Below are 56889 nucleotides of genomic sequence, written 5' to 3' on the forward strand. Positions count from 1 at the left end.
ACATATGGAAACTTGAAAATCATGTTCCCTATGATCGCGACGTTATCAGAATTTAGAGAAGCAAAAGCCATTTTACTTGAAGAAAAAGAAGCATTGGTTGCCGCTGGTACAGACGTATCCGATTCCATTGAAATCGGTATAATGGTAGAAATTCCATCAACGGCTGTCATCGCAGACCAATTTGCAAAAGAGGTTGATTTCTTCAGTATTGGAACGAATGACTTGATTCAATACACAATGGCTGCAGATCGAATGAACGAACGAGTGTCTTATCTTTACCAGCCTTACAATCCAGCGATTTTACGTCTGATTACGCTTGTTATTGAAGCAGCGCATAAAGAAGGTAAATGGGTTGGCATGTGCGGTGAGATGGCAGGAGATGAAATCGCCATTCCTCTTCTACTTGGATTAGGATTAGATGAATTCTCAATGAGTGCAACATCTATTCTTCCAGCAAGAACTCAGCTAAGCAAGCTTTCTAAGGAAGAAGCTGCATCATTTAAAGAGCATATTTTATCACTTAGCACGACAGAAGAAGTGGTTGATTTCGTGAAGAAAACGTTTCAACATAACTAAGTGAATTCAAACCAGACAGTCACCCTGTCTGGTTTTTTTGTCGAATTTTATCATATTGGGTCATATCCGTCAGAGAGAAGGGCATTCTATAAGAAAAATGGAGGTGACCAGATTGCCTTTCTCAGACTATCAACCGGGTGATCAAGTTTATGTGATTTATCGAAATCCACATGCAGCAAACGTAGCGCAAATCAAAGAAGCAGAAATTGTTTCACATCCATACAACGAAGAGGAGCTTGCCCTATTTTTACTTGAAACGTACCATCCTTTAGCTCCAGATGATGCGGTCTTTTCGACATATGAAGAAGCAGAAGCTCTTTATCAAGATTTGTTTGAATAAGGGAGATTTTAGAAAGGATAAAAGCCATCCTGCACGGTTAAAGTAACGGTATGAAAACCTATAGGGTAAGGATGTGCTAAATATGATCAAACCTTTTGTGCCCCAGCTTGTGTACATTGAACCACGGGCGTTAGAGTACCCGTTAGGACGAGAACTGAAGGAAAAGTTCGAGGGTATGGGGATTGAAATAAGGGAAACGACTTCACATAACCAAGTAAGAAATATTCCGGGTAAGAATGACTTGCAAAAGTATCGTAATGCGAAATCAACGCTTGTCATTGGTGTGAGGAAAACGTTGAAGTTCGATACGTCTAAACCATCTGCAGAGTATGCGATCCCATTTGCGACAGGCTGTATGGGGCATTGCCATTATTGCTATCTGCAAACGACGATGGGAAGTAAGCCATACATTCGAACATATGTGAATGTTGAAGAAATATTAGATCAGGCGGAGCAGTACATGAACGAACGTGCGCCAGAAATCACGAGATTTGAAGCTTCTTGTACGTCAGATATTGTAGGAATTGACCATCTGACACATACACTAAAGACAGCAATTGAATACTTCGGCCAGACTGATCTTGGCAAGCTTCGTTTTGTGACCAAATTTCATCATGTCGATCATTTACTTGATGTAAAGCATAATGGCCGGACAAGATTTCGCTTTAGTATCAATGCGGATTATGTCATTAAATATTTCGAACCCGGTACATCACCGTTAGATCAGCGGATTGAAGCGGCTGTCAAGGTTGCGAAAGCAGGTTATCCCCTTGGCTTTATTATTGCCCCAATCTACATTCACGAAGGCTGGCAGGAAGGGTATAAAGTTCTTTTTGAAAAGCTCGATGCAGCTCTACCTGAAGATGTGAGGCACGATATCACCTTTGAAATGATCCAGCATCGTTTTACAAAACCAGCGAAGCGTGTGATCCAAAAAAACTATCCGAAATCAAAATTAGAATTAGATGAAGAAAAAAGACGTTACAAGTGGGGTAGATATGGAATTGGAAAATATATCTATCAAAAAGATGAGGAACAAGAACTAAGACAGACGTTAGAATCATATATCGATCAGTACTTTCCGAATGCAAAAATTGAATATTTTACTTGAAGCAAGCCTTTATGGCTTGTTTTTTCTATTTAAATTTTCTCACAACTATTGAATGCGGTATCAATGATGCCGATATATATAACAAGGTATGAAAGTAGGATATAGGGGTGTGAGGAGATGTTTAAGAAACTTCAAGTGAGAATAGCTGTTTTCATCTCAGTTATTTTAATTTTAACCGTTGTGGCAGTTCAAGTGGGTTCCAACTTGGTATTAACACCACTGATTGAACGAGATGCAAAAACGACTGCCACAGCAACGGCAGAAAGCCTGAAAGACATTATTACAGAAAAGCTTGATAATTATGGCAATACAATTAACAAATTGGCAACAGGTAAAATAACTGAAGAATTTGCGCAAAAACAAACAAAACAAACACTGGATTTTGAAAAAAGTGCAATAAAAAACCTGCAGGAACAGGATAAACTCATTTCGTTTGCATATATTGGAACAACTGATGGCAAAATGCTCGGTTTCCCAGAGTTCGATCTTGGCCAAGGGTATGATCCATCTAAACAAGGCTGGTTTAAACAAGCAGCCGAAAAGCCTGATCAGGTTGTTTGGACAGATCCATATATTGATGAAGCAACGAAAAAAGTGATTGTTTCAGCCACGAAGGCGATTGTCAAAAATGGAAAGGTCATTGGAGTCGCTGGACTTGATTTGAAGCTCTCCTCCATTCAATCTTATATAAATGAACAAGAAATCCCTTATAAAGGGACCGCTTTCTTAGTTGATAACACAGGCACCATTTTGGCGCATCCAACACAGCAAGGAAAAAACATATCAAAGGTCTCCTCTGTGAAAAAAGCGCTTGACAACTCAGGTATTGATGACAGCAAAGAACTGACGGTCATATCTAAAATCAAAGAAGCCGATTGGACGGTTGGCGTGAGCTTTGAGAAAAAGAAACTGCTATGGATCACAGAACAAATGAATCAGACAAGTATCATAATATCCGTCATTGCCATTATTCTTGCGATGATCCTCAGCTTATTATTGGCAAGAAGCATTACAACGCCAATCAAGCGTCTAACAGGGCATGTGCGTAAGGTGTCAGAAGGCGATTTAACAAGTACGCTTGAAGTGAAGTCCAAAGATGAAATTGGCCTCCTCACGAAAAGCTTTAATCAAATGATAGAGGACATTAGGGAGTTAATTGAAAAAGTGAAAGGGGCTTCAGATCAAGTTGTGACATCAACGGATGAAGTGACCCAAATTTCAAATGAAACCTTGCTGTCGAGCGAGCAGATTGCAACGGCCATTCAAGAGGTGGCAACAGGGGCGACTAAGCAGGCTTCAGATGCAGAAACGATTAATGAGAAATCAGAGCATTTGTATGAGAAAGTGCGTCATATGGGTGAGCTTGCCTCACAAATGCAAACCAACTCAAAATCATCAGAAGACGCAAGCTATAAAGGGCTAGATGCACTTGGGGTGCTCGTCCAAAAATCAACAAAAGCGAGCGAAGAATCGAAAAAGGTAGAGCAAATGCTGCTAGACCTGGAGCATAAAACAAAAAATATTGAAAATGTAGTGACAGCCATTTCTCAAATCTCGGATCAAACGAATTTACTTGCACTGAATGCAAGCATTGAAGCAGCGAGAGCTGGAGAAAGCGGACGAGGCTTTGCTGTTGTTGCAGAAGAAGTCAGAAAGCTTGCTGAACAATCTGCGGAATCAACAAAACACATTAGTGAAACCGTTAAACTCATTCAAGATGAATCGAAGAAGGCGGCTGAAGCGATGACAGTAGCAAGTAAGATGAATGAGGAACAAGGTGACGCCATTAATGCAACAGGCGAGGCACTCAGCAGCATCACAATGGAAATGCAGGCACTTGTCGGATCAATCGACAGCATTCATACACAGATCAATGAAATGACAGAAGAACAGCAGAAGATGAGTGACTCCATTCAAAGCATTGCTGCAATTTCTGAAGAATCTGCGGCTTCAGCTGAGGAAGTACATGCGTCTACAGATGAACAAGTTCAAGCGTTAGAAAGAACGAAAACTTCGACTGAAATGCTGAACGAATCAAGCCAGGCGTTACGTCAGGCGGTTGACAGATTTAAGGTGTAATCAAGCAGAAAGGAACCTTGCGGCGTGAGCAAGGTTCTTTTTGTATGATAAAATAAAGCAGAGGAGGTGTTGACATGAATGTCAATTTATCTGGAAAAAAAGCATTGGTCGCTGCAAGCAGTCAAGGTATTGGAAAAGCCATTGCCTTTGCTCTAGCAAAAGAGGGAGCAGATGTCATGCTTTCAGGAAGGCATGAGCACACGCTGAAAGAAACGGTGAAAGAATTATCTCCGCTTGTAAAAGGAAAGCTGACGTATCAAGTATGTGATGTGTCTGACGCGCAGCAAATCAAGGCGCTAGTTCAAGCGGCAGCTGGTGATGAGAAGTATCTAGACATTCTTGTGAACAATACAGGCGGGCCTAAAACAGGGACGCTTGAAACCTTAACAGATGAAGACTGGATGGAATCATTTCAGCTTCATTTACTCAGCTATATTCGATTATTAAAAGAGGCCTTGCCTTATTTGAAAAAACGCAGTGCACGCGTGTTAAACATTGCGTCTATGTCAGTAAAAGAACCGATCCCAGGCTTGATGCTGTCAAATACTTTTAGACCGGCTATTGTGGGCTGGACAAAAACAGCCGCTCAAGAGCTTGCCAAGGATGGGATTTTGATTAATACGTTAGCCCCAGGAAAAATTGAAACAGACCGAGTTAAACAGCTGGACAAGCACCGCGCGCAGTCAGAGCACCAAACGGTTGAAGAAATCAAAGCACAGGCTGAACATGCGATTCCGCTTGGCCGTTATGGACAGCCAGAGGAATTTGCAGCATATGCAGCTTTTCTTTTATCTGAAGCAAATACATACATGACAGGTCAAACACTCATCATTGATGGTGGTTTGACAAAGTCTCTTTAAGGAGGAACAAGTGATGACAATCAAAACAGTTGGTTTTATTGGAATTGGTGTAATGGGACGCAGTATGGCAGAACATTTAATGGATGCTGGATATGAAGTTTTCGTTTATACAAGAACAAAAGCAAAAGCAGATGCACTCATTCAAAAAGGTGCATCATGGAAGCCGGCAGTGAAGGAAATTGCAGAACATGCAGATGCTGTCATCACAATGGTAGGATATCCATCAGATGTAGAAGAAATCTATTTAGGGGAAGAGGGGCTTGTGGCATATGCTACGCCTGGTACTTATCTAATTGATATGACTACATCGAAGCCTCAGCTGGCAAAAGACATTGAAGTGAAAGCGAAAGAAAAAGGGCTGTTTGCCTTAGATGCACCAGTTTCTGGCGGAGACGTAGGCGCAAAAAATGGAACGCTTGCGATCATGATTGGCGGAGAAAAATCAGCCTATGAAGCGTGTCTGCCCTTATTTGAGAAAATGGGTGAAAACATTCAATATCAAGGACCTGCAGGAAGCGGCCAGCATACCAAAATGTGTAACCAAATTGCGATTGCAGCAGGTATGGTAGGTGTCGCAGAGGCTATGGCCTATGCCGAAAAATCAGGACTTGATCCAGAGCACGTGCTCAAAAGTATAACAACAGGCGCGGCAGGAAGCTGGTCCTTGTCAAACCTTGCACCAAGAATGCTGAAAGGTGATTTCGAGCCAGGGTTCTACGTGAAGCATTTTATTAAAGATATGGGCATAGCACTTGAAGAAGCAGAGCTGATGGGAGAAGAAATGCCAGGACTCTCACTTGCAAAGTCACTATATGAAAAGCTGAGTGAGCAGGGAGAAGAAAACAGCGGCACACAGAGTATATATAAATTATGGGTGAAATAAAAAAGCCTGTCCCATATAGGGGACAGGTTTTTTGATCTTATTTTCCGATGAATTGCTGCGTCCAGTAGTTGCCAGATTTCACATAACCAACACCGATATGTGTATAGTTTTTGTTTAAGATATTGGCTCTGTGACCTTCACTGTTCATCCAAGCAGTCACCACTTCTTGAGGAGATCTTTGACCTTGGGCAATGTTTTCACCTGCTGATTTGTAAGTGATCCCGAATTGCTTCATTTGATCAAATGGAGATCCGTAAGTTGGGCTTGTATGAGAGAAGTAGTTTTTATCTTTCATATCTTGAGATTTTGCACGAGCAGATTTGCTTAGCTTTGAATCAACAGAAAGTGCTTTTAATCCTTGCTTTGCACGCTCTTTGTTTGTAAGCTCAACGACTTCTTTTTCAAATGCATTCAAGCTGCTGTCTGCTTTTGCTGCTGTTGTGTCTTTTTGGTCAGCTTTTGTATTGTTATTGTTGTTTGTGTTTTGTTTTGCTGGCGTACTTGGTTTAGAAGCAGTAGGTTTTTTCACTGATTCTTGTTTTTGTTCATTTTTTGCTTTGTTTACTTCTTTCACCACTTTTGTGCCAGTAACAGGTTGACCGCTTTTGATTAGCTTGTTTAAAAGAGCTTCGATCTCTTTTTGATTCGACTTGCTTAGCTTGTTTACATCTGAAGAGATATGTAATTTTGCAGCTAATGTATGAAGATCAATGGTTTGATGCTGTACTTGTATCACTTGTTTCAGGTTAAGCTCCTTCGCATCAGCTGAATGTCCCCCAGTGAACGTGATGAGTGCAGCAGCCGTTAGCGCTGAAAAAAAGAATGATTTCTTCTTCATATTGTAACTCCTCCTAAAATCTTTGTTTTGTTTTCTCACAGAAAATCATAACATGGACTTTTTGTTATAAACGTACCAGCATCCTCCATTGACAAGGCCTTTTTGTCATTTTTGTTAAAGTCATAAAAAAATCCGCCTCATATCAAAGGATAGGGAATTCTTCCATTTAATGAAAACGACATAAACATACCAATATTTTAAAGTGTTAGTATATTTTTTTTCATAATAGGGATTGACAGCTTTTTTTCACTTGTTTCGCTGTAACAACTATTACAAAAGTGTTACAATAATGAGTGGTAATTGTAAAAGATTGAAAGGATGAGAGGAGCTACATAAGTGGGAGAGAAACAGCATCAAGGTGGTGCCGAGCAGAAAAAATTCAAGCGCCGGAACGCCTGGAGGATTAATCTCTTTTTCTTCGCTGTCTTTAGTTTATTTGCTGTACTTGTGATCAAGCTTGGTGTGCTGCAGATCGTCAATGGTGAGGATTATAAAAAGCAAGCAAACCGAACAGAGGTCAAAACAGCATCATACCCGTCCCCAAGAGGAAAAATGTATGACGCGAGAGGAAGAGTCGTCGTTGATAACGAAAGTGTACCTGCCATCGTTTATACATCAGAAAGCGGTGTGAAAGCGAAGGATAAGATTAAAGTAGCAAGAAAACTTGCGACTTATATAAAAATGGATACTGATTTTTTGAGAGAGCGTGACATTCGAGATTTTTGGCTGGCAAGCCATCCGAAAGAAGCGGATAAGCTCATTTCAAAAGCAGAGCAAAAGAAACTTAAAGCAAAAGATGTCTATCCGCTTCAAGTAGAGCGTGTGCCTAAGGAAGAGGTCAAGGCGATCGAAAAAAATGCAGAGGAAAAAGCAGTTGCAGCGATCTATCGTAGATTTACAGGCGGATATGCCTTTGAGCCTCAAATCGTGAAAGCAATGGACCCAAATGAAGAGAAAAAAGGGGACGAAAAAGTTGCTTTACTCGATGAAACAAAAGAGTCAAAGCAGACATCATCTGTGAGTTTGACCTATGAAGAGATTTCACTTGTGTCAGAACATCTTGATGAACTGCCTGGCGTGAATGTCATCAATGATTGGACAAGAAAATATCCGTATGAGAAGACCCTTTATAATGTACTTGGCGGTGTGACTACACCAGAGCAGGGGATTATAAAAGAGCGTGAAGAATACTATATGGCAAGAGGCTACTCACGTAATGACCGAGTAGGGAAGAGCTATTTAGAGTATCAATACGAGGATTTTCTGAACCCGGAGAAAGCGACCGTTCAATATACTCAGGTTGGCGGGAAGCTGCTCGATGAAATCAAGCGGACAGAGGGACGAAGAGGACTTGACCTTGCACTGACATTTGATATGGAGCTGCAAAAGGAAGTCGACAAGATCGTCGAATCAGAGCTTAGATCCGCTAGTGCGAGAAACTATATGATGGACCGTGCATTTGTCGTGATGATGGACCCGAACACTGGGGATGTTCTTGCGATGTCTGGAAAGAAAATGGACGGCAGAGACGTCACTGATTATGCCATCGGAACATTTACGACCCAGTACGAAATGGGCTCTGTAGTCAAAGGAGCCACAGTACTTGGCGGTTATCAGGACGGAATGTCGCACAACCAATCTTATATGGATACACCGCTCTATTTTGCAGGAAGTGGAAAGCCCAAGAAGTCTTACAACAATCTGGGGTGGGTCAACGATCTGCGAGCACTCCAAAAAAGTTCGAACGTCTATATGTTTCATGTGGCGATGAGAATGGCAGGTATTACCTATCAACAGAATGGTCCGTTACCAGCAAGACCTGAGCACTTGCAAAAAATGAGAAACTACTATGCGCAATTCGGTCTTGGCGTGAAAACAGGGATCGATTTGCCGCAGGAATCAAGCGGGATGCAGACACATCCGAAGACGGTCGGCGGACTTTTGCTCGATGAAGCAATCGGCCAGTATGACACGTATACACCGCTTCAAGTTGCCCAGTATATGTCAACGATCGCTAATGGTGGAAATCGCGTTCAGCCAAGAGTGGTGAAAAGCGTTCATCTTCCAACGAAGAAGGATGAAGTAGGTCCAGTCGTGAAAAAATATGAGCCGAAGGTATTGAACACGATTAACAACTCGAAAGCAGATATTGACCGTGTCAAAATGGGACTGAAAATGGTCACATCGACCGGCGGTACTGCCGCAGGCCGCTTTGGTCAGCATGATGTCGCAGGAAAAACAGGCACAGCCCAAACCTTCTACTATGGTGCCAACCGCAGCTGGTGGGGGAATGCCACGTACAATTTAACCTTTGGGGGATATTATCCATCGTCCAATCCAAAAGTGGCTTTTAGTGTCGTGACGCCTTACGTCTCAGATAAAGATTCTGTCATTAAAACCATCCCAAGTAAAATTGTTGATAAGTACGTTGAATTACAAAAGAAATACGAAAAGCAGTAAACAGCAGAGAGCACAGCAAGAGAATGTGCTCTTTTTTGCTGAAAATATGGACGTTTCCCTTGATGACGGAAGGAAAATACGGGTTTTCTAGCGAATCTTTTTTATACATCAATCTAAGGACAACCCTAAAAAATGAAAAGGAGGGTCGGACGACGATGGAACAAAAAATGAAAGATTCGAATCAACTTTATTCGAATATCGATTTACATGCCGTTCTTTCTTCTAATGGCCGCTTTCTCTACATTTCTTCTAACTGTAAGCAGCTTTTGCTCTATGAACAAAAGGATTTACTAGGGTGTTTTTTGAAAGACTTTGTTCATACCGAAGATCAATTTCTCGTCGAGAGTTATTTCTACAATCAGCACATGCTGGAGATTTGCCACTTTAGGCTGCTGAGAAGTGACCTAACAGCTGTATGGATTGAAGCTAGTATTGATTTTGTTGATTGTGATGAGTTAGACAGTGAATTAAGTAGAGAAATGATCCTAAAAATGAGGGTGCTGGACGCTGAACCGCAAAAAACAGCATTTCAAACAACATCAGAAGTGTCAGAACAGTCGTTAGGCAGTCTGCCGGCTTTCCAACATGTCAGTGAAGCTGAACAATTGATTGCCATGCTGCCAAATCCGTTATGTATTACGATTTTAGGGGAAATTGTTTATGCGAATGATGCGATGCTTCAATTAATGGGGGTAAGTACAAGAGATGACATGATCGGCAAAACTGCATTTGACTTTATTGCTGAGGAGTACCATGACATTGTGAGAAGCCGAATTACGAGGCTGCAGCAAGGTCTTCCAGTCGGAATGATTGAACAGATATGGAAGCGGAAAGATGGGAGCAGCATTCATATCGAAGTGAAGTCATCACCAACGATCTATCAAAATCAGCGGGCAGAGCTTTTGCTGTTAGTAGACATCTCATCCCGTAAGAAATTCCAAACCGTTCTGCAAAAAAGCCGGGAGCGGTATCAGCTGCTCATCCAAAACTCCATTGATACGATTGCAGTCATTCACGATCACAAATGGGTGTTTATGAATGAATCAGGCATTAAATTATTTGAAGCCGAGCATTACGATAAATTAATAGGAAAAGATATTTTCCATCAAATTCATTCCTGTGACCAGCCAAAAGTGAAAAAGAGCATATCACGTATTATTAAAAGAGTATCAGATTCTGAGATTGTCACGATGAGCTGTCATACATTTAAGCACAAGCTGATTTATACAGAAATGGTGTGTATCCCAACTACATTTTTTGGAGAAACAGCCGTTCAAATTATTTTAAGAGATATATCCGAACGTAAGCAGACAGAAGAGCTCATGCTCCGATCTGAAAAATTATCGATCGCAGGTCAATTGGCTGCTGGCATTGCACATGAAATCAGGAACCCATTGACTGCCATCAAAGGTTTTTTGCAGCTCATTAAACCGAAAACAAAAGATCGGGATCAATATTTCGAGATTGTTTTCTCTGAGCTGAGCCGGATAGAAATTATTTTAAGCGAGCTGCTCATGCTGGCAAAACCGCAGCAAACGGCATCGATGCAGACACTAGATTTGAAAAAAATCATCAGTGAAGTCACGGCTTTATTAGAAACACAAGCGAACTTAAATGGCATTTTAATGAACACAAGCGAGATAGAAGAGGGCCTCCTGATGAACGGGGATCAAAATCAGCTCAAGCAGGTGTTTATCAATTTAATCAAAAATGCCGTAGAATCCATGCCGGACGGAGGGAAGGTTGACATTACGGCCAAAGCAGAAAGAGATGGAATCCATGTCACCATTCGTGATGAAGGGGTCGGTATTCCTGAATCGGTCATGAAGCGAATAGGAGAGCCCTTTTTAACGACAAAGGAAAAAGGGACTGGACTTGGCCTTATGGTCACCTTTAATATTTTAGAAAATCACAACGGGACGATCCGTGTAGATAGTCATCCCGAAAAGGGCACCGTATTTCACATCATGTTTCCTGCAAAATAAAAACAACGGCAGGAGAGCCGTTGTTTCAGTCTGTTAAATGAATGGAACGTTTTTCAAGAACGAATTGTTCTAGGCGGTCAAGTCCTTCTTTCAGTGTTTCAAGTGAATAAGCATAGGATAGACGCACATACCCCTCGCCGAGTGGAGAGAAAGCAGACCCTGGTACGACAGCAAGTCTTGTGCTTTCTAACAGCTCCATACAAAAATCAAAGGAACTCATCCCAAACGATTCAATGGATGGAAAAATATAAAAAGCGCCAGAAGGCTTAATGACCGGAAGCCCCATAGAAATGAGCCGATCGTATACATAATCGAGCCTTTTCTTATATTGCTCTCTCATGATGAGTGCATCATCCACACCATTTGTCACAGCTTCAAGTGCCGCCTTTTGTGAGACAGCCGAGGCACAAGACACGTTATATTGATGTACTTTTAATACATGTTTAGCAATTGGAGCTGAAGCAAATAAAAAGCCAATTCTCCAACCAGTCATGCTATGAGACTTAGACAGTCCGTTAATCACAATGGTCTGTTCCTTTAAGAAAGAAGCGATTGAATGATGCGGCCGGTCAAATGTCAGCTCGCTATAGATTTCATCGGATAAAATAAAGATGTCTTTTCCTTCAAGGAGCTGGGCAATCTCTTTCAATTCTTCTTCTGAAAGCGTGACACCAGTTGGGTTTGAAGGATACGGAAGCACAACACACTTTGTCTTTTCCGTTAATGCATCCTCAATCAGCTTGGCATTTAATTTAAAGCCAGCATTCGTTGTGTCGATATGTACGGGCTTCCCGCCACACATTCGAATGATCGGTTCATAGCCAGGGTAGACAGGTCCAGGTAAAATCACTTCGTCACCCTCTGACAAAATGGTTCGAAACGCAGCATCAATCGCTTGACTTGCACCTGTCGTCACAATGATCTCTGACTCAGCTTCATAATCAAGATTGACTTTCTTCTTGATATAATGCTGGATCGCTTGTCTTAGCTCTAGAAAACCAGCATTATGTGTGTACGAGGTGAAATTCTCATCAATGGCTGCTTTGGCAGCTGTCTTGACATGATGCGGCGTATAAAAATCGGGCTGGCCTATCGTCAAAGAAACGACATCCTCATATGACGATACGAGATTTGAAAATGTTCGAATGCCTGAAATTTCAATATCCTTTACTCTTGGATTCAGCAAATGCTCCATTTCTCATCACCTTAAAAATTTATGTTTTTATCCTATTTTACCATTCACTGCATAAATGTCACCTGCGAAAGGCACTGGATATCATTATCTGTAGTCTATTCTCCTATTCATCACAGCATGAGTGATATATTGAAGAAAGAGCAACATTTATTATAGCGTAACCTCACGAGAAAATACAGGCTGCGATGAACATGATTAGAAAGCAGCAAAACTGTGTAAACTGAAAGAACGAGAGAATCAAGTCATGGGAAGTGCTTTCATAGACATACGATCTCCTAAAGGAGGACGATAAATGGAACAATCAGCGAAGACATCGAAAATAGCGTTTCTATCCGTGATGAGCAACACATTTGTTGTCATCTTAAAAATCATTGTAGGTCTGCTCACTGGATCTGTTGCGGTGTTATCAGAAGCTATTCATTCTTTTCTCGATTTAATGGCATCATTTATTGCATTTATCTCTGTTCGTATTTCAAGAAAGCCAGCAGATTCGAAACATCCTTATGGACATGGAAAAGTCGAAAATATTTCTGGAACGATTGAAACTCTGTTGATTTTTGTTGCAGGCATTTGGATCATCTACGAATGTGTTCACAAATTAATGCATCCAGAGCCAGTCAAGCTGCCTGTACTTGGCATTGTGGTCATGCTAATAGGTGCGATCATCAATTTTATCGTATCGAAGGTTGTGAACAAAGAGGCGGAAAGGGTCCATTCTGTCGCCATGAAATCGAATGCATTGCATCTGTTAACAGATGTGTATACGTCATTAGGGGTGGCATTCAGTTTATTGCTTGTCGCATTAACTGACTGGTATTTCCTAGATCCGATCATTGGAATGATACTTGCTCTTTTTATTATGCGCGAAGCATTTAAACTCATGAAAGAAGCTTTCCCGCCGCTCGTAGATGCCCGGCTAACGCCCGAGGAAGAACAATCGATCGAAGCAATCATTCAAGGGTTCAGTCAGGAGTTCATCGAATATCATGACTTTCGAACAAGACGATCCGGTGCAGAGGAATATATTGATTTCCATTTGATTGTAGATGGCAAGACAACGATTGAAGATGTTCATCAATTATGTGATCGAATTGAAGAGAAAATTCAGCAAGAATTTCCGCATGCACAAATCTTTATTCATGTAGAACCTGAAAGTGAAAGAAGCACGCAAATGTAAAAAAGGCGATCAACCAACTTAGGTTGTATCGCCTTTTTTTACGCTTCATCTATGAAATGAAATCAATATCCATAAGCAGTATCGTAATCTTCATACCAAGAGATATAAGCTGCGTCATCATTTGACAAATCATGCTTCATGTCTAAAAAATCGGCCTCGCAAATATCTTCAATCACAGTCATTTCATTGTTCTTTAATAGTACGACAGTTCCCATCATGAACACCTTTCTTTAAAAAATCCTTGACTATTGTACCATGTGAAGAATGATTGTCAACAGCAGAATGGAAACAAGACGAAAATATCACAAAATGTTAAAAAATCAGGAGATAAAAGAACTAGAAGTGCCATGATTTTCACAAATTTTCAGTATTTATTCACATAAATCATTGAGGATGAACTAATCTGAAATATATGTAAAAGTGTAAAGTTACATTGATCTTGCGATATTCATAAGATATAATAACGAATGATTATAAGAAATTTATAGAAAACATACATAATAAAGGAGAAATAGGATGGAAACAAACATAACAGAACCACACATTCTAGAAAAGAAGCATCCTGAACTAGCAGGCGTAGGCTATCGTTTTCTTGCACACCTTTTGGATGGTATCATCATCGGCGTACCATATTCTTTTGTCATGTTTATTTTGGCAACACTCTTTTTTGTCTCAAGTCCTGAGGCAGCAATGATGATGGATGACGACAGCTATTACTATTCAACAACTGTTATGACAGATGAGGACTGGGCAGTGATTATGGGACTTATCTTTTTCTACATAGGAGCGATCTTGGTCGGTATCGTGGTGACATGGCTTTATTATGCCATCATGGAATCATCAAAACTGCAAGGAACGCTTGGTAAGATGGCTCTTGGGATTAAAGTGACAAGAGTAACGGGCGAAAAAGTGACATTCGGCCGTGCAACAGGCCGTTTTTTTGCAAAAGGCTTTTTGTCCCCAATCCTATACATTGGCTACATCATTGCCTTTTTCACAGAGAAAAAACAAGCACTTCACGATTTAATTGCAAGTACCATTGTTGTGAAGAAATAATGATAAAAAGCACCTCTGCTCAATCGTAAGAGGTGCTTTTTCTATAGATTGCTTGTATGGAAGAGGGACGTATGACATAAAATAGAATGATAGTGGAAAATTAGGCAGGGAAGGGAGACAAACGATTGAAAACAGGGAAAAAGACCGTGCAGAAAAAAGGGGCAGGCTTCGGGCTGTTTTTGACAGCACCCATTTTGGCCTGGGCATTGTATGACTTTGCAAATACGATATTTTCATCGAATATGATCACCATTTTCTTCCCGTTCTACTTGCAGGAAACGATCGGAGACAGTGCAAGAATGGATCAGATCGCTAGTACATTTATATCTTATGCAAATGCACTAGCCAGTTTTTTTCTCGTCATTTTCACACCATTATACGGAGTCCTGATCGATCGTACAGGAAAAAAGAAGCGCTACATCACAGTGTTTACTCTCATATGTATAGTTTGTACGTTTTTGATGGGGATCTTTGCTGGAATTGATATCTCAAGCGAATGGTTTGGGCTGCCTGTCTCTTTATTAGTCGTTGTCACCTTATTTGTGATCGCAAAATTCTTCTATCACTCGAGCCTAGTGTTTTATGACACCATCCTGCCCGATCTTGGGACAAAGGATGAAATACCGCTTATTTCTGGATTTGGCATTGCCGTTGGTTATTTAGGGACACTCGTAGGTCTCTCAGTTTATTTACTTGTTGGCAATGACCAATTTCATGAAGCATTTATTCCGACAGCACTTTTATTCTTTCTCTTTTTCCTGCCATTTCTCTTTTTTGTAAAAGACCCTCATCCACTGCCGCAACAAGAGAAAAAGGCGTCATTTTTCAGCGGGTATAAAGAAATTATTCGCACGTTTAAAGAGATGAAGCATTACAAGCCGGCTTTTATCTTTATGATCGCGTTCTTTTTTATGAATGATGCCCTGCAGACAGCGATTGCGATGATGGCTGTGTATGCCAAAATCATCATTGGCTTTACCGCTGGGCAATTTATACTCCTTTATCTTGTGTCGACTATTTCAAGTATCATTGGCTCCTTTCTATTTGGATATATCACAAAAGCGATTGGGGCAAAGCGCTCGATTACAGTCGTGTATGTGATTTTGATCGTTGCTCTGATTCTGGCTGTGACAGCCGCAACAGAATGGGTCTTCTGGGTGGCTGGCAGTTTATTTGGAATTTCACTCGGTGCAAGCTGGGGAGCATCACGAATATTGATTATCGAGCTGACACCGAAGGAAAAGAGAGGACAGTTTTTTGGTCTCTTCGCATTCTCAGGGAAGGTGTCGTCCATTATTGGTCCCATTATTTATGGGTCAGTCACTCTGCTGTTTGCAGAGCACGGAAATCTCGCAAGTCGCCTTGCACTAGGGTCTTTACTCATTCTTGCAGCGATAGGACTCGTGATTCATCAATTCGTACGAGAGAAAGCGTAAAGAAACGTCAACTTTTTACCTATGCTGCCGATATAAAAAGTACAATCTTATATTGAAGAATAGAGGGATTTCCGTGGCTTTAAACAAACAAGAAATTTTACTTGACTCTGGTACCAATGAATTGGAAATTGTGAAGTTTGAAATTGGTTCAAATCAATTCGGCATTAACGTCATGAAAGTAAGAGAAATCATCCAGCCGGTTGAGGTGACGGTAGTACCGCACTCTCATCAAGATGTAGAAGGGATGATTAGTTTACGAGGCGAGATTTTACCAGTCATCAATCTATTTTCCTTTTTTAATGTCGAGTCAGATCAGTCAGAACAAGAGAAATATATTGTGACTGAATTCAACCAACGGAAATTTGTGTTCCATACAGGAACGGTATCACAAATTCACCGCGTCAGCTGGGAAGAGATTGAAAAGCCAACTGCACTCAATCAAGGGATGGACCGTCATTTAACCGGTATCATTAAGCTTGATGAGAAAATGATTTTCCTTCCAGATTACGAGAAAATCATTTATGATATTGAATCCGCTTCTGGCGTAGAAACGTATCATATGTTTGACGGTGAGAAAGACGAGAGAAGAACAGGGAAGAAGCTTTATGTCGTTGAAGACTCTCCGCTTCTCATGCGTTTATTAACAAATGAATTAACCGAAGCAGGCTATAAAAACATTGTGACCTTTGAAGACGGGAAACAGGCATATGACCATGTCATGGACCTTGTCAGCAAAGGAATTACTGTGACAGAAGAAATTGATATGATTATTACGGATATTGAAATGCCTAAAATGGATGGTCACCGATTAACGAAACTGTTGAAGGAAAATCCTTTAACGAGTTCCATACCGATTCTCATCTTCTCTTCGTTAATTACTGAAGATTTGCGCCATAAAGGGGAAACAATCGGTGCAGATGATCAAATTAGTAAACCAGAAATTCATCAGCTGATTGAAAAAGTCGATCACTTTATTATCTAAAGGAAAAACCACTCGTCATGAGTGGTTTTTTGTTTAAAAATAACTTTCCCCGAGTCGTTTGAAGACGGGCTTTGTATAATGTGATTTTTGTTTTGTGGCGGTAGGTTTTTCTTTTAAACCGACATACGTTTGAAGCAGCTGCTTTGCTCGGTTTAATGACATATTCGCTTTCGGATTGCGATATGATTGATTTAAATTTCCTAAGTGTGGCAAAAATTCGAAGTCTTCTTTAGTTGGTGGCAGGTGAAAATAATAATCTCCAATTTCAATCAGCACGTCGGACTGTTGTTGACTATATTTGGGATTGTTAGAGAAATGTAGGCCCACTTTTCTTCCTTTACCTTCTTGCAATAGTTTTTGCAGCGCACGTTTTTTCAAAAGATAAAGAAACTTGGGATTTGGTGCGGTTTTAGCATGGCGGTTAACAGTATAAATGGCTTTTGCGATGTTTTCTGCTGTAGGTTCTATGTCTTTAGTATGAGCATAATCGTCCATTTTTTCTCTCCTTTGTCTTTCGTCTTTCTGTGCTTAGTATAAATTATACGTTTTTATTAGTAAATTGCAAATAGAGATATTGTAAAAAGAAAACCTTTGGTATAAAGGGATTAGGGAGGATTAGAAATTTAATGTTTTAGAATCCCCCCCAAAACATCCCCCAAATTATAAATTCATAGCCTCTTCAAAAACTTCAACTGATTCTATTTCTAATTCTTCAAAAGTATGGCTATATATATCATTAATCATTTGAGGGCTGTTCCCAAGACGATCAGCTATGACTTTGACTGGTATTCTTTTGCTTATCAATATAGTCGCATGAGTATGTCTTAAACCATGAACAGTTATTTTTTTTAGTTTTTGATTATCAGCGACAGTATTTACAGCATAATTAAGTGAGTTAGGTGATATAGGTTTTCCACTTGTCCGACTGATTAATATAAAATCTTCTTCTTTTAGAGGTTGACCAAAGGAAAGCTTTAATTCTTTACACCATTTTTGGTATAATTTTAATTGGTTAATTACTTTCCCCCCGACTTTTATAGTGCGGTAACTATTATTAGTTTTTGGGGGGCGTAAACCATCATAATCACGTGTTTTGTTTATTGTGATTCTCGAATTGATAAAATCAATGTCCTTCCAAGTTAGACCTAACGCTTCACCCTTACGCATACCTGTACTTGCAAGGATGAGAAGTGCAGTATAATGTGAAATACTTTTAAGCGCTTGAGCGCCTTCAAGAAAATTGCTTAATTGTTCAGCAGTATAAAAATTATCGACAATCAGAGTGCTTGGATTGTCTTTTCTTATTTTCACCTTTTTAAAGCGGTTTTTCTTTATTATTTCATTTTCGACAGCAGCATTAATTCCGATTTTGAAGATTGTATGATACGCATGAACCGTACCGGGAGTTAAATTTTCTAATAACTTATTTATAAACTTCTTCTTATATGTTGCTGCGTCTAGGTTATTGATCTTTATATTCCCCAACAAAGGTTTTATGTGGTTCTCTATCGTGAAAACCCTCGCTTTGATAGTAGGCGTTTTCCATTGATCTCGGTTTGTCTCCATCCAAATATCAAACCACTTAGAAATAGTTAAATTTGTACTTTCTATTTCTTTAATCTCTCCGTCTAATATAGAAGATTTAACCTTTAAAAGCATTCTATAGGCTTCGCTTTCACTTGTGAAACCTTGTTTCGAGGCTTCACGACGCTTACCAAATTCATCATAATAACGGTACCGATAACACCACCGTTTTTCATTTTTAGCATTATAATAATAAAACAAATGATCATCTTTATTGCTTTTTTCCATCTTCATTGTATCAGCCCTTTCCACGTGGACAGACGCATTAAAAGGGGCGTTTATTTAGGCATCACCTCCTCAAAACTTTCAACGATCCCTAGAGGATCAAAACAAATAGTGAATTTCCCTATTTTTTTATATAAACCGTATTTTTCTTTATATCTTTTTAATGAATCTTCAAGGAATTGTTCAGTCACATTTAAATAATCAGCTAATTCAAACCGACTTCGTATACCTATTTTTTGGGCTTCAATCAATTTTTCTAAAGGGAAAAGTAATTTATATCCCCATTCACGTGCCCGCAACTCTTGTTTTCGGTTTATAAGTTTCGATTGATCGAGTATGTTTCCGTAAGTAGTGAAATGATGACCAAGTTCTTCAGCAAGGGTACACGTTTTCTCAACACTAGATAATGTTTGATTGATCCAAATAACATTATCGCCGTACAAGCCTTTCGTTTTGAGTGATAATACTTTTTCGTAAACGTCGATTCCGCTAGCTGTGGCACTTTGTAATAAAGAATGGTAGTCCAATGATGCTGCACCTCAATTTTGTTCTCTCTTAGATCTGATAAATTGAAGAAATTTTTCTATTTCTTCTAATTCTTCTGTTGTCCATTCTTCGCCATCATGGTGAGCTGCGACGGTCTCAATAGGAGACTCAACCCTACCTAATAGATAGTCAATAGAAACATCAAAATAATCGGCGACCTTTTTGACCTTATCAACGCCGGGTGTTTTATCATCCCATCTTCTAATTGTTCCGTTTGATAAATTAGTTCTCCTTTCTAATTCTGCCAAAGTTATTTTACGTTCATTAGCTAACTTTTTTATTTTCTCAACTATAGTCATATCAACCATCCTTAGGTTAGCTCATGACGAAAATAAACTTTATGCTATTATTAGTTTGACAAATAGCATATAGTCTATTAAACTGTGTTCATAAGCTATTTATTCAGCTATCGAGACATGACAAACTATAGCCTACAACCACGTTCCCCAACGCAAAAGGCTAAATTTGTATGCTTATTTCGCTATGCCTAGATATTAGCATATATCCTAATTTTGGTCAATGAAAAGCTGAATAATTAGCACAAAAAACATAGAAAGAAGGTTTTAATGATGCAAGCCGACTTCGGAAAGAAAATTAAAACATGGCTAATCATGAACGATATGCAGCAAAAAGAATTAGCCAAACAATTAAATATTTCAAATGCATACCTATCTGACATTTTATTAGGAAAGCGTCAAGGTAAAAAAGTGAGAGAAAAAATTGTTCAAATTGTAGAAGAGAAAGGAGCGTCTTGGCTTGGCGATAGTTAATTTTGATGTGGATGTTAATCAAGATGAAATTCGCAACTATATTTATCAACAACTAGAAGAAGCGCTTAATGAAGTTTTGTTCACATGGGATATAGAGCAAATGGCAAAAAGAACCTGCATGAGTAAGAGCTTTTTAGAAAACGAATTTTTACACGATCCAAGAATGAAACTTCTTGAGAGGCGAAAGGAAAGAGGCAAGCGGTTTTGGTTTTATGAAGAATCAAAAGAAGTCATGAAACAAATTATGGATGAATGGTAAATAAAAGCGTGGACAGACGCAATATAAAAATTTTGAATCCGCTGCAACCCGAATTAGTGAAGGGTCACTCTTTCTTATGCGGGGGTGAACTTTGAATAAATTGATAAATAACATTATTCGATAGGAGGAAATGATAATGGACAAAAATACAAAAAATCCATATGAGCCTGGTCCGGTGAAGGTGTGGAAAATGACTAAAGAAGAACTTGAAGCGTATATAGAAAAGCATCCTATTATCTACCGGGAAGAATTAAAGCCGTCACCAACCTTCCGCACGGGTAATTGGGGGGCTGAAAAACTGTGAGTCTACCAAAACATATCGAGTTGTTGCACACCGTCAAAGCCTGTAAAAACCAAACAATGCAAATTGAGGACGCAGCGACTCATCTAAAAGTACCCGATTTTGTCATTCCTATGTTAGTCAAAAAAATGAGGACTTGAGTATTCAAGGGGATCTGATTCTAGCAAAAAGAGATTCAACGGGACAAGGCATTTTCGTATTACTAACATTTATTAGCATCATCATTATTGCCGGATTTTTCGGAGAGTAAGGAGTCAAGCCGCTTATGATTTTCATCACATTAAATAGATTTATAGGAGGTACAAGCGTGACAAATAAAATCGTTTGTCCAAGCTGCAAGAGTGAAACGGGCTTTTTTACAAAAGAAAGGGTCACGGGTTCAGCTACCGTCTATTACAATTCCAATGGAGATTTGGAAGAAGATCAGCACGCAATGTATGATTCGTTATTACATTATGGAGGTTCAAAAGCGTATTGCAGAGCTTGCGAACATTTCATAGGGCGTACTGATGCATTGTGGAGCGGCGATAGAGTGGGAAAATAAAAAACTGATCCGCTCGGGATCAGTCAATTTTCTTACTTGTACATTATAGGGTCATGCAAGTAAGGAAGGTACGGGAAGTTTAGGAGCTTCCCCATATTGATTCGACTTTAACATGATTAACAAAAAAATACAATAATCAAATTTGAGATACAAAGGGGATTTTTCAAATGAAATTAATGGGTACACCTGCAACCGTTTCTAAAGTTAGAGCGAAGTTACAGCATATCGGACGTCAAGAAGATAAAGAGGCTCAATTCTATGATGCGGGCATGGTTTCCGTCTTAAAATTTGTTGCTGCTAAAACAATTCATGAAACGGAAGGAACAGAGATCGAATGGTCTGATGCAACTTTACGGACACAAGAGAACGTGGATGATTTGTACGAGAAATTAGAAGGGTGGTTATCTCATGCAAGTGATCTTGTGAAGTTATTGAAAGACCTTGATGACGCTCACGCAGCAAAAGCCAGTCTTGAAATTGAAGATGCTTATGTAACTGGATTCGTAGAAGGTTTCCGCTATTTGATGGGTGAAGCAGCATACAGACAAAATGTAAATTTTCTAAAGTAAGGTGATTTCATAATGGTCGGTTGGATTAAGTTGCATAGGAAGATTAGAAGTAACCCAATTTTCAATGATCCGCAGCTATTAAGGTTATGGCTAATATGTCTAACAGAGGCTTCACATACGGAACATGATCAGATAGTGGGTAGACAAAAAGTGAAGCTAAAGCCAGGTGATTTTGTAACAGGTCGTTTTGCTTTGATGGACATGTACAATACCGGTCTTAAATCTAAGGACAGGGTAAAGGGAGAAAAGACAATTTTTCGTTGGTTGGAACAGCTTCAAGAAATGGGATATTTGACAATAAAAAAGACCAACAAATTCAGCATTGTAAGCATTGATAATTGGGCTATTTATCAAGATGGAGCTTCCGAAAACGACAACAGTCTGACCAACAAAAGACCATCAAATGACCATCAAATGACCACAAACAAGAATGTAAAGAATGATAAGAATGAAAAGAAGATAAATAATTCTCGTCACAAGTACGAACCTTGTGACATGGAGAATGCCAATTTGCTTTATCAAAGAATCATTGAAAATAATCCGCAAGCTAAAAAACCGAACCTGGAAAAATGGGCGAGTGATTTTAGATTGATTAGGCAGATCGACAAGCGGACTGATGCACAGGTGAAGTATTTGATTAACTGGACACAAAAAGATAGTTTTTGGAAATCGAATATATTGAGTCCTGCGAGTCTTAGAAAGCAGTTTGATAAATTGACCGTAAGAATTAAAAGCGAAAGAGAAGCAGCAAAGAGAAAAGCGGCTGTGAATGAAAAGGAGTTTGATTTGACAGATGACTAAAGCAGAGACATTAGAGTTACTTAAACTAATCAAGACATATTATGAGCATTTTGAGTTTGATCAAACAAAGCTAGACGCATGGGCTAGAATCTTAAAGCCCGAGAATTACGAGCGGATCGAGGCGAATTTGATCGTTTATGTGAAATACAATCAGTTTCCGCCAAAAGTTGCTGATCTAATTAAAGCGAAAGAAGCAAGAACAGATCGGTCCGCAGCCATACCGAACATTGAGGAAACTCAAAGCTATCTTTCTGAACTGGACAAGGCTGAACCAACCCAAGAAGAACTAGAACAGATTGAGCAGCATAAAGCAAAGATACGAAAATTGCTTGGAATAGGTGAACCGTCATGACAGGAAACATATTTTATTTCAACGACGAAGCGGAACAACAATATCTAGGCGCAATCTTACAAGAGCCGGATTTGATCAAATATTCGCAGCTCAAACCAATTCATTTCTACCGACAGCAAAATCAATCCATTTACAAAGCCTTTCAAGAGCTTGATAAAAACGGCGATCCTATCGACATAGTGTCAGTTATTGAACATGTGGGACGAGAAAACCTAAAGGGGATCGGCGGAAGAAAATACTTAACTGAATTGATGAATGCCTCAATCACTACAGCAAAACAAGCATTCTATGAAAATCTAATAATTGATTATTGGAAAAAACGAGAGATTGCGAAAGTGGGTGTTTCGCTTAAAGAATCTTCCAATAGCGACGATACGAGCCAAACTATACAAGAGGGTATAAGCTCTCTTATGAGTTTAGAGGATGCGACAGGCACGGACGATGACGGGTCTATCAATAAAGATCTTGTTGAAATCTACCAAGAGTTGGAAACGCCAAAAGGTGATGTAACTGGTATGCCGAGCGGCTTCACTGAATTAGATCGAATGACGTCGGGTTTTCAGCGACAAGAATTTATAATCGTCGCCGCTCGTCCATCCGTAGGAAAAACCGCCTTTTGTTTGAATGTAGCAAGCAATTTCATGGAAAACCCGCTTAATTTAGGTAAAGGCGGAGCGGTTGGTATCTTTTCGCTTGAAATGTCACGTAAGCAATTAATAAAACGGATGCAATCAAGTATCGGTAATATTAACGCTCAATCCATTCGCACGAGTAATTTAAACGCTGATGAGTGGGGCAGATTAAGCAAAGTGAACGGGGTTTTAGATTGTGCCGCTCTTAGAATATTTGATCAACCAGGCATGACGATAAATGACATTTGGGCAAAGGCTCGTAAAATGAAACGGGAATTTGAAGGCAAGGACATGATGATCATTATTGACTATCTGCAATTGATCGTCGGCAATCCAGTTCATAGAGGAAACAGACAAGCAGAAATCGGAGAAATAAGCCGCATGCTAAAGCAAATGGCAAGAGAATTGGACATTGCTGTCATTGCATTGAGTCAGCTTTCACGTGGAGTCGAACAACGCCAGGAGAAGCGCCCTATGATGTCAGACATTAGAGAATCGGGGCAGATCGAACAAGACGCTGATGTTATCGCATTTCTCTATCGTGATGACTATTACGACAAAGAAACAGAGAATAAGAACATTATTGAAATTATTATTGCTAAACAGCGTAACGGTCCAGTCGGTACGGTTTCACTAGCGTTCGTCAAAGAATATAACAAATTTGTCAACCTGGAATATAGGGAATCGGCATGACGGTCAAAGATTGGTATGAAGAGGCGATAAAGCTCAATCAGTACGCCTTGATATTGCTGATCGAATTCCTTGTTTACGAAAAGGCAGTGATAAAAATGACGGACCAAGAAGAAAAACTCTTCTTTTACTTACAACCTAAATTTCATTCGAGAATGAATGAGCATTTAACGAACTATCATACAAAAATTCAATTGGAGGAAGCGGGCATATGAGCAACGGAAAAGAGCGGTTAACAGAAGATCAAAGACAATTTTTAATTGAATGGTTAACAGTTATCGGGCGAGGGTATTCACGGGAGTTTTACGAGAAAATGAATGACCAGGAATTAGAAAAGCAATATTTACTTAACGTTCCGCAAGAAATTTGATTAAACGAGAGCTTATCGGCTTAGGAGGAAACAAAATGCACCCTTTAAGAATGTTAAAAATGTTTGAAATGCAAGCAGAGTTAGACAGGAAAATCATTGAAGAAAAAGGGCTAGAAGGTCAAGACCTTCTGCCCGGACTTATCTTGGCGTTACAAGTGGAGCTAGGGGAGTGCGCTAACGAGTGGCGAGGCTTTAAATTTTGGAGCAAAGACCAACAACCATGCACCGAAAAGTTAATAGAGTGTTCCCTTTGCATGGGAACTGGCGATATAAATTACGAAAGAGTCGCAGAGGACGCAGAAGGCAGCGGAGGACACGAATATATAAAATGTGATGAATGCAATGGAACAGGAGCAACAGGAACAAAAAACCCACTCTTAGAAGAATACGTGGACTGTTTACATTTCATCTTGAGTATTGGAAATAGCATTGGTTATTCAACACGTATTTGTAATGTGAACTTATTGAGTAGAATCATCAAAGAAGTGAGCGTAGAAAAAGCGTTCCTAGGTGTCTTCAAAAGCGTTGCATTCCTACTTACGGAGATTGATGACCTTGGTATGGCTTATCACCACTATAGAAAAATCTTTAATGGATTTAACGAGCTAGGAAAAGCACTTGGTTTTACCCCTAAAGAAATCGAAGATGCGTACATGAAAAAAAACGCCGTCAATCATTTGCGGCAGCAGGAGGGGTATTGATGGATCTTGCTATCGTTAAACGACTACTAATCTTTTATATTGTGTTCGGATCGCTGTCCGCTTTAGCGATCATGTATATAAATTAAGGAGGCAATGAAAGACTTGAGATTACAAGACATTCCAAGTAAAATTATAGATATTGAGACTTTTGACGCAGGAAAAGAGCCGTTAGTTTTTGTTTTATCTAACGGCATATTGAAATATGCACCGCTGCCGCCACATGGTGAAACAAAAATTGTCACTCACAATAACAAAGTGACTCGATTGCTTTATAACGAAGGCGAATTATTTGAATAAAAACGTTCTACCGGAAAGCCGGGGGACACTGATCATAACAGCAAAGCGCTGTGTGATTGGTGTCCCTTTTTTTATTTTCAGAAAAGGAGAAACCAAAATGAAAACGTTGAGAGCTGCTTTTATAAAAGCGGGTTATAAATCTATGCCAACAAAAAGAACTGACGTTCCTAAGAACGAATGTACTCGAAATCACACGCAGGAGCTTTCAGAAAAAGAAATAAGGGAGCTTATGGGTGTTTACCGCCCGACATATAAAAGAGGGCGTGGCGGGGCATTTAAAAGCAAATAAAAGGGGGTGGTATTTTGAAAGATTTAATCAAGGAATATAAAGCAGCTTTAGAAGAAACTAAAAGAAGTTTGATAGCATCTACAGACGAAGGAGAAAAGAAAACATACCGCTCAATGATCTATAACTTAGAATATGCGGTCGAGTGGATGGAAACAGGAAGAGAACCAGGGGCAAGGCGTGACGTGGATCGCCGTTCCTATTATCAACGTACAATACTTGCAGATAATGGGTTGCTTGATGTCTTATCTTCAAAATATCACGTTCCCCAGCCCGACCTATTCGCAGTAAACGAAAATGAAAAGGAATTACTAGATTATGTCTTGTCTACGCTGACACAGAAGGAGAAAGAGATATTCATAACCGTTGTTGGTCACAATGTATCTTTCAGCAAATGCGCCGCTCTTCATGGAGTAGCAAAAGGCACGATTCAAACCCATATAGTAAGAGCGAGAAAAAAGATCGCTCAAAGGGTAGAGGAATTGACAGCGGGAGAAAGGGGATACGCTAATGTTGGGTGAACCGCCTGTAATTGATAAAAAGGAAACGAGAAAAAGAGTTGAAAGGATTCTCGACAACTACCGCTTATATCTTCTTCAAGTCCCGGACGATATGCTGCCGAAGATAACAGGAGGATTTAGCATAGTGCCGCCCGCCACAACCAACGCTTACCGCTCATCCACTGAAAGCACAGCTATTAAACGGATTGAATGGGAGCAGAAACGAAATGCCTTTCTTGAGAAGGTACAAAGAGCGGTCAATCGTCTTCCGTATAATGAGAGACAGATAATCATTAAACGTTACATGCAGCAAGAACCTGTTTTCGATTACCAGGTTTACAACGAGATCGGAATGAGTGAAAGGTCTTATGCTCGTCTCAAAGCACGTGCATTTATTAATTTGGCTGTTGCTCTAAATATAGAGATACATAAAGCAAATTTTTAATTATTTCAGGTAATGTTATTCTATTATTGAAGCATATTCTTTACAGCAGTAAATAAATTTTGCTGGAAATAATATAAATATCAACTGATTAGTGTAAAATGATTACAATAAGAATTTTGGAGGAACCTATAATGGATTTTATTTCTATTCTTAAAATTCTAAAAATAATCTTTAGTGCAATTCCATGGCTATTAAGTGTTACTGCTCTTTTTCAGTTCCTATATAATAAATATCCCAAATTTTATTTCTTTTTTGTAAAAAGGTTTAAGAAATGGCGAGATACAAAATGGAAATTGACAGTTAGTGTGTCAGTCCAAAGAGACCTTGATTTTTTTAGGATCTTAGAAGAGGTTATTAATGATGTATTTGGAAAAAGACAAAGAGTTTTTAATCTGAAGAATAAGAAACAATACGAATTCTCGGACTACACTCTTACTGTTCAATATAATCTTGACTGTAGTAACGAAGAGTACGTCACAGTAGAATTATTATTTGGAACGATAACTGCTACTAAGTCAACTGCTATTGATAAGCTGAAAAATCTAAGGAAATTGTTTAATAAACTGAACTCTAGAATTGATTTTAGAGATGAAAGTTACAGCATGAATATTTATTTCATAACAATGAAAAATCCATTTTATGGACTAATGATTCAAAGATTAGGTCCAGAGCACATACAATATTTTCAATGCAATTTTTCTATAGACCAATTGGAACGTAAGATGTTTAAAAAAAGAACTCAACAAACTGAAACAAATCAAGAATTAACAGTTTTTAAAGATTATATATCCATAAATCACCATAATTATGATACAATAGAAGATATTACAAAAAAATGTCTACTGTTGGAGGGGTAATTGGATTGAGTATTATAAGCATTAATATTTATGACAAGCTAAATGATGTTGGAAATGATGAAACGTTAGAGGTTTTTTCCCATGAGAAAAACGAAATAATAAATGGATATGAGGAAAAACTAGAGACTTATATCCTTATCAATAGTATTTCGCCCACTGGATATCAAAATATCCAAATTATTAATGATGAAGTCTTCGCTCAAACTGTAAGAGTTAAAGGCGAAGTAGTACATGAAGTGATTAAACAAGATATGTATCAAGCGTATGTAAAAGTCAAAAATAAGAAAGTGAAGGGTGTGGGCAATTTAGTCACTCTTTGCAGAAAAGATAGTTCTTTAAAAGCGAAAGAGATTTTGGAGCAGAATTTTGGAGATGAATATGAACAACACAAGTTTGATATTTTAAAAATAATTGATGCCGCATCAGATGTAAGAAACGCACGTTTTAAAGTTAAAATTGAAACAGTTAGTTCCGTAAGTATGGGAGGAACTAGAGTTCACGATACCCAATATTACAGCGAAATGTTAAGAAAGGGTCAACTATCTGCGGTTATAATAAATTATGATATGCCTCAACAATCTGTAACAATTAGAATTAATGTTGATGGCACAGTGCTATTATATAATTCTTTGACGGATTTTGAAATACTAGACTTGGTAGAGGATTTACTTAATATTGAATAGTTATATAAATTGCATCCTTTGGATGCTTTTTGTTTGGCAGAAAACTGGCGTGTTTTTGGCGTAATGTTGGCGCATCATGACGGGGAAAGGGTTGTAATATTGTATTATGCGATAGATAATGGATTTAAAAATAAGGATGAGGAAATGGACGATTTGGAACAGTTATTTAAAAAATGGGTTAATCACTCTAAAGAAGGATATCGTAGGAGAGATTTAAACAAAACGGATGTGACCTGGAAAGATTTAATACAACAATTATACGAATGGGAGAACAGTGAAAACAGCACTGCGAAAGAGCTTGCGAAATATTTACTATATACCGGAGAAATAAGAAGGATTCATAAAGATCATAAAAAAATTGATTATGATAATCACTATGTTTCATGGACATTAGCAGAAGATCTAGAGGATATATATTGGTTTAAAAGCGAATCTTCATCACCTTACACAATTATTACAGCAAAAGCTACTAAGGATAACCCTGGAATAAATATTAAGGGATTTATAGATGCTATGAAATCAGAAATTCCTGATTATGTGTTAACCTCAGTAAACATTTATAAGGAACAAGAAGTCATATTTCCTTTACAAAAAAGTTCAATGATTAAAGTTGAGAAATTTAATTGAATAATGGTTAAATTTGATCATTAAGAAGCACTGTCCGATAGGGCGGTGCTTTTTCTATTTGCTCTAAAGCGTTCCTGTCTGTTTACAAAATCAATGGCGGCTAACATACAGGGGCGGCTTAGATCAAATAAAAAAGGAGAGTGGGAGAGGAAGGAATACATGCCCTTAAAACGTTGTAACGTTCCCGCCTGCCGGGAATATATAGACTGGACCGCACGCTATTGTATGAAGCACCAAGGCTATGCTGATAAGCAATACAACAAAGATGTGAGATACAACAGGGAGAACGAAGCGCACTACAAATACTATCAAAGCAGAGAATGGAAATCACTTCGAGAAGCAAAGAAGCGTGAGAGTCATTACAGATGCGCTGTGTGTTCCGCAGAAGGGCGAGTAAACATGTCCAATAGGTTAGTGGTACATCATAAGTATAAAGAGCTTAGAGAGGTATTACATGATGATATAGAGCGCAATGATTTAAACAATCTTGAAGTGCTTTGCCAGTTTCATCATAACCAGGTGACATTTAAGAAGTGAAGACATTTTCATTTCATTTATTTTGATTTAAGTCCCCCCGACATTGAACGGGGTGGGCTTTTTTGCTTCCTGGAAATCGGCGTCCCCTCAACTTTAAAAAAAGTGTTGAAATGGAGTTTTGATTTTTCCCGTTTTTTGAGGTTTTTCACTCATTCATAAAATGGCTTGATCCTTTACAGGCTTTGAGATAGAGCGATTTTACTCATTTGTTTGATTGCCTAAAATTAATAGGTTGAATTTGCTGAAAGGTGGTGGTTTTTATTGGCGAGAAGAAAACAAATGACGGACACATTAAAAGGGCAAATATCAAACGAAGAACGAGAGCAGCGTCAGCAACATGAAGAAAAATTGAAAGGCATTTCGCCATTGAAAGAGAACCCGCCTTATTGGCTGTCAACAATGGCAAAAAACGAATGGATCAGAATTTACCCGCATATTATCGAGCTGCCTATTTCGGAACTGGATCGCACTTTGTTGGCTATGTACTGTAATAGTTACGCACAGTATCGACAGGCATTAGAAGATGTGGCAAAAGAGGGACAAGTCGTTTTTGAAGTAAATAGTAAGGGGTTTGAAGTGAAAAAGAAAAACCCGTCTATTGAAATCATGATGCAAATGTCGAAAGAGATTCGAGCCATTGCGGGACAACTTGGTCTTGCGCTTGATGCTCGATTACGTCTAGTTGGTTTAGGTGAAGAGAGTGAGGATGACGATATATTTGAGGCAATGAGGCAGGATGACGACGATTAAAAAAGACCCCGGTACTCTTTACGCTGAAAAAGTAGTAAACGGGGAAATTGTAGCAAGCAAAAAAGTCATCCAGGCATGTGAACGACATTTGCGGGATCTTGAAAAATCAAAAGACCCTAACTATCCATACGAGTACAAGCCCAAAAAAGGGGCGAAGGTTGTAAAGTTTCTTGAAATGCTGCCGGATATTTCAACGGGAAAACCTACGTCATTAGCACTCTTTCAAAAATTCATTGTCTATATGATATTTGCCTGGCGAGACAAAGAAACAGGATATAGACGTTTTACAAAAGCATATATAAGCATGGCACGTAAAGGCGGTAAATCCGTTCTTGTTGCCGGGATCGCTTTATATGAATTGCTTTTCGGTGATGCGCCTAGATACGATCGTCAGATTTACACGACGGCAAACTCTCGTAAACAAGCAAAAGCGGTTTTTAACATGATTGTCATGCAACTTAAAAAGTTGCGGAAGAAATCAAAACAAATTAAGAAAATGACCAAGATCATTCAAAATGAAATCCGTTTTTTGCTAGAGGATAGCATCATCATGCCGTTATCTCGTGATACTGATAACCTTGACGGCTTAAATGTCTTGATTGGCATTCTTGATGAATTTCACACAGCGACAAACACAAAAATGATTGAGGTTTTAGAGTCCTCACAAGGTCAGCAAGACCAGGGGCTTATTTTGATCATTAGTACAGCGGGTTTTAAATTAAATGGTCCTATGTATGCACAAGAATATCCGTATGTAACGGATATATTGAGCGGGAAGAAAGAGAACGAAAACTATTTTGCGGTTGTCTATGAGCAAGATGACGAAAAAGAGATAAGCGACGAAAGCACTTGGATAAAAAGTAACCCGTTACTTGAAGTTGAAAGCATGAAAAAGAAATTGTTCAAGAACTTACGCAAAAAATTGAAAGAAGCCCAGGAAAAAGATGATTTGAACGGAACGCTAGTTAAAAACTTTAATTTGTGGCGTTCTGCTTCTTCCGATAGTTTATTGAACGGTGACGATTGGAAAGATTGTGCCATTGAGGAAAAGCCGGATATATACGGGAAGCCTGTTTATATCGGTGTGGATTTGTCCAGGTCGGAAGATTTATCTTCACTCGGTTTTATTTATCCTTTAGAGGATGATGAGGAAAACTTTTATGTTGATAGTCATTCATTTGTCGGGCGTAAAGGCGGTTTAGAAAACAAGATACAGCGTGACAAAATTGACTACAAGCGGCTTGAGCAAGAAGGGTATTGCACAATAACAGACAAAGAGTCCGGCATCATTAATTTACAACAAGTGATCGATTACATGGTCGATCACATAACGAAAAATGATTTGCAAGTGAAGGGTATCTTTTATGATCCATATAACATTTCATTGTTTTTAAATGAAATTGAACATTACGGATACCCTGCTATTGAAGTAAGGCAAGGGGTAAGGACGTTATCTGAGCCAACGAAAAACTTTAGACTCAATGTCATGGATCAGCGTCTCCTGCATACAAACAACCCATTACTCAACCTTGCAATTAACAACGCCATTTTGAAAAAGGTCAATGATACGGTGCAGATCGACAAGGATTTGAACCGGGAAAAAATTGACCCAATCGCTGCCGTTATGAATGCATATACAGAAGCAATGTACCATTACGAGCAAACAGATTGGGACGCATATTACCAAAGTGAAGATTTTGGTATATAGAAGGAGGGGAAACAGTGCCAAAACAATTTAATCGTTTAATCAAGGGAGTATGGCGGTTCTTAACATTGAACCTTCATACTCTTTTGTTTTTGTTGGGGCTAATCCTTATCAATACCGCCGTTTACATGGTCGGGATGATTTTGGGGATTGCGGCTAGTGGTGTTTTGCTAGTCTTTGTTGCCATTCTTCTCAACCATGAAACAGAAAGGGGGTAGAGGAAATTGGCGTTCTTTAGATCAATCAATCAACAAAGCGCAGGACAAAGGGAATTTAATGAAATTTTGGTGGGCTTAGATGGTTTAAGTTATGTGCCAGCAACAGCTATTAAAAATAGTGATGTGTTCACAGCGGTTCACGTCTTGTCGTCAGACATAGCAGCAAGTCCGATCATGATTAGAAACGAAGGAATAGAAGAAAAGGATAGTGACTTGTTTCAGCTTATCAACGAGCGACCTAACGAATATTATTCGGGGTACTCATTCAAATATATCCTTGTCGCCAATGCGCTTTTAAACGGTCAATCGTTTGCTTATATCAAACGGGATAAAGGCGGCACGCCCTGGGAGCTTATTCACATGTTAAATAGTGAAGTCTCGGTGGATCAGATAAAGGGACGAAACGATATTGTTTACCGTTATTATCCTTCTGATGGCAAAGAAACTATTTTGAAACCGTCTGACGTGCTGCATATCAAGTTTTCCTCACTGGATGGGGTAAACGGAAAGAGCCTCTTATCATGTCTCAAGCACGAACTGGAAAGCCAGGAGGCGGGTAAAAGGCTTGTCACGGACTTTTTTAGACGTGGCACAAATTTGAGCGGTATTGTAACGCTTAAAAAAGGCGTACCGTCGCCCGAAGCAAGGGAAAACTTGCGTGATGAATTTGAGAAGGTTAATTCGGGTGTGAGAAATCAACAAAGAATAGCGGTCTTGAGCGAAAACGAAGATTTTAAGCAGCTTGAAATCAGTACAAAGGTTCTTGAGATCGTCAATAATTACACGCATTCAACAAAGCAGATTGCGAAAGTGTTCGGGCTGCCGCCTCATAAGTTGGGAATCGAGCAAGTGAACACTTCACTAGAACAAGCGAACCTGGATTATTTGACAAATACGCTTTCAAATTACTTTGCTGCCATTACAGCGGAATTAAATTTCAAAATGCTTTTTTACCCGGAAAGCAGGACCAAACGTTTTCAGTTTGACGCAAGACGATTTAAGGAAACAGACGCTAAAACAAAGCGGGAAAATGTCATTGCATTACTTCAAAACGGTATTTATTCGCAAAATGACGCATTAGCAGAATACGGAATCGCGCCTATTGAAAATGGAAATAGGCGCTTTATGAGTTTGAACTATGTGGATGTTGACATTATGGACGAAATCCAAAAAGCAAAGGCGAAGGGGCTTCCAATTCCTACGGTCGATAAAGGGGGTGATGATATTGGAGAAGGAGATTAGAGCCATTCAGGAAGGTTCACTAAAAGCCACAGAAGAAACCGATAAAGGCAGAATGATCACAGGTTATGCATTGAAATTTGGTACACGCAGCCGAAACCTGGGCGGCTTTATCGAAACCATTGAAAAACGTGCGCTGCAAAATGCTGATATGTCAGATGTAAGGGCGCTTATTGACCACGATCCTTCTAAAATTTTGGGAAGGACCAAAGCCGGAACACTAAAACTATCTGTGGATGATATTGGATTGCGTTTTGAATTGTCTCTACCTAACACGCAATATGCAAACGATCTATACGAAAACTTGAGACTTGGCAACATTTCAAATTGTTCATTCGGTTTTCATCTTGCGAAAAACGGCGACAGCTTTAAACGTGATGAAAAATCGGGGCTGCCGTTGCGGAGCTTAACAAATATTTCACGGATTACTGATGTTTCTATCGTCACTTATCCAGCTTATGAAGATACAGACGTATCAATTGCACAGCGGCATTTAAAGCAGCATCAAAGCAGCCATTTAGAAAAAGAAAAAATCAAGTTAGAGCTTGATCTAATTGAATTAAGTCTTTAGAAAGCACTCGTACATTGCGGGTGCTTATTTTATTTGGAAAAGGAGCATGTACACATGTTAAAAGAGAAAATCCAGGAATTACGTTCAGAGATCACAAAGAGACAAACGGCTATCAATACAAAAATCAAAGAGGCTCATCAAAGAGCGGAAGAAGACAAGCTAGAAGAAGCAAAAACGATTAAAGATGAAATCACTTCTTTAAAAGCAGAGATTGAGACAATGACAGAAAAGCTAAAAGAATTAGAAGAATTGGCAGGAATGAAAGCGGAGGAAATCACGGAAGCGGGACAAGCCGGAACAGATGAACAAAGATCACTTCCATTAGTCACGCCGCATGTGCGCTTGGATAAAGGAATTGAGGAACAGCGCCGCAGCTTTGAAACATTCTTGCGTACTAGAGGTGAAGTCCGAGACGGTTTGACAACAGAAGGAGCAGCGGCGGTTATTCCTATCGAGGTCATTACAACACCGCAGAAAACGCCGGAAGATATTGTTGATTTAGTTGAATTTGTAAATAAAGTCAATGTGACAGCAAAATCCGGTTCATATCCAGTTTTGGAAAACACAGAAACTGAACTTGTGTCGGTTGCGGAACTTGAGAAAAACCCCGATCTAGCAAACCCAAAATTCAATAACATTGAATGGAAAGTCGAAACGTATCGTGGTCAATTGGCTATTTCTCAGGAATCAATTGATGATGCTGGAGTAGATTTGACGGCACTTGTAGCGGATCATTTGCAACAAGTTAAACGAAATACAAGAAATACAAAGATTGCAGGTGTCTTAAAGGCGTTTACAGCTAAAACAGTTTCGGGAACGGACGACATTAAAAAGATTTTAAATGTTGATTTAAAGCAAGCCTATGCCCGTAATGTTCTTTCTACGTCATCCGCATTTCAATTCCTAGACACCTTAAAAGACAAAAACGGTCAATACATCTTACAAAGTAACATTTCTTCACCATCCGGCAAAACGCTTTTCGGAAGCCCAATCAAAGTTGTTGATGATAAGTTGCTCGGTAAAAAAGCCGGTGATATGAACATGTTTATCGGTGACTTGAAACGAGCTGCCTTCTTTGCGAATCGTGTAGACGTTGTTGCGAAATGGGTTGAAAATGCGGTATATGGTCAAGTCCTTTCCCTTGCTATTCGTTTCGACGTAAAGCAAGCAGACAAAAACGCAGGCTTTTATGTAACAATCAAGCCGCCAGTTGAAACAGGCGCTACAGAATAGGAGTGAAGAAATATGACTCTTGAAGAATTAAAACATGCTTTAAGGATCACTCATGACCTGGATGACAAAATGCTAGAAACCATAAAAGCGGCTTCTGAAAAGTTTATTAAAGATAGCGTCACTTTATCGAAAGATAGGGACGCTTTTTTTATTGATAATCCTTGTTTTGATGATGCGGTCATGATGCTTTGTGGACACAGATATGAAAACCGATCAGCAACAACAAACAAGAATTTGCAAGAAGTGCCGTTCGGCGTTATGTCGTACATTCAACAATTTAAAGGAGAATACCCTTCATGGACTATGGACGATTAAATACGCCGATATCTTTCGTTAAAAAGTCAAATACGAAAGACCCTATATCCAGGGAGAACACGACCACATTAGAAAGACTTTTCACCACCTGGGCGGAACGGCGAGACCAAAAATTAAGAGAAAAGCTATCAACAGCCGGAACGGTTTTAGAGGATAGTTTGACGTATGTTATTCGCTATCAACAAGTATCAACCATTTCCAACGCTATGCACGTACAGGACCACTTGACCAACGAGCTTTATCAAGTCATTGATATTCTGCCAAACGAGCAGGACAAAGACTTGATCAATGTCTTTGTAAAGAAGGTGAGTTGATGGCGCTAGATGCTACTGGTTTAGAAGAAACATATAAAGCCATTGAAAAGATGGCTCGTCAAAATGTAAAAGCAGAAAAGGCTGCCGTTCATGCCGGCGCAAAACTAATGGCAGATGGCTTGGAAAAGAACACGCCATTTGATAGCAATAGTGGCAATGAGAAGCATTTAAAATCAGATGTTTTCTATTCCAAACCAAGAGAGGACGGGGAAATATATTCAACCGTTGGCTATGGTAAGGAAACGGCTTATAGGCTGCATTTTACTAACTTCGGAACGATCAAGCAGCGCCCGCAAAGTTTCATAGAGCGCACGATCAACGAATACGAACAACTCGTTTTATCAAAAATGCAAAGTGTTTATAGGGGGTTGCTCGGGCTATGATGTTGCCAATCCAAGAAGTAGAAATGATTTTAACAGGTTCGGCAGATCTAACAAGCTACGTGCCGGATGAAAAAGTCTTTCTTGTGGACGTGCCGGAGTTAGATCAAAAGGTAGATCAAGCCCCAATGATCCGCATTAATGAGCTTGAAAGCTATCGTAATGCGTATGAGGATGATCAAGCGACAGGCATAAGCGTTGATATACAAATAGATTTATGGACGGGGACAATCAAGGAAGCGCAAGAAATACAACCGATTATTGATCGTTTGATGGCTTCGGCTGACTATCAGCAATACGCTTCCGCATTTGATAAAGACCCGGATATAAATTTGTATCGCTATGCCAGGCGGTACAGAGCAAATAAAGAAATAGAAATCAATTTTGATAAGAGAGGATGAAATAAATGGCTACAACAGGATTGAGAGATATACAAGTCGGCGTTTTTGAAGATGACGTCGCCAAAGAAGCAACAGAAGTATTAAAAGTACCTGGGGCAATAGAATCAAAATTAGAACCAAGCTCGGAAATTGCCGTTCTTTACGGGGATGATGGGGTATTTGATCAAGAAGGATCGGGAGTTGGCGAAGCAAAGCTAGAAATTGGCGTTGCTGATCTTACAACAGAAATGAAAAATAAGTTGCTAGGAGCTGAAGCCATTGGCGGATGGCTTGAGGCATACGGAAAAGATACTGACCCGCCTTTCGTTGCTATCACATTCCGGCAGAAAACAAAGGGCGGTTTTTGGTATGTTGGACTTTTGCGAGGTAAATTCGGTATTCCGTCCACAGAAGGAAAAACAAAAGAGGATAAAGTCGAATTTATCACGCCAACTATTGAGGGACAATTCATGCCCCGTAAATCTGATGGTTTAACCTATGTCATGGCGCATAGTGCAAGTCCTGGATTCACTGAAAAGGGATTCTATGATTTTGTCTTTAAAGGGATCGCCCCTAGCACTGACGGCGACAACGGAACAGCGGAAGCGCCATCAAGCACCACAACAAAAAAATAGTGTTTTCTGATAGCCAGGTAATTTATTTTACCTGGTTAAACTGGATTCATTAAAAAATATACGAGGTGTTTATATGTTGAAATTAACAATGATTGATGCACAAACAAAAGAAGAAAAAACGTACACAAAAGATATGCCGTCAGCTCGTCAATTAAGACGTGCGCTTGAATTGCAAGCTCAAGCAGAACAAGAGGAAATTGAAGGTACTACAATGCTTGATGAAATGATCACATATGTTGTGGATGTATTTGGTAAACAATTTACCTATGATGACTTTTTGGACAACATTCCGTCTGATCAGACATTTCCAACTATTGCTGATGTAATGATGCAAGTGACAGGACAAAAAAAGGGAAACGACGGCTTGAAAAAGAAAGCGGTGAAAGCACAGAAATAGAGCATTTAGAAACGTGGCAAGATTACCTAGATTCATTAGATGATATTTACGAAGATTTGATGAAAGAAGGGTACAAGTATCATGAAATAGACAACATGGACTTGAACGGATTTTTGCGTCTTGCGAATCGAAAAGGACAAAGCTCGGGCAGCGTTCCAATAGATCAGATTTTAAGACCAGGGGGCTTTTAAGCCTTCTTTTATTTTTGAGGAAAGGAGGTAAACCATATGGCAACAGAAGGGCGTCCGATAGGCTCTTTAGTCGTTAATACGACGTTAGATAGTACAGGCTTTGACAAAGGCGTTACAGCCTTGAGACAGCAGCTTAAAACGGCACAGTCCGCAACCAAAGCAACCGCAGCCGAATTTAAAGCATTAGATGACAAGCTCGGCGAAAGTAAAAGTAAGGTGTCGGGCTTGTCGGATCAATTAAAGATTCAAGAAAGAATTGTAGATTCCTATAGACAAGCATATGAAAAGCAAGTGGAGCAATACGGCGAGGGATCAACCCAGGCGCAGAAATACGCACAACGCTTAAACTCTCAAATAACAAGTTACCGCAATATGCAAAATGCTTTAAGGCTTGCACAAAGCCAGGTTGAAAGACTTGAGCGTGCCGAATCAGAAGCAGCAAACAGCGCCGACGATTTAGCGACAAGTCATCAAAATGTATCTAATGATGTAACGGCAGCGGGTAAAGAGGTTTCCAAACTCTCAAGCATTTTAAAGGGCGGATTTGCTACGGCAGCGGTGGCTGGTACGGCAGCCATTGGAGCATTAACGGCAGCCGTTGGCACGCTTGGTGCAAAAATGACGGCTGATATTCAAGCGTCTCAAGGTCGTTTAAGAGCGCAGCTAGGTTTAACAGGAGATGAAGCCAAAAGGCTCACAGGTATAGCAAAAGACGTGTGGGCGCAGGGATTCGGAGAGAATTTGGATGATGCAAGGAATGGTTTGTTTCAAATTAAACAAAATATCCGAGGCATTGCAGACAAGGACCTTACGGACGTAACCAAAAAAGCCCTGGTGCTTGCTGATGCTTTTGATTCAGAAGTAAATGAAGTTGCAAGAGCGGGCAATAACCTTATGAAAGGTTTTGGCGTGTCTGTGAGTGATGCGTTTGATCTCATGACGTATGGCGCACAAAACGGATTGAATTTTAGCAACGAGATGTTCGATAACCTGTCCGAGTATTCAACGTTATTCGGGAAAATGGGTTATTCAGCTCAAGAATATTTTCAATTACTCGTCAACGGAACAAAAGCGGGCGTTTACAACCTGGATTACGTCAACGACGTCATGAAAGAGTTTCAAATTCGAGTTAAAGACGGCTCCAAATCTACTAATGCTGCCATGATGGATATGTCCAAACCAACTCAAAAGATATGGGAAAATTTCTTGAAAGGTAAAGGAACTGTTAAAGATGTTTCAAATGCCGTTTTAAAAGAGTTGAAAGGCATGAAAGACCAGGTGGATGCAAACAATATCGGCGTGGCTCTTTTCGGGACAAAATGGGAGGACTTAGAGGCTGACGCCATGTATGCCCTGGGCGGCATTGATGGGAAAATCGGTGACGTAAAGGGCAAAGCTGACGAAGCAGGGGCGGCGTTGCAAGACAATCTAGGCACACGCTTTAAAAAGATCGGGCGTCAAGCACTATCAGCGCTAGAGCCATTAGGAGGCGCAGCAGCTACATTTCTTGAGAAGGCATTTAATATTGCTGATCCAATCATGAAAGAAATGTCCAGCGCTGGCAATACCGTAAAACAGGCAATGGCGGGTATTTGGGGCATATTGCAAGGTGAAGGAAGTGCTGAACGCTTAGAAGGGTACGGCATATTATCGCAGCTTTTCCCGCCTGGCGTGGTTGATATGATTGTCAGCACTACAGATACAGTAAAAGGCGTGATTGATAGTATAAAAAGCTCGTTTCAAAGTATGCAACCGATTTTTCAGTCGATCGGTAGAATTTTGATGAGTGTATTTGTCACAATGGCCCCGATTGTAAAACAAGCCCTGGGCGGCATCTTGTCATTTATCGGACAGCTTGCCGCAGTGTGGGGAACATTTTGGAAGGAAAACGGCGGTGTGATTACACAAGCCTTACAAAATATATGGTCTGTGGTCCAATTCGTCATGCCTGCCATTATTGCCATTATTAAAAGCGTTTGGGGCAATATTAAAGGCGTTGTCATGGGCGCAATGCAAGTGATTCAAGGCGTCATAAAATTCTTCTCGGGTCTGTTAACTGGTGACTTCGGCAAGATGTGGGAAGGCATCAAAAGCGTGTTTTTCGGCTCGATTCAAGCGATATGGAACTTTGTGCAATTGTCCTTTTTCGGAAAGATTCTCGGGATTGCGAAATCACTAGGAAAAGGGCTATTAGGCATCTTCCCGAAAATGTGGTCTAGTATTGTCGGTTTCTTTAAAAACGGGGCAACCAATACCGGGAAAATGGTCACTTGGCTTAAAGACAAAGCCGTTTCAATTGCGACAAGCATGAAGGACGGCATGGTCAAACGTTTTTGGGACATTGTAGAGGCAGCCAAAAAATTGCCGGGTAAAATCGGTAATGGAATTAAAAGCATGGCAGGGGAGGCGCTAAAAGGCGTCAAAGCATTAGCAAATAAAATGAATAACAAACTATCCTTTGTTGTGAATGGCGTAATAGGTGGCGTTAACTGGGTTCTTGGTAAAGTTGGCGTTCCGAAAGAAAATCAAATACCGGAATGGACACCGCCGAAATACGCAAAAGGGACAGGCGGTCATCCAGGAGGACCCGCCATTCTAGGCGACGGAGGAATGGAAGAACTGTTTATCACGCCTGGCGGTCAAATGGGTTTGTCTCCTTCAACTGATACAATGATGAATCTTCCAAAAGGAACCGAGGTATTGTCGGGACCTAAAACGAAAGCATTGTTTGATGACGTGCCATTTTACAAAGATGGTACAGGTAAAGGCAGTAACTTCATTTCTAGTCTTTTCGGTAAAGTGAAAGACCTGGTACTTGATGTGTCTGACTTCATTACAAAGCCTAGCAAGCTAATGAATACATTGCTTCAAAAAATGGGGATCACTACCCCGAGCATGGCAGGTGGCTTTGGTCAGATCGTCAAAGGCAGCTTTTCATTTATCAAGGACAAAGCGGTTTCTTTTATTAAAAACAAGATTAAAGACTTTGGTTTTGTTCCTGGTGAGGGAGGCAGCGCAGCAGTAAAAAAATGGGTTGCTCAAGCGATTGCGATTAAGGGAATTTCCCCATCTTTTTCAAAAGCGCTTGAAACGATCGCAATGAAAGAGTCGGGCGGAAACCCTACAGTCGTAAATAATTGGGACAGCAACGCAAAAGCGGGGCATCCGTCCCAAGGGCTTATGCAATTCATTCCGTCTACTTTTGCAGCGAACAAAGAACCTGGTTACGGAAATATTAAAAACCCTGTACACCAGGTTATTGCGGCTATCAACTATTTGAATAGTCGGTATGGCGGAATTAACAAGCACCCGGGCTTGGTCAACATGAGAAAAGGCGGCAAGTACATTGGCTATGATAAAGGCGGTATCATTACCCGAAATCATACGGCAGAGGTCCACAAAGGGGAAATGATTTTACCTTTAAGGCAATTCAGAAGAAACCGAGCCATGCAGGTACTTGCTCAAGCTAATCGAATGGTTGGCTATCAGCCCGAGCAGCCGGGGCAAGGTTCAACAAATGTTATTGTTCAAAATGATAGTGCCGAGGCTATTAAGCAGCTAGAAAACAAGTTTGATCAAATGATCGGCTTGTTGACACAGATCGCCATGAAGGACACCACGATAAATGTTGAGGGACTAAACAAGTACAATATGGATTTACTTAAAAATAGACAGCGTAGGGGAGGGCTTGCGACTTGAGTTATGAATTTTATACGGATTACGGGGAAGGGCTGCAACTGATCAGCAAGCGCCTTCCCTTTTTACGTTGCGTAAAATTTACGCCTGTGTCGGCTTCAATTGAGCGTCAAACGACAGTTGTGGCAAATAGACCAGGATTAAAACAAACGTCGAAAAAAGTCCGTTTCAAAGAAAGGAAAATCAAAGCACGATTTTATATTAAAGCAAAAAGCACGGATCAGTTTAATAGATATAGAGCGGCGCTAACAAGGGAACTTGTAAGAGAAGAACCCTATTACATTAGTTGTTCTTTTTCACCCGGTATACGTTACCTGGTGACGTGTGACGACGAAATCGAGATCGAAAAAGATGACGGGAAAAATTATAAAGAAGTTGATGTGGAATTCACCGCAGCGCTTGGGCTTGGCGAAACCGTTTTTAATACTGAAAAGCCCTTGAATTTGAGTGGAGAGTATTTTTATCTCGGGATGAATTTGCCGAGTCAAGACGATCTGAAATACCGTTTCACGTCCAAGACGTTCAAAGTCTACAACGCTTCTGATGTGACAATTGATCCGATTGACTTTGATTATAGCGTCACCATGTATTTAACAGGTAAGGACGTGAAGATACGCAATGATGCCACGAAAGAGGCGTTAACGATAAGGGGATCAGTTTCTAAAAAGCAAAAAATCATTATCACACGTCAATATGTCATGATTGATGGGAAAATGGCGGACACGTCCGGGCGCTTTCCGAGTTTGCGCCCTGGCTTTAATCCATTTGAGATCGAAGGCGCATCCAGTATTGATATACGATTTGTCTTGCGCTTTTACTATAAGTAGGTGATATGATGAATCAATTATTTGTACAGTCAAAGCACGATCCAACAAATAAAGTACCTTTGGAACATGTAGAACCCGAAGTCTCGGACAAATTAGACGGCACAAAGCAATTATCATTTCAGTGTTTACAAATACCCGAGACTGAACTTGCTTTCGACATGCTTGTAAATGACAACATTTTGCTTATAGATGAGATCGTTCATAAAGCGCAGCGTTATATCATTGTAGAGGATGAAAAGCGCACAGAAAACGGCATATCATTCCGAAATGTGACGGCTGATCATATGTATATTGTTCGTTTGACATTTAACCAGGTAGACGAAGAAATAAGCGGAGAAATAGACATAGACACAGCGCTTAAACACGCTTTAAAAGGAAGCGGCTTTGCATATACGATCATGCCGGATGCTAAAGGCTTGAAAGCCAAACTAGAAGGATTCGGAAAGAAGAAGTCGTTAGAGCTGATGAACGATCTTATATCAGCTTTTGTCGTTGAACTTGATGTAAACAACGATCATATTTACGTGTATAAAGAAATCAAAAAGCGGATCAATTACAAATTAGATACCAGGGCGAATATGAATACGATTAGTGTTAAAAGCAGCTTGTCCGAATCTTTCACCCGGATAAAGGGTTATGGCAAGGTAAAAGAAGAAAAGGACACAGCAAGCGAGGAAACAAAAAGCTATGATAGTAAATCGGCGAAATGGAAAACAAACAGTGATTTAAACGCCATGTATGCGGAGGACGTTGGACAAACGTTCTCTTTTACGTTTAAAGGGACAGGCTTCAGCGTGAAGCTGATCAAAGAAAAATTAGGCGGGAAAATCACGTTCAACATAGATAAAAAGACAAACAAAACATTCAGCACGTACAAAGTCACAGGCAAAGAAAGTCATGTGGTTGAAACGGTTGACGTGATTCGAGGTCTTGAGGATAAAGAGCATACGGTCGTTGCAACGTTTAAGGGTAAGGACAGCAAAAACCCGAACACGAAAAAAATGAAAACGGGTTTCCGGGTGAGCGTGCCTAACGGGAATTTTATTGGACTTTATCGGACCTTTAAAAATGATGAAAAGTACATGTTCCCACCTGTGACATACATTCACCCCGACGAAAAACTATTTCTTATAGATGGTCGCCCGAGAGTAGCGGAAACAGTTTACGAGGATTCCATTTCAAAAAAAGAGGACATGGAAAAACTTCTAAAAGAGAAAGTTGACCCTTATCCAAAATTAACGATCGAATTGGATTTTGAAAAAGTGTATGATCCGAAACTCGAAGCGATTGAGGACAATATTTGTAAAGGCGCTATTGTTCCAGTCATTGCAGATACAGCATACGGCATTTTGTTTGAAGGAGAGGTAAGGGTACAGGAGATCAAATATAACCCTCTCAATTTGGACATGAAGCCGTCTGTCACGTTGACGAATTATCGTAAAGACATTATTGACTATCAACTAGAACAGACCGTCGCAATGAAAAAGCAGCGGGATTTAATCAAGAAAGAAATAGCCGAAATGCTTGAGGCTCAAAAGAGCATAGCAAGCAGCACACAAAATCAATTAAATAATATCAATACAAAGGTTTCCCAGGATTTGAGCTTGTCATATTCAAGCGTTACGAAAACCTGGTCAATTGATGATAGCAGCGTTGACGGTGCGGAAATTGACGAGATAGGGAACACCATTGATATTGATATAAGTTTCGACATAAAACCGAAAAGCCCGAGGGCGGGCGTTGATTTTGATTTAAGTCTAAAGGGGATCACGGCAGGCGCAACTATTGATACGACCAACCCAAGCGGCATGAATATTGTGCTTGCTAAAGACGGTCAAAGGATCAGCCCAACGGCTGCCGATATACCAAACGGCGCACAAATTAATATTTCATTTTACTTAGATAGCTGACGATTAAACGTCGGCTATTTTTTATGAAAGGAGCTGATAGCATGGGAAGGTTCAATTTATTGAAAGTCTTTAAAATTGGCAGAAATGCAGAGTTTGAAGACAACCTATCGCAAAATGCAAGATCAATAGAAAACGCTTTGAACCAACTAGATATAGAAATCAAAGAACATAAAGGGAGCGAAAAAGCTCACGAAGCGGCAAGCATCGTCCACAGAGGGAAAAGCGTTGCACACTGGCTCAATAGTTATTGGTCCCGTCTTGTTAATCTGATCGTCAATCATGATGGCAACGATATAAAAGAAGTTGTGGACGGAAGAGTTTCGCTTGATGCGACTATTCATCCGACTTTGAATGATCGTCTTGAATATGACTTTGATCAGCTTGAAAAGAAAGTGAATGACATGCTTTCGATCGTGTCTTTGCAGCCGTTTTTAAACAAATACGGGAACTTCACAAAGGCGTTACAAGCAGCATTAGAAATAGCAAAAGATCGCCCCATTTGGCTTTATATTCCCCAAGGGGGCTATACGCTGCGGGAACGGGTGAGGATTTATAAAAACACTCATATCACTTTACAGGCAGGGGCAACGATCAAGCGTGGCTTTGTTGGCAGCATGTTTGTAAATGGTGATTCAAATGAAAGTTTCACCGGGTATAACGGGCACGGAAACTTGATCATTGACGGACAAGGAACAATCGACAGCATGGGACACGAAATCAAGCAGCAATGCTCTATTTTCGGCTTTGCTCATGCATCCGGCATTATCATGCGAGATCTCACATTGAAAAATGTTTGTGGGGGACACGCTCTTGATTGTGCGGGCAATGAAAATGTGTTGATCGACAATGTGACATTTGAAGGGTTTGCGGATTATGTGGGGGATAGATGGTTTTCCGCAGCGGTTCAAGTCGATTTGATGAGATCATCGGGCAATTTTGGCGCATTTGGCGCTTATGATCACACACCGACAAGAAACCTTACAATGCAAAATTGTACTATCCGTAAATCAGCAGAGCTTGGGGGCTATCCTAGAGCGATAGATTCACATACAAGCACGGACGGCGTTCTTTATTCGGGCATTAGATTCCTCAACAACAAGGTTTACGATTGCACAGAATGGGCGGTATCGGGCAACAAATGGCAAGATGTGTTTGTTGACGGCAATACCTTTGAAAACTGTTCCGGAGGCGTTAGAACGTTATTGCCTGGACCAAACAGCGTTTATACACAAGATAAAAGCGGAAATCAAACAGGGCGTGTTAATAAGACAAAGCGTCACACAATTACAAACAACAAATTTAAAAACATGTCGGCTGACCATGCAATCCAGGTTTACGGTCGTAAAGGGTATCAAACCATTGATCATGTGGTCATTTCAAAAAATCAAATTGACGGCACAACCAGGCACGGTATCCATGTGTCAGATGTAAAGCATTTTGTTATTGATGATAACAACCTAGAAAATGTGGGGCATCATGGCATTTTAGTTACCCGTAGCACACGGGGAAAAGTTCACCACAATACAGGACGAGAAATTCAAGGAAACGGCGTGCGGATCGAGGAAGGAAGTTGCGATTATGTATCGGTTGATGATAACACGCTAGAAGAGATCGGATTTTCGGGTATATCTGTCTCGGGTGATTCTGATTATGTACAGGTAGATAAAAATACAATCATGAATGCGGGCAAGCGTGGTGATGATTACGATTTTATTTTATTTATGGATGGCGTGAAAAATAGCGCCGTTCGTAATAATACAGCAATTGGGAAAACGGGAAGGTACGGTATGTATTTAACAAGCAAATGTTCAGCTATTCAGCATTACGGCAACCGATTAAAAGGAGCCGGAAAAGTATCTGCATTAAACGATAAAAGCGTTGATCCTATTCGTACCGTTGAAAATATCACTTGAGGGGGGATAACATGACGAATCAACTTTTTAAAAATGGCGTGCTGCCTTTCGTGGTTGATGCCTATGATCAAAGCGTGTACGATTCAAAAATTGTTTTCTCAACCCAGGACATAGGCACAGCAAAGCTAATTTTCAAATTGTGTAAAGATGGTGTGTCTTTGCCTCTTTCAGCGGTTGACGGAAAACTCGTACTATCATTCAACAATGGATCCAAGAACGTTCGGAATATCACGCTTGTTGATAAAGTCGAAGGGATCGCCGAATACGTCCTAGATAAAGACGAAATCAAGCTATATGGCAAGGTTCAAGCATCCTTGAATTTGTATTATCGAAACGGACAAGCCTTGTCGATTCACGAATTTACATTTGAGATTCAGCGCAATTTAATTGACCAGGACATTGCCCCGGCAGCGGAATTTTATATTGATGATTTTCAAACTCTTAAAACCGAAATAGAACGTAAAGCAGCGGAGCTTGAAGCGGATATAAAAAAACGAACTGACGATATGCAAGGAAACATTGATAAGATCACCAAAGAACTTCAAGAGCAGCTTGACAGGATGAAAGAGAAACTTGACGATCTCGAAGCGCTTGAAACCAAACAAGGCGCACAAGATAAAGTAGACGCAGCGCTTGCAGCGGCTAAAAAATATACGGAGGATTACGCAGAGACTCCCGCAAAGGCTCAAGAAAAAGCAGATGCAGTCTTGAAGAAGGCGAAAGACTTTGTCTCGGGTTTTCAACAAAAGAAAATTACACTAGATTCAGGAATGCCTTTGATCTCAATTAAGGATACTTCTTTAAGCATATTAGACGAAGTTATCAATAATGGATTAGGGCAAGGAACTTTCTATGCAATAGCTGGTTCAAAAGATTTGCCGAATCATCGTTCTTTTAGAGGTTTCTTCCACATGACAGACACAACAAATGGTAAAGCAAGTTTCGGTTGGGTATATGCAACGGATTATATCAACAATATCTATACAAATTACCTTAACAATAACGTGTGGAGCGGTTGGTCAAGGATTTCAAACCATAACATGTTATCTGAAGATGGAAAAGGTCAATTATTGCCGAATGGTACGGACATTTTAACGCTGCCGTCCGGCTACTACTATGCAGTGGGCACAAACGTAGTCAACATGCCAAGCAAAACGGATTCTTCATGGTTTAACATTTATGTTATTGACAATGGCAACAATCGTAAAACGTACCACATCATTAGAAGTGGAGATAACCTTCATTGGTGGGGTACGGTTCATACTGATGGTGTTTTTAAAGGCTGGGATCGAATGCTATCCGAGAAGGATTTAAGCAGCACCTGGAACCAAGTAGCGTTAGTCGCCGGAACAACAATAAAACAATTTGCGGGAAATCCTCTCAAATTTTCTATACGTCAAAATGAGTTATGCATTCGTGGATCGTTTGAGGGAGTCCCGGCGAATGATGCAGTCATTGCCCGTTTTACTCAAAAGCCGTTAACAAAAGCTGTGTTTGTCGGCGCAACGGTAGGTTCTTATGGTTCTGCTAGATTTACACTTGATACAGATGGTTCATTGCGTTTTGATGGGATGTCCGCAAACGATAATTCTTTTGTAAGCAGGTTTGAAATAAATGAATCTATTCCGTTGTGGTAAAGGAGGGGAAGTATCATGCACATTTATTACTATGACGAAAATTTTAAATATCAAGGCGAAGATGTAATTGATGATGAAGAGCTGCCGAAAAATGCTACGGATGTAAGACCGCAAGAGGGGTTGTATCTTCCCGAGTATGACGAGAAAAAAAGAGTGTGGTTTGAATCAGCATCCAAAGAGTATATAGAGAGCTTGCAACCAAAGCCGCAGCCGTCAAAAATAGACCTCATGGAGAAACAAGTTGCCGAGCTTTATTACTTGCTTGCAGTAGGCGGTGAAACATCATGAATTTTTGGTTTGAAAGAATCAAAGGTTTTTATGATAGAGAATTATGGACAAAAGAAATGGTGTTTAACACAGTAGCAGCGGGGAGAATTACACCCGAACAATATGAGGAAATCACAGGTGAGCCGTACGAAGTATAGGCTTATTTTTTATGTTTATGGCGGGAGAAGGTGAGAGTGATGGAAATGGATATTGCACAGTATTTAATGACACAGGGACCGTTTGCGGTTCTTTTTTGTTGGGTGCTGTTTTATGTATTGAACACGACTAAAGAGCGTGAGAACAAGCTAAACGAGCAAATAGACGCACAAAATGACGTACTAGCAAAGTTTAGTGAGAAGTATGATGTTGTCATTGAAAAACTAGACAGAATCGAAAGAAACCAAAAATAAAAACGAAAAGAGGAATTTTTGATATGAAAAACTTTGACAAAGGCACGGTCGTTCGCACGGTGCTTCTTTTTATTGCACTAATCAACCAGGCGCTAATCATGTTTGGCAAACCTGTTTTGCCGATCAGTGAGGACCAGGTAAACACATTAACAGAAACTTTATATCTTGCCTTCTCAATGGTCTTTACACTAGTAACAACCCTTATCGCATGGTTCAAAAACAACTATGTTACTGACAAAGGCAAGTTACAAAAAGAAGTTCTACAACAAAAAGGATTAACAAAATAAAAAGAGCTGCCCCAGGCGGTTCTTTTTTAATACCTAAAACATTAAGGGAGACGATGAACAATGGTAAAAATCATTCAAGATTATATTTCAAAGAGTAACCGGAACAGACCAGGCAACTATATGAAACCTTTATATATTACGGTTCATAACACAGCTAACAAGTCAAAGGGTGCAGATGCAGCGAGTCACGCAGCATTCGTTAAACGATCTAGTACAGCCGTTAGCTGGCATTACACTGTGGACGCAAATGTGATCTATCAGCACTTACCACTAAACGAAAACGGTTGGCACGCAGGAGACGGCAGAGGCACGGGCAATATGAAGTCAATCGGCATTGAAATTTGCGAAAATGTAGACGGCAATTTTGAGAAGGCAGTCGAGAACGCTCAATGGTTAATTCGCCAATTGATGACGGATAAAGGCATTCCATTGTCAAACGTTGTGCCGCATAAGCATTGGAGCGGGAAAGAATGTCCCCGCAGGTTGCTTAATCGTTGGGACAGCTTCAAAGCCGGGATCGCCGTTGCTAACACAAGTAAAAAGCCGTCTGCTAAACCAACAAAAGCAGAACCATCCAAAACAGCAGCTTCCAAGCCTTCTAAAAAGTCATATGGTTTGCCAACAGGCATTTTAAAAGTTACAAAGCCTCTTACAAAGGGATCAGCAGTAAAAGCCGTACAGCAAGCCCTAGCGGCGGTTTACTACTACCCGGACAAAGGAGCAAAAAACAACGGTGTTGATGGCTATTACGGACCAAAAACAGCGGATGCGGTCAAACGATTCCAATTGATGCATGGTCTTGCCGCCGATGGCATCTATGGTCCGAAGACTAAAGCAAAGCTCGAAAAGCTATTAAAATAAAAATTCTATAGACTTATGACTATAGATGGTTTTAAAACAAGAAACCCCCTGTCCAGTATTGGATGGGGGGGTTTACTTATATAGAGTTTATTTTAGTCTTCCCCATATAGCTCTTCCGCCTGTATGTCCTGTTTTCTTGTGAATTTCTTTGTTCACAAGTTGTAATCTTCCTGTGTTTTCATGGTGATGCCATACATAGCCTCTAGGGGTTTTGTTATGGTTTATATCAATGATTTGGTTCTTAGTAAATTTTTTAGCATGTTTAGGTGACTTAATACCGATTTTTAAAGATGCGTTTGCCTTAGCGAATTGAGTTTTGTTAGATGACTTTATTAACAAACCTGGTAGATTGTAATTGAATTTTGAATTGAAAACAGGAAAGCCATTTGCAGTGAATTTAATACCAGTTTTAGGGTGTTTCTTTTTAGCAAGTTTTCCATTTCTGATTACAACTTTTTTTGTTGAGTTTTTCAAATATTGTTTGGCATATAGTTTCCCACCGATGCGCATAACAACAGGAAAAGCAAGAGGAACTAACCAAGCAGGGTACATTTGAATAATATCAACCTCATCGTTTGTACCAATTGCATCGGCTGGAGCAGAAAACGTTGGTTCTACTAGCTCCCCATTTTCGAAAACCTCATCAGAAATTGTATCTTTTTCTAGTTCCTCATCCGTAACATCATCTTCAAGTAAACCTTGATACTCTTCATAGTTATCCCAATCCTCATATTCTTGAGCATATGGAAAATCATCATAGTTTTCGTAAGAAGATTCAATGTAGTCGTTTAATTGATCTTCCGTTAAATTACTTTCTCTAACTTGTGTAGATTCCGCTTTGGCAAACTCCGGTAAAATAAAAGATACTAGGAGCAATAACGGTAATGTAGCACATAAAAACTTCCTTAATTTCAATTAAAGCACCTCTTTTGTATTATATTTACAAACATTGCAAGTATAATACAAGTATTGGAGGTTAACAATACCTATTCTATAAAATCTTCCAATTGATTAATAATAATCTCAACATCTGAATCATTTAATCTATTTAAGTTACTAATGATATTTTTAAATGTTTCCAGTGATTCCTTGTTCTCTAAAATCAAGTTTTTCTTGTATGTTGCTACTGTATCTAACACTAACCCCAATTCCAGAGCGCCATCAACGTCATTCGTTGAATTAGTATGAGTTTCTAATTTTTTCAATAACCAAATGAGATCGTCATAATTTTGAATAGGGAAGAGCTTGAGATTAGAAAATAATTCTTCATTATTTTTTTCAAATATCCTATTTACTTCATCCTTTGTAATTGCGTCTGCATCGTCGGGCGATATGTATTTAAGTTCATAGTCCTCGGGGTCTAATCCTTCTAAATCAGGTTCACTATCATCCGATTCATCAATGTAGAGTTTTGAAATAAATTCATTAAAACTATCTGCTAATTTAAAGTCCTCTTCCATTTCTAAATCGAAAAAATGAACGGGTGGATTCTCTGTAGTATTTCGGTAATCTAGTGCAACCCAGGAATGACCATCCCCTGAGATAAGAATAATATCTTTAGGAAGCTCCCATTCTTTTATTAAATAGTCGCTTTCTAAAATCCCTTCTTTTTTTCCGATCCCTAGCAAATGATCAAATTGTATATGATCCTCTGCCCATGAAGTAGGTTTGTCAGTAGGGAAAGCATTACATTCCAAATAACCGCCGTTTTGCTCCAAGACTAAGTTTTTATATTCTTGTGGCAGCTTAACTCCTAGCTTTTTTTCTGTTTTCATAATATCCTTTTCAGATATTTTTTTTAAAGTATATGGATCGTCTGATTGGTTAGCCCAAAATTTTTTCAATTCATCATCTCCTAAAATATAGATATACTTTTAAATTATACCTTCGACTCAAAGTCTTATCAATAGACTTAAAAAACTAGATGATTGAGAAGAAAATTGCGGTTTCTTTTCGGTGTGGAAATATTTCAAAAATGATAATATATGTCATTATAGGGAATAGCAAGGAAGGGGTAAGGTCTTATGGAGAAAGTGCTTTCTTCTCATGTCGGGTTGAAAATCAATGAATGGTATTACCATATTCAAAGATTTAACGTTCCGGATGCCGAAGCGTATAAGGAAGAAATAAAATCTTTGCTCGATAATATGGAGGAAAACCAGGACTTATTATTATATTACTCTCTTATGGAATTCCGACATAAATTAATGTTGGATTATTTGAATCCATTGGAGAATGGAAAAGAGCGTGCCAACTTTAGAGAATTAGCAATGAAGATCAAAAGGGACCAAGAGAAATTGACAGGCTTACTTGATTATTATTTTAATTTCTTCTATGGAATGTATGAATTTGAAAAATATGAATACCTCAACGCAATTACCTTCTACAAACGAGCAGAAAAAAAGCTATCTCTTGTAAGTGATGATATTGAACGTGCCGAGTTCAATTACAAGATGGCTGAAATCTATTACCACATGAAACAAAACCACATGTCGATGCACCATATAGCTCAAGCAATAGAATGTTACCGAGAAAAAGAAACTTATACTGTTAGACAGATACAATGTTCCTTTGTCATTGGATTAAACTATATTGATATGGGTTGCCCCGAAAAAGCAAAGCCTCATTTTGAACATGCACTAGAAAAAGCAACGGAAAACGACGCTAAAAGATTAATAGGATCAGCGCTTTATAACTTAGGATTAAGCTATTTTCACAATGATGAAATAGTTGCTGCAATTAAATATATAAATGATTCTATCAACGCTTTTAAAGAACGAGGATATGAGCATTTTAACAGAATACTTGACCCTTTAAGTGTGCTTGTAAGGTCATATTTTCATGAGAAGGAAAACGATCTAGGGTTATACGCTCTCAACCAGGGGATAGAACTAGCAGAAAAATTAAAAGATGATGTTATGCTTAAAGTGTTCACTTTTTACAAGGCGCTTTATGTGAAGGAAGATTATGAAAAAGTGTTGAGTGATACCGAATATTTAACTGGTCGGGGAATGTATGCAATTCTTGAAGAATTATCGAAAGATGCAGCAAGGAGATATAAAACAGTAGGAGATAAGGACAAGGCGTCGAACTTCTATGAGAAGGTTCTTTACTTCCAACAATTAATTAAAAGGAGCGATTGCCTTTATGAAATTTAAGTCATTGATTGCAAGCATTATAATTGTGGGAACATTAGGTACTATCGGTTATTTTGCAATTACACAAAATCATGATGAGGCAATAAGAGGACACACCTCAAGTATCGGTTATGATAAATTCCATTAAAAAAAGCCCTTTTCGGGGGCTTCTTTTTATTTGAATATCTTTTTCATTAGCTTGCCGGATGCTTTACCCGCAGCACGTCGCATGATACGTTTTCCGATAGTACCCTTTTGAACGGCGTTGACGTCACCCAGGTATTTTGATGTTTTATAAAGGAATGATCTAAATTTATTTATGTTCATTTTACGCTCCTTTTACGTCTGTCCATTATTAAAAAACTTCCCCCAAACTTCCCCCAAAAGAATACTATCATATAGTTGACTTTAAGAAGGTGGAATTTATGTGAATTAGGAGAAAGCCTGTCATATCAATACTTAAATTGGCTTAGAACGTACGTTTGGAAACATACTGGATTATTATTAGTAAATTGCAAATAGACTTATTGTAAAAAGTGATAGGATTCCTATCCCTCTTATGTACAATAGCCATTCAGGAAGGTTCTAAAACGTGGGTGAAGATAAAAATGGCAGAAAGGTCAGCAAAGACACTAGCATCTATCCAATTTGATTTTTCTTCTATCTGCTTCAGGTGGAAAGAATGCGGCGTATTTAAATTTATATATGCTAAAGGTGTCGTATATTCATCACATAACTTGTGATGGTGCCATTGGTGTTAATGGACAAAGAAGAAGAGACGTTCATTGCAAGAAGCGCAGAATAATTGACTGAATCAAATATATATGAAGTGAACTATTAGTTCATGATAACTACCTATTTTAAATAAATGGGTAGTTTCTCAATTGTATTCATTTTGCATTTGAGACTTTACCATATGCCAGACAACATGCCCGAACATATGGTTTCATCATAAGGTCTATTTCTTATGACTTGAATAAGCGCAATAGAAGCAACCATTAAAATCAGTTTCATTCGTCATTTTTTTAGCTTCATCAATGGCGCTCTCGCCACTCATGTGCAGACCAATCAATTTACGGCTTGCAGCATCACCTAAAAATGCACAATCTTCTGTATGTACAACATACTGACCTTGATCATCTTTTGTATGAATAAAATAATAACTTTTTAGCATACCTCTCACCTCCAACCTGACTATACTACTATAAAATTCCCAAAGATGTAAAGATTTTTAATTAAAAATACTGCGATTTTATACACGTTCCTTTTATGTCATAAAAAGAAAAATATGTTATTAAATAAGAAGAACAAATTCTATGAGAACAGAAAGGACTGTTAAGATTGAAAGCTATTTTAACTCCTTTATTGGTCGCATTTGTCGTTGGATGCATTGTGTACGTGATAGATGACCAGCCGATTCATCCTTTGCTTCTATTTCTCATCCTATTTATTAGCATTTATGCAGTTGAAAGAATCATTCATTTTGCTTCCAATCATTTCGAAGAACAAAAAAATAAGCGCCGTTGTGTTTCAGAGCCATACAAAAAGGACTTTCTATAGAAGAAAGTCCTTTTCGCTTCATTTATTGTGCTCCCTGACCTTTAAGTTCACGCTGCACGTCTAAGTCGTCAGCTTCTCTGCTGAACTTTGGCAGTGTAAAGAAGTAAAAAAGGAAAACGAGTAAAATAATAACGCCCATTCCGTAATAAATATAAGAAACGTTTGTAATGAGTTTTGGAAATAGTACCGCAATCAAACCTAATGTCATGGATTGAGCAAACATGGTAAGTGGATCAACCCAGCCAGACACACGTCCCATCAGACGAGGATGGACGATTCTCGGCAGCCAGCCGCCAATGACAATGTTGACCGGTCCAATGCATGTACCAATGACAAATGATGTGACATAAAACAACCATAGTGTATGGGTGGAACCAAGTACAAAAATCAGAATGCCTGCAACCAAAATTGGAAGTGACATGAGATATTGCATCTTTACTTTCTTAGCGAGAACAGAGCCCATTAAGCTGCCAACAAGCAGGCCTGCACCGATCGCGATTGTAAAGAAGGATGTATGCAGTTCAAAATGATCCGGTGAAAGACCATATTTCATTGTAAACATCGGAAGTACAGCAAATGCGCCATTGACTAGACCAAAAACAAAAAAGCCGAAAATTAAAGAAGCCAATAATTTATTTTTTATAATGTAAAGAATGCCTTCTTTAAAATCTTTTAGAGACGTTTTAATGGTCATACCTCTCCAGCCTGCTTGTCCATTTGGCTGACGTGCTTCAATTGGAATGTTACATGAACGAATCAGGATGCCTGACACAATAAAACTGATCAAATCAATGGTAATGGCTCCGTGAAGTCCAATTGTCTTATACATAATCGCACCGATTCCAACACCAAATACCATGAATAAACTAAACAGCATTTGATTTAAACCAGCGGCTTTTGCATATTGATCTTTATTTAAAATCGCCTGAACGAGAGAGGCTTCAGCTGGATAGAAGAACTTCGTAATGGCACTTCGTATAAATAAGATCAAGAAAATAAGAGGAAGTGAATTGAAATAAATAACGATGAATAAAACAATCGTCAGCCCAGCTCGTATCCAATCGCAATTCTCTGCGACTTTTTTACGATCAAAACGATCTGCTACGACACCGACCATAAAAAAGACAAAGATCGTTGGAAGTGAATACATGAGCTCTGCTAATGTGGCATAGGCGGGCTGATGACTAAAATGATCAAGCAAATAAAAGGCAAACGCCATATTGCCTACTGTTGTCCCCATTTGCGAAGCAAGTGCTGCAAAAAAGAGACGAACAAAATTTCTGTTTTTAAAAATATCCATAAATACGCTCCTTAACCTGAAGATCCCACTTTATATCATATAAAATTTTAAGCATTCATACAATTGATTTCTCCTACTGGCTAATGGTCACAGGTGTTCCATTTGGAACGAGTGAAGCAAGTTCGATGACATTCTGATTATACATACGAATGCACCCTCTAGACACAGCTTTACCAATTGAAGAGGGGTTATTCGTACCGTGGATGCCGTAATGAACTTTCGAGAGGCTCAGCCAATAGGCGCCAAAGGGACCTCCTGGGTTTGGCTGTCTGTTCACAATATAATAAGAACCTGTCGGCGTCATATTTAAAATTCTTCCTGTTGCAATCGGATACGACCGAATCAGCTCTGATCCAGAAAACAAGACGAGACGTTTCCTAGAAATTGAAACAGAGATGCGGTAAGGGATCGTATTAGGATCGGGCAGACCAGGAATGATGATGACCTCATTTTGTACCGGTTCTTGACCTTGAAGTGAAGGGTTTGCAGCCTTTAAGGCATCTGTTGTTGTTCGAAAATCAAGCGCTATAGAAGAAAGCGTTTCTCCGCGTTTTACCGTATATCGCAGCACCAAAGGACACTCCTTTTGCTCAAATAAAAGCAGCCATGATGCCCGTCACTTGCTATATATATGGACGGAATCAGGCTAAGGAAGGTTTCTCCTAACATTTGTCATGAGAAAGATCTTTGATTATCTATATGCAAAAAGAAGCGTTTTGGCTTCTGTCTAAATGCGAGAAGAGAGGGTGAAAAAGGTTAATTCAGGTTTGGCTAAAAATCGAAGCGGCAGTCTTGTTGTCCCAAGGCCGCGGTTGACATAGATGCGGTGCTGATAACTTCCGTATAAACCTTCCACATATGTATGGCCGAAAGGTGCTGTGAGAATGGGTCCATAGAAAGGAAGCTGCACCTGTCCGCCATGGGTATGTCCAGAAAGCTGCAAGTTAATGGGGGTTGAATTCAGCTCCAATGCTGCATCAGGCTCATGTACGAGCAGCAAGGTAAATAAATCAGATGATACTTCCCGCTTCATTAGGTCATAATCCGGCACACTCATCATCAAGTCATCCATTGTCGCAATCTGAATATGTGCCCCTTCTTTTTCTAATGGAAACACATCATTTTTACATATTGTAAAGCCGCATTCTTTCATCGTTTTCTCATAAAGTTCAATGCCAAATGGTCCGTAGTCATGATTACCG

At 39.5% G+C, this 56889-nt stretch carries 69 protein-coding genes and 1 pseudogene (2 of these 70 only partly in view); 57 read left to right on the forward strand and 13 right to left on the reverse strand.

Annotated features, from left to right (window positions below; genetic code table 11):
- The 7 genes and pseudogenes from ptsP to SB660_RS00650 form a co-directional block, all read left to right on the forward strand.
- Positions 1 to 576, forward strand: partial view of a phosphoenolpyruvate--protein phosphotransferase gene (gene ptsP, locus SB660_RS00620; RefSeq protein ID WP_306012073.1) — the end only. The gene continues 1143 nt to the left of window position 1, outside the view; 576 of the gene's 1719 nt are visible here — the last part of the coding sequence; its start codon lies off the left edge, out of view; the stop codon is at positions 574 to 576.
- Between the two features lie 97 nt (positions 577 to 673).
- A complete protein-coding gene (locus SB660_RS00625; RefSeq protein ID WP_058014134.1) occupies positions 674 to 916 on the forward strand; it encodes a transcriptional regulator SplA domain-containing protein in 243 nt (80 codons plus the stop codon).
- 82 nt (positions 917 to 998) lie between these two features.
- Positions 999 to 2027: a spore photoproduct lyase gene (splB, locus tag SB660_RS00630; protein ID WP_410580888.1), complete on the forward strand. Its 1029-nt coding sequence runs from the start codon at positions 999 to 1001 to the stop codon at positions 2025 to 2027.
- A 117-nt stretch (positions 2028 to 2144) separates the two neighbouring features.
- Positions 2145 to 3167, forward strand: a pseudogene (locus SB660_RS00635) (HAMP domain-containing protein); the annotation flags it as partial.
- A complete protein-coding gene (locus tag SB660_RS00640; RefSeq protein ID WP_370339235.1) occupies positions 3159 to 4106 on the forward strand; it encodes a methyl-accepting chemotaxis protein in 948 nt (315 codons plus the stop codon). The pseudogene SB660_RS00635 and the gene SB660_RS00640, both read left to right, overlap by 9 nt.
- Positions 4107 to 4180: 74 nt before the next feature.
- The gene (locus SB660_RS00645) at positions 4181 to 4966 is read left to right on the forward strand and encodes an SDR family oxidoreductase (protein WP_410580889.1); all 786 of its coding nucleotides are present in this window, start codon (positions 4181 to 4183) and stop codon (positions 4964 to 4966) included.
- Between the two features lie 13 nt (positions 4967 to 4979).
- Positions 4980 to 5849 carry an NAD(P)-dependent oxidoreductase gene (locus tag SB660_RS00650; protein WP_410580891.1) on the forward strand — a complete coding sequence of 290 codons (870 nt, stop codon included), beginning with the start codon at positions 4980 to 4982 and terminating at the stop codon, positions 5847 to 5849.
- A 37-nt stretch (positions 5850 to 5886) separates the two neighbouring features.
- Here the strand turns inward: SB660_RS00650 and SB660_RS00655 are convergent, their stop codons facing one another.
- The gene (locus tag SB660_RS00655) at positions 5887 to 6687 is read right to left on the reverse strand and encodes a CAP domain-containing protein (protein ID WP_058014129.1); all 801 of its coding nucleotides are present in this window, start codon (positions 6685 to 6687) and stop codon (positions 5887 to 5889) included.
- A 336-nt stretch (positions 6688 to 7023) separates the two neighbouring features.
- Between SB660_RS00655 and SB660_RS00660 the strand changes: the two genes are divergently transcribed.
- Both SB660_RS00660 and SB660_RS00665 read left to right on the forward strand, forming a co-directional pair.
- Positions 7024 to 9147 carry a peptidoglycan D,D-transpeptidase FtsI family protein gene (locus SB660_RS00660; RefSeq protein ID WP_180309093.1) on the forward strand — a complete coding sequence of 708 codons (2124 nt, stop codon included), beginning with the start codon at positions 7024 to 7026 and terminating at the stop codon, positions 9145 to 9147.
- A 155-nt stretch (positions 9148 to 9302) separates the two neighbouring features.
- Positions 9303 to 11132 carry a PAS domain-containing sensor histidine kinase gene (locus SB660_RS00665; protein ID WP_180309092.1) on the forward strand — a complete coding sequence of 610 codons (1830 nt, stop codon included), beginning with the start codon at positions 9303 to 9305 and terminating at the stop codon, positions 11130 to 11132.
- Between the two features lie 25 nt (positions 11133 to 11157).
- Here SB660_RS00665 and SB660_RS00670 read toward each other — a convergent pair whose 3' ends face one another.
- Complete coding sequence (locus SB660_RS00670) at positions 11158 to 12327, reverse strand: aminotransferase A (protein WP_058014126.1); 1170 nt, start codon at positions 12325 to 12327, stop codon at positions 11158 to 11160.
- Positions 12328 to 12619: 292 nt separating this feature from the next.
- Between SB660_RS00670 and SB660_RS00675 the strand changes: the two genes are divergently transcribed.
- Positions 12620 to 13504: a cation diffusion facilitator family transporter gene (locus SB660_RS00675; protein ID WP_268497992.1), complete on the forward strand. Its 885-nt coding sequence runs from the start codon at positions 12620 to 12622 to the stop codon at positions 13502 to 13504.
- A 62-nt stretch (positions 13505 to 13566) separates the two neighbouring features.
- Here the strand turns inward: SB660_RS00675 and SB660_RS00680 are convergent, their stop codons facing one another.
- Positions 13567 to 13719, reverse strand: coding sequence for a hypothetical protein (locus tag SB660_RS00680; RefSeq protein WP_162839369.1), 153 nt, complete (start codon positions 13717 to 13719; stop codon positions 13567 to 13569).
- 301 nt (positions 13720 to 14020) lie between these two features.
- Here SB660_RS00680 and SB660_RS00685 point away from each other — a divergent pair, with 301 nt between their 5' ends.
- The 3 genes from SB660_RS00685 (at position 14021) to SB660_RS00695 (ending at position 16978) form a co-directional block, all read left to right on the forward strand.
- On the forward strand, positions 14021 to 14560 hold the full coding sequence (locus SB660_RS00685; protein ID WP_058014124.1) for an RDD family protein: 540 nt from the start codon (positions 14021 to 14023) through the stop codon (positions 14558 to 14560).
- 125 nt (positions 14561 to 14685) lie between these two features.
- A complete protein-coding gene (locus SB660_RS00690) occupies positions 14686 to 15996 on the forward strand; it encodes an MFS transporter (protein WP_410580895.1) in 1311 nt (436 codons plus the stop codon).
- Between the two features lie 73 nt (positions 15997 to 16069).
- Positions 16070 to 16978, forward strand: coding sequence for a chemotaxis protein (locus SB660_RS00695; protein ID WP_012009773.1), 909 nt, complete (start codon positions 16070 to 16072; stop codon positions 16976 to 16978).
- A gap of 33 nt (positions 16979 to 17011) precedes the next feature.
- Here the strand turns inward: SB660_RS00695 and SB660_RS00700 are convergent, their stop codons facing one another.
- From SB660_RS00700 to SB660_RS00715, 4 genes are all read right to left on the reverse strand, one after another.
- A complete protein-coding gene (locus SB660_RS00700) occupies positions 17012 to 17473 on the reverse strand; it encodes a YkyB family protein (RefSeq protein ID WP_012009774.1) in 462 nt (153 codons plus the stop codon).
- Between the two features lie 165 nt (positions 17474 to 17638).
- Positions 17639 to 18796: a tyrosine-type recombinase/integrase gene (locus tag SB660_RS00705; protein WP_410580898.1), complete on the reverse strand. Its 1158-nt coding sequence runs from the start codon at positions 18794 to 18796 to the stop codon at positions 17639 to 17641.
- A 44-nt stretch (positions 18797 to 18840) separates the two neighbouring features.
- Positions 18841 to 19314, reverse strand: a complete 474-nt coding sequence (locus tag SB660_RS00710; RefSeq protein WP_410580900.1) for an ImmA/IrrE family metallo-endopeptidase — start codon at positions 19312 to 19314, stop codon at positions 18841 to 18843.
- Between the two features lie 12 nt (positions 19315 to 19326).
- Positions 19327 to 19632, reverse strand: a complete 306-nt coding sequence (locus tag SB660_RS00715; protein ID WP_410580902.1) for a helix-turn-helix domain-containing protein — start codon at positions 19630 to 19632, stop codon at positions 19327 to 19329.
- 270 nt (positions 19633 to 19902) lie between these two features.
- Here SB660_RS00715 and SB660_RS00720 point away from each other — a divergent pair, with 270 nt between their 5' ends.
- The 41 genes from SB660_RS00720 to SB660_RS00920 all read left to right on the forward strand — a co-directional run bounded on the left by SB660_RS00720 (position 19903) and on the right by SB660_RS00920 (position 49690).
- Positions 19903 to 20103, forward strand: coding sequence for a helix-turn-helix domain-containing protein (locus SB660_RS00720; protein ID WP_410581211.1), 201 nt, complete (start codon positions 19903 to 19905; stop codon positions 20101 to 20103).
- Complete coding sequence (locus SB660_RS00725) at positions 20090 to 20362, forward strand: hypothetical protein (RefSeq protein ID WP_410580904.1); 273 nt, start codon at positions 20090 to 20092, stop codon at positions 20360 to 20362. Before SB660_RS00720 ends, SB660_RS00725 begins: the two co-directional genes overlap by 14 nt.
- A 136-nt stretch (positions 20363 to 20498) precedes the next feature.
- Positions 20499 to 20666 (forward strand): hypothetical protein, encoded by a 168-nt coding sequence (locus SB660_RS00730; protein ID WP_410580906.1) that lies wholly within the window; start codon positions 20499 to 20501, stop codon positions 20664 to 20666.
- A gap of 304 nt (positions 20667 to 20970) precedes the next feature.
- Positions 20971 to 21207 carry a hypothetical protein gene (locus SB660_RS00735; protein WP_243173009.1) on the forward strand — a complete coding sequence of 79 codons (237 nt, stop codon included), beginning with the start codon at positions 20971 to 20973 and terminating at the stop codon, positions 21205 to 21207.
- Positions 21208 to 21374: 167 nt separating this feature from the next.
- On the forward strand, positions 21375 to 21776 hold the full coding sequence (locus SB660_RS00740) for a hypothetical protein (RefSeq protein WP_410580908.1): 402 nt from the start codon (positions 21375 to 21377) through the stop codon (positions 21774 to 21776).
- 12 nt (positions 21777 to 21788) lie between these two features.
- Positions 21789 to 22577, forward strand: a complete 789-nt coding sequence (locus SB660_RS00745) for a Replication protein O (protein WP_410580910.1) — start codon at positions 21789 to 21791, stop codon at positions 22575 to 22577.
- Entirely contained in the window at positions 22570 to 22929 is a 360-nt protein-coding gene (locus tag SB660_RS00750; protein WP_410580912.1) for a hypothetical protein, read from the forward strand. Before SB660_RS00745 ends, SB660_RS00750 begins: the two co-directional genes overlap by 8 nt.
- On the forward strand, positions 22926 to 24254 hold the full coding sequence (gene dnaB, locus SB660_RS00755; protein WP_410580914.1) for a replicative DNA helicase: 1329 nt from the start codon (positions 22926 to 22928) through the stop codon (positions 24252 to 24254). The genes SB660_RS00750 and dnaB overlap by 4 nt, the downstream gene beginning before the upstream one ends.
- Positions 24251 to 24466 carry a hypothetical protein gene (locus SB660_RS00760; RefSeq protein ID WP_410580916.1) on the forward strand — a complete coding sequence of 72 codons (216 nt, stop codon included), beginning with the start codon at positions 24251 to 24253 and terminating at the stop codon, positions 24464 to 24466. Before dnaB ends, SB660_RS00760 begins: the two co-directional genes overlap by 4 nt.
- Positions 24463 to 24621 (forward strand): BH0509 family protein, encoded by a 159-nt coding sequence (locus SB660_RS00765; protein WP_216099811.1) that lies wholly within the window; start codon positions 24463 to 24465, stop codon positions 24619 to 24621. The genes SB660_RS00760 and SB660_RS00765 overlap by 4 nt, the downstream gene beginning before the upstream one ends.
- Positions 24622 to 24656: 35 nt before the next feature.
- Positions 24657 to 25322 carry a dUTP diphosphatase gene (locus tag SB660_RS00770; protein ID WP_410580918.1) on the forward strand — a complete coding sequence of 222 codons (666 nt, stop codon included), beginning with the start codon at positions 24657 to 24659 and terminating at the stop codon, positions 25320 to 25322.
- Positions 25323 to 25424: 102 nt separating this feature from the next.
- The gene (locus SB660_RS00775; protein ID WP_144739493.1) at positions 25425 to 25619 is read left to right on the forward strand and encodes an XtrA/YqaO family protein; all 195 of its coding nucleotides are present in this window, start codon (positions 25425 to 25427) and stop codon (positions 25617 to 25619) included.
- Positions 25612 to 25908, forward strand: coding sequence for a hypothetical protein (locus tag SB660_RS00780; protein ID WP_410580921.1), 297 nt, complete (start codon positions 25612 to 25614; stop codon positions 25906 to 25908). The genes SB660_RS00775 and SB660_RS00780 overlap by 8 nt, the downstream gene beginning before the upstream one ends.
- 14 nt (positions 25909 to 25922) lie before the next feature.
- Positions 25923 to 26426 carry a sigma factor-like helix-turn-helix DNA-binding protein gene (locus SB660_RS00785; RefSeq protein ID WP_410580923.1) on the forward strand — a complete coding sequence of 168 codons (504 nt, stop codon included), beginning with the start codon at positions 25923 to 25925 and terminating at the stop codon, positions 26424 to 26426.
- Positions 26416 to 26850, forward strand: a complete 435-nt coding sequence (locus SB660_RS00790; RefSeq protein WP_410580925.1) for an ArpU family phage packaging/lysis transcriptional regulator — start codon at positions 26416 to 26418, stop codon at positions 26848 to 26850. The genes SB660_RS00785 and SB660_RS00790 overlap by 11 nt, the downstream gene beginning before the upstream one ends.
- 131 nt (positions 26851 to 26981) lie before the next feature.
- The gene (locus SB660_RS00795; protein ID WP_410580927.1) at positions 26982 to 27707 is read left to right on the forward strand and encodes a hypothetical protein; all 726 of its coding nucleotides are present in this window, start codon (positions 26982 to 26984) and stop codon (positions 27705 to 27707) included.
- 5 nt (positions 27708 to 27712) lie between these two features.
- Positions 27713 to 28390, forward strand: a complete 678-nt coding sequence (locus SB660_RS00800) for a hypothetical protein (protein ID WP_410580928.1) — start codon at positions 27713 to 27715, stop codon at positions 28388 to 28390.
- Positions 28391 to 28423: 33 nt separating this feature from the next.
- Complete coding sequence (locus SB660_RS00805) at positions 28424 to 29017, forward strand: hypothetical protein (protein ID WP_410580930.1); 594 nt, start codon at positions 28424 to 28426, stop codon at positions 29015 to 29017.
- A gap of 159 nt (positions 29018 to 29176) precedes the next feature.
- Positions 29177 to 29554 carry an HNH endonuclease gene (locus SB660_RS00810; RefSeq protein ID WP_410580932.1) on the forward strand — a complete coding sequence of 126 codons (378 nt, stop codon included), beginning with the start codon at positions 29177 to 29179 and terminating at the stop codon, positions 29552 to 29554.
- 261 nt (positions 29555 to 29815) lie between these two features.
- Positions 29816 to 30304 carry a phage terminase small subunit P27 family gene (locus SB660_RS00815; protein WP_106032434.1) on the forward strand — a complete coding sequence of 163 codons (489 nt, stop codon included), beginning with the start codon at positions 29816 to 29818 and terminating at the stop codon, positions 30302 to 30304.
- Positions 30291 to 32012, forward strand: coding sequence for a terminase large subunit (locus tag SB660_RS00820; RefSeq protein WP_410580935.1), 1722 nt, complete (start codon positions 30291 to 30293; stop codon positions 32010 to 32012). The genes SB660_RS00815 and SB660_RS00820 overlap by 14 nt, the downstream gene beginning before the upstream one ends.
- A gap of 14 nt (positions 32013 to 32026) precedes the next feature.
- Complete coding sequence (locus SB660_RS00825) at positions 32027 to 32227, forward strand: hypothetical protein (protein WP_410580936.1); 201 nt, start codon at positions 32027 to 32029, stop codon at positions 32225 to 32227.
- Between the two features lie 6 nt (positions 32228 to 32233).
- Positions 32234 to 33469: a phage portal protein gene (locus SB660_RS00830; RefSeq protein ID WP_410580938.1), complete on the forward strand. Its 1236-nt coding sequence runs from the start codon at positions 32234 to 32236 to the stop codon at positions 33467 to 33469.
- Positions 33447 to 34037 (forward strand): HK97 family phage prohead protease, encoded by a 591-nt coding sequence (locus tag SB660_RS00835; RefSeq protein WP_340937689.1) that lies wholly within the window; start codon positions 33447 to 33449, stop codon positions 34035 to 34037. The genes SB660_RS00830 and SB660_RS00835 overlap by 23 nt, the downstream gene beginning before the upstream one ends.
- 54 nt (positions 34038 to 34091) lie before the next feature.
- Positions 34092 to 35270, forward strand: a complete 1179-nt coding sequence (locus tag SB660_RS00840; RefSeq protein WP_410580941.1) for a phage major capsid protein — start codon at positions 34092 to 34094, stop codon at positions 35268 to 35270.
- A 12-nt stretch (positions 35271 to 35282) separates the two neighbouring features.
- Positions 35283 to 35585 carry a head-tail connector protein gene (locus SB660_RS00845; protein WP_410580943.1) on the forward strand — a complete coding sequence of 101 codons (303 nt, stop codon included), beginning with the start codon at positions 35283 to 35285 and terminating at the stop codon, positions 35583 to 35585.
- On the forward strand, positions 35567 to 35899 hold the full coding sequence (locus SB660_RS00850; RefSeq protein WP_073206592.1) for a phage head completion protein: 333 nt from the start codon (positions 35567 to 35569) through the stop codon (positions 35897 to 35899). The genes SB660_RS00845 and SB660_RS00850 overlap by 19 nt, the downstream gene beginning before the upstream one ends.
- Positions 35899 to 36282 (forward strand): HK97-gp10 family putative phage morphogenesis protein, encoded by a 384-nt coding sequence (locus SB660_RS00855; RefSeq protein ID WP_410580945.1) that lies wholly within the window; start codon positions 35899 to 35901, stop codon positions 36280 to 36282. Before SB660_RS00850 ends, SB660_RS00855 begins: the two co-directional genes overlap by 1 nt.
- Positions 36279 to 36680, forward strand: a complete 402-nt coding sequence (locus SB660_RS00860; RefSeq protein WP_410580947.1) for a hypothetical protein — start codon at positions 36279 to 36281, stop codon at positions 36678 to 36680. The genes SB660_RS00855 and SB660_RS00860 overlap by 4 nt, the downstream gene beginning before the upstream one ends.
- A 5-nt stretch (positions 36681 to 36685) precedes the next feature.
- The gene (locus SB660_RS00865; RefSeq protein WP_410580949.1) at positions 36686 to 37294 is read left to right on the forward strand and encodes a major tail protein; all 609 of its coding nucleotides are present in this window, start codon (positions 36686 to 36688) and stop codon (positions 37292 to 37294) included.
- 73 nt (positions 37295 to 37367) lie between these two features.
- A complete protein-coding gene (gpG, locus tag SB660_RS00870) occupies positions 37368 to 37691 on the forward strand; it encodes a phage tail assembly chaperone G (RefSeq protein WP_410580951.1) in 324 nt (107 codons plus the stop codon).
- A 227-nt stretch (positions 37692 to 37918) separates the two neighbouring features.
- Positions 37919 to 41581, forward strand: a complete 3663-nt coding sequence (locus SB660_RS00875) for a phage tail tape measure protein (protein ID WP_410580953.1) — start codon at positions 37919 to 37921, stop codon at positions 41579 to 41581.
- Positions 41578 to 42405 (forward strand): phage tail domain-containing protein, encoded by an 828-nt coding sequence (locus SB660_RS00880; RefSeq protein WP_410580955.1) that lies wholly within the window; start codon positions 41578 to 41580, stop codon positions 42403 to 42405. The genes SB660_RS00875 and SB660_RS00880 overlap by 4 nt, the downstream gene beginning before the upstream one ends.
- 8 nt (positions 42406 to 42413) lie before the next feature.
- Positions 42414 to 44315 carry a phage tail protein gene (locus SB660_RS00885; protein WP_410580957.1) on the forward strand — a complete coding sequence of 634 codons (1902 nt, stop codon included), beginning with the start codon at positions 42414 to 42416 and terminating at the stop codon, positions 44313 to 44315.
- A 41-nt stretch (positions 44316 to 44356) separates the two neighbouring features.
- A complete protein-coding gene (locus SB660_RS00890) occupies positions 44357 to 46228 on the forward strand; it encodes a right-handed parallel beta-helix repeat-containing protein (RefSeq protein ID WP_410580959.1) in 1872 nt (623 codons plus the stop codon).
- Positions 46229 to 46239: 11 nt separating this feature from the next.
- A complete protein-coding gene (locus SB660_RS00895) occupies positions 46240 to 47865 on the forward strand; it encodes a BppU family phage baseplate upper protein (RefSeq protein WP_410580961.1) in 1626 nt (541 codons plus the stop codon).
- A 15-nt stretch (positions 47866 to 47880) separates the two neighbouring features.
- Positions 47881 to 48153: a hypothetical protein gene (locus SB660_RS00900; protein WP_410580963.1), complete on the forward strand. Its 273-nt coding sequence runs from the start codon at positions 47881 to 47883 to the stop codon at positions 48151 to 48153.
- Positions 48150 to 48290, forward strand: coding sequence for an XkdX family protein (locus SB660_RS00905; RefSeq protein ID WP_306011268.1), 141 nt, complete (start codon positions 48150 to 48152; stop codon positions 48288 to 48290). Before SB660_RS00900 ends, SB660_RS00905 begins: the two co-directional genes overlap by 4 nt.
- A gap of 39 nt (positions 48291 to 48329) precedes the next feature.
- Entirely contained in the window at positions 48330 to 48542 is a 213-nt protein-coding gene (locus tag SB660_RS00910; protein ID WP_073206560.1) for a BhlA/UviB family holin-like peptide, read from the forward strand.
- A 23-nt stretch (positions 48543 to 48565) separates the two neighbouring features.
- On the forward strand, positions 48566 to 48829 hold the full coding sequence (locus tag SB660_RS00915) for a phage holin (RefSeq protein WP_410580965.1): 264 nt from the start codon (positions 48566 to 48568) through the stop codon (positions 48827 to 48829).
- Positions 48830 to 48889: 60 nt separating this feature from the next.
- Positions 48890 to 49690 carry a peptidoglycan recognition protein family protein gene (locus SB660_RS00920; protein WP_410580967.1) on the forward strand — a complete coding sequence of 267 codons (801 nt, stop codon included), beginning with the start codon at positions 48890 to 48892 and terminating at the stop codon, positions 49688 to 49690.
- An 87-nt stretch (positions 49691 to 49777) separates the two neighbouring features.
- Here SB660_RS00920 and SB660_RS00925 read toward each other — a convergent pair whose 3' ends face one another.
- Together SB660_RS00925 and SB660_RS00930 are read right to left on the reverse strand one after the other, a co-directional pair.
- On the reverse strand, positions 49778 to 50605 hold the full coding sequence (locus tag SB660_RS00925; protein ID WP_410580969.1) for an HNH endonuclease: 828 nt from the start codon (positions 50603 to 50605) through the stop codon (positions 49778 to 49780).
- Positions 50606 to 50676: 71 nt separating this feature from the next.
- Positions 50677 to 51534: an SMI1/KNR4 family protein gene (locus SB660_RS00930; protein WP_410580971.1), complete on the reverse strand. Its 858-nt coding sequence runs from the start codon at positions 51532 to 51534 to the stop codon at positions 50677 to 50679.
- 180 nt (positions 51535 to 51714) lie between these two features.
- Between SB660_RS00930 and SB660_RS00935 the strand changes: the two genes are divergently transcribed.
- Both SB660_RS00935 and SB660_RS00940 read left to right on the forward strand, forming a co-directional pair.
- Entirely contained in the window at positions 51715 to 52848 is a 1134-nt protein-coding gene (locus SB660_RS00935; protein ID WP_410580973.1) for a response regulator aspartate phosphatase, read from the forward strand.
- A complete protein-coding gene (locus tag SB660_RS00940; RefSeq protein ID WP_410580975.1) occupies positions 52838 to 52975 on the forward strand; it encodes a hypothetical protein in 138 nt (45 codons plus the stop codon). Before SB660_RS00935 ends, SB660_RS00940 begins: the two co-directional genes overlap by 11 nt.
- A gap of 810 nt (positions 52976 to 53785) precedes the next feature.
- Here the strand turns inward: SB660_RS00940 and SB660_RS00945 are convergent.
- The gene (locus SB660_RS00945) at positions 53786 to 54001 is read right to left on the reverse strand and encodes a hypothetical protein (RefSeq protein ID WP_012009775.1); all 216 of its coding nucleotides are present in this window, start codon (positions 53999 to 54001) and stop codon (positions 53786 to 53788) included.
- Between the two features lie 167 nt (positions 54002 to 54168).
- Between SB660_RS00945 and SB660_RS00950 the strand changes: the two genes are divergently transcribed.
- Entirely contained in the window at positions 54169 to 54387 is a 219-nt protein-coding gene (locus SB660_RS00950) for a hypothetical protein (protein WP_058014122.1), read from the forward strand.
- A 22-nt stretch (positions 54388 to 54409) separates the two neighbouring features.
- Here SB660_RS00950 and SB660_RS00955 read toward each other — a convergent pair whose 3' ends face one another.
- The 3 genes from SB660_RS00955 to SB660_RS00965 form a co-directional block, all read right to left on the reverse strand.
- Positions 54410 to 55687 carry an MFS transporter gene (locus tag SB660_RS00955; protein ID WP_058014121.1) on the reverse strand — a complete coding sequence of 426 codons (1278 nt, stop codon included), beginning with the start codon at positions 55685 to 55687 and terminating at the stop codon, positions 54410 to 54412.
- 73 nt (positions 55688 to 55760) lie between these two features.
- Positions 55761 to 56258: a L,D-transpeptidase family protein gene (locus SB660_RS00960; RefSeq protein WP_058014120.1), complete on the reverse strand. Its 498-nt coding sequence runs from the start codon at positions 56256 to 56258 to the stop codon at positions 55761 to 55763.
- Positions 56259 to 56414: 156 nt separating this feature from the next.
- Positions 56415 to 56889, reverse strand: partial view of a metallophosphoesterase gene (locus tag SB660_RS00965; RefSeq protein ID WP_339165664.1) — the 3' portion only. It continues 383 nt past the right edge of the window; 475 of the gene's 858 nt are visible here — the last part of the coding sequence; its start codon lies beyond the right edge, outside the window; it ends in the stop codon at positions 56415 to 56417.

Source organism: Bacillus sp. SIMBA_005, assembly GCF_046535585.1.
Lineage (GTDB): Bacteria > Bacillota > Bacilli > Bacillales > Bacillaceae > Bacillus > Bacillus pumilus.

What these genes read in the sequence shown, in the direction of transcription:
- SB660_RS00625 (WP_058014134.1), top strand. Translation starts at nt 674, where the DNA reads ATGGAGGTGACCAGATTGCCTTTCTCAGACTATCAACCGGGTGATCAA.
- splB (WP_410580888.1), top strand. Translation starts at nt 999, where the DNA reads ATGATCAAACCTTTTGTGCCCCAGCTTGTGTACATTGAACCACGGGCG.
- SB660_RS00640 (WP_370339235.1), top strand. Translation starts at nt 3,159, where the DNA reads ATGATAGAGGACATTAGGGAGTTAATTGAAAAAGTGAAAGGGGCTTCA.
- SB660_RS00645 (WP_410580889.1), top strand. Translation starts at nt 4,181, where the DNA reads ATGAATGTCAATTTATCTGGAAAAAAAGCATTGGTCGCTGCAAGCAGT.
- SB660_RS00650 (WP_410580891.1), top strand. Translation starts at nt 4,980, where the DNA reads ATGACAATCAAAACAGTTGGTTTTATTGGAATTGGTGTAATGGGACGC.
- SB660_RS00655 (WP_058014129.1), bottom strand. Translation starts at nt 6,687, where the DNA reads ATGAAGAAGAAATCATTCTTTTTTTCAGCGCTAACGGCTGCTGCACTC.
- SB660_RS00665 (WP_180309092.1), top strand. Translation starts at nt 9,303, where the DNA reads ATGGAACAAAAAATGAAAGATTCGAATCAACTTTATTCGAATATCGAT.
- SB660_RS00670 (WP_058014126.1), bottom strand. Translation starts at nt 12,327, where the DNA reads ATGGAGCATTTGCTGAATCCAAGAGTAAAGGATATTGAAATTTCAGGC.
- SB660_RS00675 (WP_268497992.1), top strand. Translation starts at nt 12,620, where the DNA reads ATGGAACAATCAGCGAAGACATCGAAAATAGCGTTTCTATCCGTGATG.
- SB660_RS00680 (WP_162839369.1), bottom strand. Translation starts at nt 13,719, where the DNA reads ATGGGAACTGTCGTACTATTAAAGAACAATGAAATGACTGTGATTGAA.
- SB660_RS00685 (WP_058014124.1), top strand. Translation starts at nt 14,021, where the DNA reads ATGGAAACAAACATAACAGAACCACACATTCTAGAAAAGAAGCATCCT.
- SB660_RS00700 (WP_012009774.1), bottom strand. Translation starts at nt 17,473, where the DNA reads ATGGACGATTATGCTCATACTAAAGACATAGAACCTACAGCAGAAAAC.
- SB660_RS00705 (WP_410580898.1), bottom strand. Translation starts at nt 18,796, where the DNA reads ATGAAGATGGAAAAAAGCAATAAAGATGATCATTTGTTTTATTATTAT.
- SB660_RS00715 (WP_410580902.1), bottom strand. Translation starts at nt 19,632, where the DNA reads ATGACTATAGTTGAGAAAATAAAAAAGTTAGCTAATGAACGTAAAATA.
- SB660_RS00720 (WP_410581211.1), top strand. Translation starts at nt 19,903, where the DNA reads ATGCAAGCCGACTTCGGAAAGAAAATTAAAACATGGCTAATCATGAAC.
- SB660_RS00730 (WP_410580906.1), top strand. Translation starts at nt 20,499, where the DNA reads ATGGACAAAAATACAAAAAATCCATATGAGCCTGGTCCGGTGAAGGTG.
- SB660_RS00740 (WP_410580908.1), top strand. Translation starts at nt 21,375, where the DNA reads ATGAAATTAATGGGTACACCTGCAACCGTTTCTAAAGTTAGAGCGAAG.
- SB660_RS00745 (WP_410580910.1), top strand. Translation starts at nt 21,789, where the DNA reads ATGGTCGGTTGGATTAAGTTGCATAGGAAGATTAGAAGTAACCCAATT.
- SB660_RS00750 (WP_410580912.1), top strand. Translation starts at nt 22,570, where the DNA reads ATGACTAAAGCAGAGACATTAGAGTTACTTAAACTAATCAAGACATAT.
- dnaB (WP_410580914.1), top strand. Translation starts at nt 22,926, where the DNA reads ATGACAGGAAACATATTTTATTTCAACGACGAAGCGGAACAACAATAT.
- SB660_RS00760 (WP_410580916.1), top strand. Translation starts at nt 24,251, where the DNA reads ATGACGGTCAAAGATTGGTATGAAGAGGCGATAAAGCTCAATCAGTAC.
- SB660_RS00765 (WP_216099811.1), top strand. Translation starts at nt 24,463, where the DNA reads ATGAGCAACGGAAAAGAGCGGTTAACAGAAGATCAAAGACAATTTTTA.
- SB660_RS00770 (WP_410580918.1), top strand. Translation starts at nt 24,657, where the DNA reads ATGCACCCTTTAAGAATGTTAAAAATGTTTGAAATGCAAGCAGAGTTA.
- SB660_RS00790 (WP_410580925.1), top strand. Translation starts at nt 26,416, where the DNA reads ATGTTGGGTGAACCGCCTGTAATTGATAAAAAGGAAACGAGAAAAAGA.
- SB660_RS00795 (WP_410580927.1), top strand. Translation starts at nt 26,982, where the DNA reads ATGGATTTTATTTCTATTCTTAAAATTCTAAAAATAATCTTTAGTGCA.
- SB660_RS00810 (WP_410580932.1), top strand. Translation starts at nt 29,177, where the DNA reads ATGCCCTTAAAACGTTGTAACGTTCCCGCCTGCCGGGAATATATAGAC.
- SB660_RS00820 (WP_410580935.1), top strand. Translation starts at nt 30,291, where the DNA reads ATGACGACGATTAAAAAAGACCCCGGTACTCTTTACGCTGAAAAAGTA.
- SB660_RS00835 (WP_340937689.1), top strand. Translation starts at nt 33,447, where the DNA reads ATGATATTGGAGAAGGAGATTAGAGCCATTCAGGAAGGTTCACTAAAA.
- SB660_RS00840 (WP_410580941.1), top strand. Translation starts at nt 34,092, where the DNA reads ATGTTAAAAGAGAAAATCCAGGAATTACGTTCAGAGATCACAAAGAGA.
- SB660_RS00845 (WP_410580943.1), top strand. Translation starts at nt 35,283, where the DNA reads ATGACTCTTGAAGAATTAAAACATGCTTTAAGGATCACTCATGACCTG.
- SB660_RS00850 (WP_073206592.1), top strand. Translation starts at nt 35,567, where the DNA reads ATGGACTATGGACGATTAAATACGCCGATATCTTTCGTTAAAAAGTCA.
- SB660_RS00855 (WP_410580945.1), top strand. Translation starts at nt 35,899, where the DNA reads ATGGCGCTAGATGCTACTGGTTTAGAAGAAACATATAAAGCCATTGAA.
- SB660_RS00860 (WP_410580947.1), top strand. Translation starts at nt 36,279, where the DNA reads ATGATGTTGCCAATCCAAGAAGTAGAAATGATTTTAACAGGTTCGGCA.
- SB660_RS00865 (WP_410580949.1), top strand. Translation starts at nt 36,686, where the DNA reads ATGGCTACAACAGGATTGAGAGATATACAAGTCGGCGTTTTTGAAGAT.
- gpG (WP_410580951.1), top strand. Translation starts at nt 37,368, where the DNA reads ATGTTGAAATTAACAATGATTGATGCACAAACAAAAGAAGAAAAAACG.
- SB660_RS00875 (WP_410580953.1), top strand. Translation starts at nt 37,919, where the DNA reads ATGGCAACAGAAGGGCGTCCGATAGGCTCTTTAGTCGTTAATACGACG.
- SB660_RS00885 (WP_410580957.1), top strand. Translation starts at nt 42,414, where the DNA reads ATGAATCAATTATTTGTACAGTCAAAGCACGATCCAACAAATAAAGTA.
- SB660_RS00890 (WP_410580959.1), top strand. Translation starts at nt 44,357, where the DNA reads ATGGGAAGGTTCAATTTATTGAAAGTCTTTAAAATTGGCAGAAATGCA.
- SB660_RS00895 (WP_410580961.1), top strand. Translation starts at nt 46,240, where the DNA reads ATGACGAATCAACTTTTTAAAAATGGCGTGCTGCCTTTCGTGGTTGAT.
- SB660_RS00900 (WP_410580963.1), top strand. Translation starts at nt 47,881, where the DNA reads ATGCACATTTATTACTATGACGAAAATTTTAAATATCAAGGCGAAGAT.
- SB660_RS00905 (WP_306011268.1), top strand. Translation starts at nt 48,150, where the DNA reads ATGAATTTTTGGTTTGAAAGAATCAAAGGTTTTTATGATAGAGAATTA.
- SB660_RS00910 (WP_073206560.1), top strand. Translation starts at nt 48,330, where the DNA reads ATGGAAATGGATATTGCACAGTATTTAATGACACAGGGACCGTTTGCG.
- SB660_RS00915 (WP_410580965.1), top strand. Translation starts at nt 48,566, where the DNA reads ATGAAAAACTTTGACAAAGGCACGGTCGTTCGCACGGTGCTTCTTTTT.
- SB660_RS00920 (WP_410580967.1), top strand. Translation starts at nt 48,890, where the DNA reads ATGGTAAAAATCATTCAAGATTATATTTCAAAGAGTAACCGGAACAGA.
- SB660_RS00935 (WP_410580973.1), top strand. Translation starts at nt 51,715, where the DNA reads ATGGAGAAAGTGCTTTCTTCTCATGTCGGGTTGAAAATCAATGAATGG.
- SB660_RS00940 (WP_410580975.1), top strand. Translation starts at nt 52,838, where the DNA reads ATGAAATTTAAGTCATTGATTGCAAGCATTATAATTGTGGGAACATTA.
- SB660_RS00945 (WP_012009775.1), bottom strand. Translation starts at nt 54,001, where the DNA reads ATGCTAAAAAGTTATTATTTTATTCATACAAAAGATGATCAAGGTCAG.
- SB660_RS00955 (WP_058014121.1), bottom strand. Translation starts at nt 55,687, where the DNA reads ATGGATATTTTTAAAAACAGAAATTTTGTTCGTCTCTTTTTTGCAGCA.